This window comes from Pseudochelatococcus lubricantis (assembly GCF_042432495.1).
Classification (GTDB): domain Bacteria; phylum Pseudomonadota; class Alphaproteobacteria; order Rhizobiales; family Beijerinckiaceae; genus Pseudochelatococcus; species Pseudochelatococcus lubricantis.
In genome coordinates this window covers 171,310-226,566 of the sequence record NZ_JBHLXC010000024.1, presented here as the reverse complement: position 1 = coordinate 226,566, position 55,257 = coordinate 171,310, and the positions used below count along the sequence as shown (strand labels likewise).

At 67.5% G+C, this 55,257-nt stretch carries 50 protein-coding genes and 3 pseudogenes (1 of these 53 only partly in view); 19 read left to right on the top strand and 34 right to left on the bottom strand.

Translation table 11 applies throughout. The features are described 5' to 3' along the window. Positions 1 to 151: 151 nt before the first annotated feature. The 3 genes from trpS to ACFFJ7_RS20215 form a co-directional block, all read right to left on the bottom strand. Complete coding sequence (gene trpS / locus ACFFJ7_RS20225) at positions 152 to 1,195, bottom strand: tryptophan--tRNA ligase (protein WP_377594825.1); 1,044 nt, start codon at positions 1,193 to 1,195, stop codon at positions 152 to 154. 104 nt (positions 1,196 to 1,299) lie between these two features. Beyond that, entirely contained in the window at positions 1,300 to 2,979 is a 1,680-nt protein-coding gene (murJ, locus tag ACFFJ7_RS20220) for a murein biosynthesis integral membrane protein MurJ (RefSeq protein ID WP_377594823.1), read from the bottom strand. A 13-nt stretch (positions 2,980 to 2,992) separates the two neighbouring features. Then, positions 2,993 to 3,793: a class II glutamine amidotransferase gene (locus tag ACFFJ7_RS20215; protein WP_166954946.1), complete on the bottom strand. Its 801-nt coding sequence runs from the start codon at positions 3,791 to 3,793 to the stop codon at positions 2,993 to 2,995. Between the two features lie 301 nt (positions 3,794 to 4,094). On the opposite strand from ACFFJ7_RS20215, the gene ACFFJ7_RS20210 reads away from it, so the two are divergent. The 3 genes from ACFFJ7_RS20210 to ACFFJ7_RS20200 all read left to right on the top strand — a co-directional run bounded on the left by ACFFJ7_RS20210 (position 4,095) and on the right by ACFFJ7_RS20200 (position 7,965). Further along, positions 4,095 to 5,237, top strand: a complete 1,143-nt coding sequence (locus tag ACFFJ7_RS20210; RefSeq protein ID WP_377594820.1) for an ABC transporter ATP-binding protein — start codon at positions 4,095 to 4,097, stop codon at positions 5,235 to 5,237. Between the two features lie 39 nt (positions 5,238 to 5,276). Further along, positions 5,277 to 6,233 carry an extracellular solute-binding protein gene (locus tag ACFFJ7_RS20205; protein WP_166954950.1) on the top strand — a complete coding sequence of 319 codons (957 nt, stop codon included), beginning with the start codon at positions 5,277 to 5,279 and terminating at the stop codon, positions 6,231 to 6,233. Positions 6,234 to 6,306: 73 nt separating this feature from the next. Next, the gene (locus tag ACFFJ7_RS20200; protein ID WP_377594817.1) at positions 6,307 to 7,965 is read left to right on the top strand and encodes an ABC transporter permease; all 1,659 of its coding nucleotides are present in this window, start codon (positions 6,307 to 6,309) and stop codon (positions 7,963 to 7,965) included. A gap of 121 nt (positions 7,966 to 8,086) precedes the next feature. Here ACFFJ7_RS20200 and groL read toward each other — a convergent pair whose 3' ends face one another. The 7 genes from groL to purD form a co-directional block, all read right to left on the bottom strand. Beyond that, positions 8,087 to 9,721, bottom strand: coding sequence for a chaperonin GroEL (gene groL / locus ACFFJ7_RS20195; protein WP_166954954.1), 1,635 nt, complete (start codon positions 9,719 to 9,721; stop codon positions 8,087 to 8,089). Between the two features lie 56 nt (positions 9,722 to 9,777). Beyond that, the gene (gene groES, locus ACFFJ7_RS20190) at positions 9,778 to 10,065 is read right to left on the bottom strand and encodes a co-chaperone GroES (RefSeq protein ID WP_166954956.1); all 288 of its coding nucleotides are present in this window, start codon (positions 10,063 to 10,065) and stop codon (positions 9,778 to 9,780) included. Positions 10,066 to 10,276: 211 nt separating this feature from the next. Then, positions 10,277 to 10,831 carry an META domain-containing protein gene (locus tag ACFFJ7_RS20185; RefSeq protein WP_377594814.1) on the bottom strand — a complete coding sequence of 185 codons (555 nt, stop codon included), beginning with the start codon at positions 10,829 to 10,831 and terminating at the stop codon, positions 10,277 to 10,279. A 124-nt stretch (positions 10,832 to 10,955) separates the two neighbouring features. Then, entirely contained in the window at positions 10,956 to 11,939 is a 984-nt protein-coding gene (hisG, locus tag ACFFJ7_RS20180; protein ID WP_377594812.1) for an ATP phosphoribosyltransferase, read from the bottom strand. After that, a complete protein-coding gene (locus ACFFJ7_RS20175; RefSeq protein WP_377594810.1) occupies positions 11,936 to 13,090 on the bottom strand; it encodes an ATP phosphoribosyltransferase regulatory subunit in 1,155 nt (384 codons plus the stop codon). The genes hisG and ACFFJ7_RS20175 overlap by 4 nt, the downstream gene beginning before the upstream one ends. A 42-nt stretch (positions 13,091 to 13,132) precedes the next feature. Further along, on the bottom strand, positions 13,133 to 14,656 hold the full coding sequence (gene hisS, locus ACFFJ7_RS20170; RefSeq protein WP_377594808.1) for a histidine--tRNA ligase: 1,524 nt from the start codon (positions 14,654 to 14,656) through the stop codon (positions 13,133 to 13,135). 57 nt (positions 14,657 to 14,713) lie between these two features. Then, complete coding sequence (gene purD / locus ACFFJ7_RS20165) at positions 14,714 to 15,988, bottom strand: phosphoribosylamine--glycine ligase (RefSeq protein ID WP_377594806.1); 1,275 nt, start codon at positions 15,986 to 15,988, stop codon at positions 14,714 to 14,716. Positions 15,989 to 16,099: 111 nt separating this feature from the next. On the opposite strand from purD, the gene xseA reads away from it, so the two are divergent. Next, positions 16,100 to 17,710 carry an exodeoxyribonuclease VII large subunit gene (gene xseA, locus ACFFJ7_RS20160; protein ID WP_377594804.1) on the top strand — a complete coding sequence of 537 codons (1,611 nt, stop codon included), beginning with the start codon at positions 16,100 to 16,102 and terminating at the stop codon, positions 17,708 to 17,710. Positions 17,711 to 17,904: 194 nt separating this feature from the next. After that, the gene (locus tag ACFFJ7_RS20155) at positions 17,905 to 18,150 is read left to right on the top strand and encodes a DUF2093 domain-containing protein (RefSeq protein WP_166954970.1); all 246 of its coding nucleotides are present in this window, start codon (positions 17,905 to 17,907) and stop codon (positions 18,148 to 18,150) included. Between the two features lie 13 nt (positions 18,151 to 18,163). Here ACFFJ7_RS20155 and lpxK read toward each other — a convergent pair whose 3' ends face one another. The 5 genes from lpxK to ACFFJ7_RS20130 all read right to left on the bottom strand — a co-directional run bounded on the left by lpxK (position 18,164) and on the right by ACFFJ7_RS20130 (position 22,743). Further along, positions 18,164 to 19,228, bottom strand: a complete 1,065-nt coding sequence (gene lpxK / locus ACFFJ7_RS20150) for a tetraacyldisaccharide 4'-kinase (RefSeq protein ID WP_377594802.1) — start codon at positions 19,226 to 19,228, stop codon at positions 18,164 to 18,166. 91 nt (positions 19,229 to 19,319) lie between these two features. Then, on the bottom strand, positions 19,320 to 20,612 hold the full coding sequence (locus ACFFJ7_RS20145; protein ID WP_377594800.1) for a 3-deoxy-D-manno-octulosonic acid transferase: 1,293 nt from the start codon (positions 20,610 to 20,612) through the stop codon (positions 19,320 to 19,322). A 161-nt stretch (positions 20,613 to 20,773) separates the two neighbouring features. Next, the gene (locus tag ACFFJ7_RS20140) at positions 20,774 to 21,505 is read right to left on the bottom strand and encodes a lysophospholipid acyltransferase family protein (protein ID WP_166954976.1); all 732 of its coding nucleotides are present in this window, start codon (positions 21,503 to 21,505) and stop codon (positions 20,774 to 20,776) included. Between the two features lie 25 nt (positions 21,506 to 21,530). After that, the gene (locus ACFFJ7_RS20135) at positions 21,531 to 21,764 is read right to left on the bottom strand and encodes a DUF4170 domain-containing protein (RefSeq protein ID WP_166954978.1); all 234 of its coding nucleotides are present in this window, start codon (positions 21,762 to 21,764) and stop codon (positions 21,531 to 21,533) included. A gap of 160 nt (positions 21,765 to 21,924) precedes the next feature. After that, entirely contained in the window at positions 21,925 to 22,743 is an 819-nt protein-coding gene (locus ACFFJ7_RS20130; RefSeq protein ID WP_377594797.1) for a 3'(2'),5'-bisphosphate nucleotidase CysQ, read from the bottom strand. 388 nt (positions 22,744 to 23,131) lie between these two features. Here ACFFJ7_RS20130 and ACFFJ7_RS20125 point away from each other — a divergent pair, with 388 nt between their 5' ends. The 5 genes and pseudogenes from ACFFJ7_RS20125 to ACFFJ7_RS20995 all read left to right on the top strand — a co-directional run. Beyond that, positions 23,132 to 24,502, top strand: a complete 1,371-nt coding sequence (locus ACFFJ7_RS20125; RefSeq protein WP_377594795.1) for a glutamate--cysteine ligase — start codon at positions 23,132 to 23,134, stop codon at positions 24,500 to 24,502. Between the two features lie 744 nt (positions 24,503 to 25,246). Continuing rightward, positions 25,247 to 26,521, top strand: coding sequence for a hypothetical protein (locus ACFFJ7_RS20120; protein WP_377594793.1), 1,275 nt, complete (start codon positions 25,247 to 25,249; stop codon positions 26,519 to 26,521). Between the two features lie 88 nt (positions 26,522 to 26,609). Next, positions 26,610 to 26,774 carry a hypothetical protein gene (locus ACFFJ7_RS20115; RefSeq protein WP_166954986.1) on the top strand — a complete coding sequence of 55 codons (165 nt, stop codon included), beginning with the start codon at positions 26,610 to 26,612 and terminating at the stop codon, positions 26,772 to 26,774. A gap of 116 nt (positions 26,775 to 26,890) precedes the next feature. Beyond that, positions 26,891 to 27,349: pseudogene (locus tag ACFFJ7_RS21000) on the top strand (PAS domain-containing protein); the annotation flags it as partial. A gap of 339 nt (positions 27,350 to 27,688) precedes the next feature. Further along, a pseudogene (locus ACFFJ7_RS20995) lies at positions 27,689 to 28,064 on the top strand (methyl-accepting chemotaxis protein); the annotation flags it as partial. Positions 28,065 to 28,286: 222 nt separating this feature from the next. Here the strand turns inward: ACFFJ7_RS20995 and radC are convergent. Beyond that, positions 28,287 to 28,985, bottom strand: a complete 699-nt coding sequence (gene radC / locus ACFFJ7_RS20105) for a RadC family protein (protein ID WP_166955002.1) — start codon at positions 28,983 to 28,985, stop codon at positions 28,287 to 28,289. A gap of 190 nt (positions 28,986 to 29,175) precedes the next feature. Then, positions 29,176 to 30,003, bottom strand: coding sequence for a type I methionyl aminopeptidase (gene map / locus ACFFJ7_RS20100; RefSeq protein ID WP_166955006.1), 828 nt, complete (start codon positions 30,001 to 30,003; stop codon positions 29,176 to 29,178). Between the two features lie 140 nt (positions 30,004 to 30,143). Between map and ACFFJ7_RS20095 the strand changes: the two genes are divergently transcribed. Then, positions 30,144 to 30,998, top strand: a complete 855-nt coding sequence (locus ACFFJ7_RS20095) for an FkbM family methyltransferase (RefSeq protein WP_246225401.1) — start codon at positions 30,144 to 30,146, stop codon at positions 30,996 to 30,998. Positions 30,999 to 31,001: 3 nt separating this feature from the next. Here the strand turns inward: ACFFJ7_RS20095 and sfsA are convergent, their stop codons facing one another. From sfsA to ACFFJ7_RS20070, 5 genes and pseudogenes are all read right to left on the bottom strand, one after another. After that, entirely contained in the window at positions 31,002 to 31,727 is a 726-nt protein-coding gene (gene sfsA, locus ACFFJ7_RS20090) for a DNA/RNA nuclease SfsA (protein WP_377594786.1), read from the bottom strand. Positions 31,728 to 32,646: 919 nt separating this feature from the next. After that, a pseudogene (locus ACFFJ7_RS20085) lies at positions 32,647 to 34,113 on the bottom strand (DEAD/DEAH box helicase); the annotation flags it as partial. A 208-nt stretch (positions 34,114 to 34,321) separates the two neighbouring features. Next, a complete protein-coding gene (trpC, locus tag ACFFJ7_RS20080) occupies positions 34,322 to 35,149 on the bottom strand; it encodes an indole-3-glycerol phosphate synthase TrpC (protein ID WP_377594784.1) in 828 nt (275 codons plus the stop codon). After that, positions 35,146 to 36,171 (bottom strand): anthranilate phosphoribosyltransferase, encoded by a 1,026-nt coding sequence (gene trpD, locus ACFFJ7_RS20075; RefSeq protein ID WP_166955022.1) that lies wholly within the window; start codon positions 36,169 to 36,171, stop codon positions 35,146 to 35,148. The genes trpC and trpD overlap by 4 nt, the downstream gene beginning before the upstream one ends. Positions 36,172 to 36,197: 26 nt before the next feature. Continuing rightward, positions 36,198 to 36,809, bottom strand: coding sequence for an anthranilate synthase component II (locus ACFFJ7_RS20070; RefSeq protein WP_377594782.1), 612 nt, complete (start codon positions 36,807 to 36,809; stop codon positions 36,198 to 36,200). A 280-nt stretch (positions 36,810 to 37,089) separates the two neighbouring features. Between ACFFJ7_RS20070 and ACFFJ7_RS20065 the strand changes: the two genes are divergently transcribed. Next, positions 37,090 to 37,302 (top strand): hypothetical protein, encoded by a 213-nt coding sequence (locus ACFFJ7_RS20065; protein ID WP_166955028.1) that lies wholly within the window; start codon positions 37,090 to 37,092, stop codon positions 37,300 to 37,302. Positions 37,303 to 37,387: 85 nt separating this feature from the next. On the opposite strand, the gene ACFFJ7_RS20060 is transcribed toward ACFFJ7_RS20065, so the two are convergent. After that, positions 37,388 to 38,548, bottom strand: a complete 1,161-nt coding sequence (locus ACFFJ7_RS20060) for a patatin-like phospholipase family protein (RefSeq protein ID WP_166955031.1) — start codon at positions 38,546 to 38,548, stop codon at positions 37,388 to 37,390. A 257-nt stretch (positions 38,549 to 38,805) separates the two neighbouring features. Then, complete coding sequence (locus tag ACFFJ7_RS20055) at positions 38,806 to 39,324, bottom strand: DedA family protein (protein ID WP_377594779.1); 519 nt, start codon at positions 39,322 to 39,324, stop codon at positions 38,806 to 38,808. Between the two features lie 165 nt (positions 39,325 to 39,489). Here ACFFJ7_RS20055 and pdxY point away from each other — a divergent pair, with 165 nt between their 5' ends. Both pdxY and ACFFJ7_RS20045 read left to right on the top strand, forming a co-directional pair. Continuing rightward, a complete protein-coding gene (gene pdxY, locus ACFFJ7_RS20050) occupies positions 39,490 to 40,338 on the top strand; it encodes a pyridoxal kinase PdxY (RefSeq protein ID WP_166955042.1) in 849 nt (282 codons plus the stop codon). After that, positions 40,335 to 41,066: an NUDIX hydrolase gene (locus tag ACFFJ7_RS20045; RefSeq protein WP_208394304.1), complete on the top strand. Its 732-nt coding sequence runs from the start codon at positions 40,335 to 40,337 to the stop codon at positions 41,064 to 41,066. The genes pdxY and ACFFJ7_RS20045 overlap by 4 nt, the downstream gene beginning before the upstream one ends. Before the next feature lie 30 nt (positions 41,067 to 41,096). On the opposite strand, the gene ACFFJ7_RS20040 is transcribed toward ACFFJ7_RS20045, so the two are convergent. The 8 genes from ACFFJ7_RS20040 to pstS (ACFFJ7_RS20005) all read right to left on the bottom strand — a co-directional run bounded on the left by ACFFJ7_RS20040 (position 41,097) and on the right by pstS (ACFFJ7_RS20005) (position 48,076). Then, positions 41,097 to 41,471 carry a hypothetical protein gene (locus tag ACFFJ7_RS20040; protein ID WP_377594776.1) on the bottom strand — a complete coding sequence of 125 codons (375 nt, stop codon included), beginning with the start codon at positions 41,469 to 41,471 and terminating at the stop codon, positions 41,097 to 41,099. Positions 41,472 to 41,669: 198 nt separating this feature from the next. Beyond that, a complete protein-coding gene (locus tag ACFFJ7_RS20035) occupies positions 41,670 to 41,972 on the bottom strand; it encodes a hypothetical protein (protein ID WP_166955046.1) in 303 nt (100 codons plus the stop codon). Positions 41,973 to 42,133: 161 nt separating this feature from the next. Beyond that, positions 42,134 to 42,805 carry a hypothetical protein gene (locus ACFFJ7_RS20030; RefSeq protein WP_377594773.1) on the bottom strand — a complete coding sequence of 224 codons (672 nt, stop codon included), beginning with the start codon at positions 42,803 to 42,805 and terminating at the stop codon, positions 42,134 to 42,136. A gap of 305 nt (positions 42,806 to 43,110) precedes the next feature. After that, positions 43,111 to 44,133 (bottom strand): phosphate ABC transporter substrate-binding protein PstS, encoded by a 1,023-nt coding sequence (pstS, locus tag ACFFJ7_RS20025; RefSeq protein ID WP_166955049.1) that lies wholly within the window; start codon positions 44,131 to 44,133, stop codon positions 43,111 to 43,113. Positions 44,134 to 44,144: 11 nt separating this feature from the next. After that, positions 44,145 to 44,978 carry a phosphate ABC transporter ATP-binding protein PstB gene (pstB, locus tag ACFFJ7_RS20020; protein WP_166955051.1) on the bottom strand — a complete coding sequence of 278 codons (834 nt, stop codon included), beginning with the start codon at positions 44,976 to 44,978 and terminating at the stop codon, positions 44,145 to 44,147. Between the two features lie 21 nt (positions 44,979 to 44,999). Continuing rightward, entirely contained in the window at positions 45,000 to 45,899 is a 900-nt protein-coding gene (gene pstA, locus ACFFJ7_RS20015) for a phosphate ABC transporter permease PstA (RefSeq protein WP_166955053.1), read from the bottom strand. A gap of 10 nt (positions 45,900 to 45,909) precedes the next feature. Continuing rightward, positions 45,910 to 46,878, bottom strand: coding sequence for a phosphate ABC transporter permease subunit PstC (gene pstC, locus ACFFJ7_RS20010; protein ID WP_166955055.1), 969 nt, complete (start codon positions 46,876 to 46,878; stop codon positions 45,910 to 45,912). Between the two features lie 166 nt (positions 46,879 to 47,044). Next, on the bottom strand, positions 47,045 to 48,076 hold the full coding sequence (gene pstS, locus ACFFJ7_RS20005; protein WP_166955057.1) for a phosphate ABC transporter substrate-binding protein PstS: 1,032 nt from the start codon (positions 48,074 to 48,076) through the stop codon (positions 47,045 to 47,047). A gap of 367 nt (positions 48,077 to 48,443) precedes the next feature. Between pstS (ACFFJ7_RS20005) and mgtE the strand changes: the two genes are divergently transcribed. Beyond that, complete coding sequence (gene mgtE / locus ACFFJ7_RS20000; protein WP_377594769.1) at positions 48,444 to 49,820, top strand: magnesium transporter; 1,377 nt, start codon at positions 48,444 to 48,446, stop codon at positions 49,818 to 49,820. Positions 49,821 to 50,029: 209 nt separating this feature from the next. Continuing rightward, positions 50,030 to 51,484, top strand: a complete 1,455-nt coding sequence (cysS, locus tag ACFFJ7_RS19995) for a cysteine--tRNA ligase (RefSeq protein ID WP_377594956.1) — start codon at positions 50,030 to 50,032, stop codon at positions 51,482 to 51,484. Here cysS and ACFFJ7_RS19990 read toward each other — a convergent pair whose 3' ends face one another. Further along, positions 51,485 to 52,093, bottom strand: a complete 609-nt coding sequence (locus ACFFJ7_RS19990) for an LOG family protein (RefSeq protein WP_166955064.1) — start codon at positions 52,091 to 52,093, stop codon at positions 51,485 to 51,487. Here ACFFJ7_RS19990 and ACFFJ7_RS19985 point away from each other — a divergent pair. The 3 genes from ACFFJ7_RS19985 to ACFFJ7_RS19975 all read left to right on the top strand — a co-directional run bounded on the left by ACFFJ7_RS19985 (position 52,092) and on the right by ACFFJ7_RS19975 (position 55,177). After that, positions 52,092 to 52,217, top strand: coding sequence for a hypothetical protein (locus tag ACFFJ7_RS19985; RefSeq protein WP_281351147.1), 126 nt, complete (start codon positions 52,092 to 52,094; stop codon positions 52,215 to 52,217). The genes ACFFJ7_RS19990 and ACFFJ7_RS19985 overlap by 2 nt on opposite strands. A 107-nt stretch (positions 52,218 to 52,324) precedes the next feature. Then, complete coding sequence (locus ACFFJ7_RS19980; RefSeq protein WP_377594766.1) at positions 52,325 to 53,653, top strand: LysM peptidoglycan-binding domain-containing protein; 1,329 nt, start codon at positions 52,325 to 52,327, stop codon at positions 53,651 to 53,653. 42 nt (positions 53,654 to 53,695) lie between these two features. Next, positions 53,696 to 55,177, top strand: coding sequence for an AMP nucleosidase (locus ACFFJ7_RS19975; RefSeq protein WP_166955068.1), 1,482 nt, complete (start codon positions 53,696 to 53,698; stop codon positions 55,175 to 55,177). A gap of 9 nt (positions 55,178 to 55,186) precedes the next feature. Here the strand turns inward: ACFFJ7_RS19975 and ACFFJ7_RS19970 are convergent, their stop codons facing one another. Beyond that, positions 55,187 to 55,257, bottom strand: the 3' end of a protein-coding gene (locus ACFFJ7_RS19970; RefSeq protein WP_377594764.1) for an N-acetylmuramoyl-L-alanine amidase. Its footprint extends 745 nt past the window's final position; the window shows 71 of its 816 coding nt (coding positions 746-816); the start codon falls outside the window, past its right edge — the gene reads right to left on this strand; the stop codon is at positions 55,187 to 55,189.

Below are 55,257 nucleotides of genomic sequence, written 5' to 3'. Positions count from 1 at the left end.
CATCGGTCCGGAAAACGGCTGACTTTCTCCGGGCACCCGATGCGCCGACAACAGTTACCCGCCGGACTGCGTCCGGCGAACAGCTCCAATCTGGCGCTTTTCGCGCCGGGATTCAATGGGCTGCGTGCGGCGCGGCGTCCGGAGAGAGACGTCAGGAGCGGTCGCGCACGAAACCCACGATGTCCTTGACGGCGTTCATCGTCTCACGGGCGATGCCGCGCGCGCGGCGGCTGCCGTCGGCGAGCACGGAATCGATATAGCCGGGGTCGGCCGCGAGCCGCTGCATCTCCGCGCTGATGGGCGCGAGCTTCGCCACCGCCACATCGACCAGCGCCGCCTTGAACGACGAGAACTGGCTGCCCGCGAACTCGCGCAGCACGTCCTCCGGCGTCCGTTCCGCGAGCGTTGCGAAAATGCCGACGAGGTTGTCGGCCTCCGGGCGCGCGGCAAGCTCTTCCGCCGTTTCCGGCAGAGGCTCCGGGTCGGTTTTCGCCTTGCGGATCTTCTGGGCGATGGTGTCGGCATCATCCTTGAGGTTGATGCGCGAATAGTCCGAGGGGTCGGACTTCGACATCTTCTTCGTGCCGTCGCGCAGGCTCATGACGCGCGTCGAGCTGCCCTGGATGAGCGGCTCCGGCAGCGGGAAGAACGCCTCACCGAAGCCGTGAGCGGCGATGGAACCGGCGTAGTCGTTGTTGAATTTCTGCGCGATGTCGCGTGTCAGTTCGACGTGCTGCTTCTGGTCCTCTCCCACCGGCACCGCGTCCGCGCGGTAGACGAGGATGTCGGCGGCCATGAGCGAGGGATAGGCGTAGAGGCCGAGCGAGGCGTTCTCGCGGTCCTTGCCCGCCTTGTCCTTGAACTGCGTCATGCGGTTCATCCAGCCGATGCGCGCCACGCAGTTGCATATCCAGGCGAGTTCCGCGTGCTCCGACACCTGGCTCTGGTTGAAGACGATGTGCTTCTGCGGATCGACTCCGCTCGCGAGAAACGCCGCCGTCACCTCGCGGATCTGGCGCGTCAGCGCCTCCGGCTCCTGCGGGACGGTGATGGCGTGCATATCGACGACGCAATAGATGCAGTCATAGTGTTCCTGCAAGGCGACGAAGCGCGACACCGCGCCGAGATAGTTGCCCAGATGCAGGTTTCCGGTGGGCTGCACGCCGGAAAAAACACGTTTCTTCAAGACGGACATGACAACGTCCCATCCCTTTCGTCGGTTCGGAGGCCGGAAGCGGATATCCGGTTGGTTACAGGCGGGTTATCGCAGGCGCGCGCCTTTCGGCAAGGAAAAAAGCATCACGGCTTCCCTTTCCGGGGCAGCAGGCCGTCCAGGGCGCCGCACAGGGCCGCGAGCGCCGTGTAGACCGCGACGCCTGCGAGGCAGAGCGCCGCGAGGGTGCCGGCGCGCAGGGCCGTGGGCACGTGCTCCGCAAGCCACGGCGCGGCAAGCCGGTCGAGCCCCGCGACGGCAAGCCCCATGACGGCCGCCGCCAGCGCCAGCCCGGCGGCGCGCAAGGTCAGCGGCCGCCCCCACAGGACATCCCGCCGCGCGGCGATGGCGAGCGCCAGCGCCTGCGTCCACAGGCCGATGCTCGTCGACAGGCCGAGGCCGGCCGGGAAGCCGAGCGCCCCCGTCAGGCCGGCCATCGGCTGCGCCGCCGCGAGCGTGACGGCGACCCCCGCCAGCCCCGCAAGGAGCGGCGGCACAAGCTGCCGACGCGCGAAGAACGGCTGGATCAGCACCTTGCTCGCCGCGGCGGCCGGCAGCCCGAGAGCCAGCGTCACCAGCAGCGCGCTCGTCTGCGCGCCGTCCGCCGCCGTGAAGGCGCCCCGCTCGAAGAGGATGGCGGTGATGGTGGGGCCGAGCGCAGCGAGGCCCGCCGCCGCCGGCAGCGCCAGCGCGAGCGCACCGACGAGGAAGCCGGTCACGGACGCCGCGATGTCCGGTGGCCCGCCTTTCCCGGCCACGAACTCCGGCAGCAGCACCACACCCGCCGCCACGCCGATGAAGGAGAGCGGCAACTGGAAGACGCGGTCCGCGTAATAGAGCCACGATACGGCCGAGGGCTCGGCGGAGGCGATCGCGGTCGCCGTGAGCAGGATGACCTGCGTCATCGCGCTCGCCACGAGCGCCGGCAACGCGAAACGCAGCAGGCGGCCGACGGCGCCGTCGGCTGCACGGTCCGCGATGACGGGCGGGGAGAGGGGGGGGCGTCCCGCCGCATCGCAACGGGAAACGGGCATCGTTTTGCGGATGAATTTGATGCATGAACAAAAAAACGGGGCAAAACGACAATTCACGCTCAAAGCATTCTGCCCCGGCATCCGCGCCACGGCGACGGCGACGATGGCAAGGTGCAGCAGGCCGGAAAGGCTGATGGCCACGGCAAGCCACGCGCCGGCACGCGGATCGCCGGCGGCGCCGTTTTCCGCCAGCAGCAGCGCGCCGATCAACAGCGCGTTGACCAGCGCCGGCGCGACAGCAGCAGCGGCGAAATATCGGTGAGCATTGAGCAGGGCGGCGAGCAGCGACGCGAGGCCGGTGAAGGCGACGAAGGGCAGCGCGAGGCGCGTGTAGAGCGCCGCGAGGGCGAGTTTGTCGCCTTCTTCTGCGAACCCGGCCGCGAACAGGAGCACCAGCGGCCCGGCCGCGAGTTCCGCGAGCGCCGTCAGCGCAAGCAGCAGCACGGCCGCACCGCCGATGGCGCGGCCGGCGAATGCCCGTGCCGCCGCCGGCCCTCCTTCGGCGAGGACCGCGCCGTAGAGCGGCACGAAACCGGCGTTGATGCCGCCTTCGCCGAGCACACGCCGCACCACATTCGGAATACGAAAGGCGATCAGGAAGGCGTCGGCGACTGCACCCGCGCCCAGCACCTGCGCGATCAGCACATCGCGGGCGAAGCCGAGCACGCGCGAGGCTGCCGAGGCGGCGCCGACGGCCGCGCCGGCGCGCGCGAGTGAGCGGCCTGCGGACATGCGAAATCCGGCTTCAGGCGGCGACGGGCCAGGAGTGCCCGTCGATGACGAGCGGCTCCGTGACGGCGCCGAGGCCGCGCCGGACGGTGGTGACGGAGTTGTTCGCGATCATCGACCAAGCATCGCGCAAGGTGTCGAGCGGCTCCGACGCTATGATGGTGGCGCCCGGCCGTTCCCGCAGATAAAGCCCCGGCGAGTGCCCGTCGCAGGAGGTGCGGAAGGCCCAGACCGTCTGGCCGTCGGTGAGGATGGCCGTGAAACGCACAGCCTCCGCGATGCCGGCCTCAAGCATCAGCCGTTTGGTCTGGTGCATCACCCAGCCCACGGCCGCCCCCGGCATCGCGCCAAGTTCCATCCGCGCCAGCACGAGCAGGAACAGCAGCTCGGAGTCGGTGGTGCCGGCCCGCTGGTCGAACAACTCGTCGGGCAGCAGCGCCTCCAGCTTGCGGCGCACCTTGCGGTAGCTGCCGATCTGCCCGTTATGCATGAAGGCGTAGCGGCCGCAGACGAAGGGGTGGCAGTTGGCGCGGGTAGTGGCGGTGTTGGTGGCGGCGCGCACGTGAGCGAAGAATAGGGGCGAACGCACCTGCCCGCAGAGCGAGCGCAGATTCTCGTCCGACCACGCCGGCCGCAGATCCCGGAACAGGCCGGGCTCCTCCCGGTCGCCGTACCACGCAAGGCCGAAGCCGTCGCCGTTGGTGGCCGTCTTCCCCTCGCAGGCATGCAACGACTGGCGCACAAGCGAGTTGTTCGGTGCGCAGACCAAGGCATCCATAAAAGTAGGGTCACCTGAATAGGCGAGAAGACGGCACATAGTTTCCCTATAATGTTAGCCGAATGGTCACAGCGCAAGCGCGATTTTACAAGCCCTTCATCGACATGGCGGATATGCACCGGCGAAATTCGTATGACGCGCGATTGTGGCGTTGTCCGGGCGCCGCGGGGCTACCGGGAGATTGTCGCAAATCTGTTACATCAACACCTTAGACGGTTGAAAGGCGAAGCTGGGCTGCGGGGACGATGTCGCTCGCCCGCCAGCGAGATGATTCGCCGTCCCCGCCCGGCTTCGGCAGTCCGGGACTGCCCGTTCCCAGACGACCGCCCGGACCCCGCCGATGAGCCAGACCGCTATCCGTGCCCGCAACACCGCCGCCGATCCGCCTCCCGCCGCGAGCGCGGTGGAGGTGAAGGGGCTTGCGCTGACCTATGGGCAGAACGCGATCCTGCGGCAGATCGATCTTGCGCTGCCGCCCGGCCACATCCAGGCGCTGCTGGGGCCTTCCGGCTGCGGCAAGACCACGCTGCTGCGCATCGTCGCCGGGCTGCTGGAGCCGACACAGGGGACCGTTCGCATCCAGGGCGCGGTCGTCGCGGATGCCGCGACAGGCCTCTTCGTGCCGCCGGAGCGGCGCGGGCTCGGCATGGTTTTTCAGGATTATGCGCTGTGGCCGCATCTGACGATCGGCGGCAATGTCGCGTTTCCGCTGGAAATGCGCGGCATCCCGGCGCATGAGCGCCGCGCGCGGGTGGCGAAGGCGCTGGCGCTCGTCGGCCTTGCCGGTTTCGAGGCGCGCAGTCCGGCCTCGCTGTCCGGCGGGCAGCAGCAGCGGGTCGCCATCGCCCGTGCCATCGTCGCCGAGCCGCAGCTCGTGCTGTTCGACGAGCCGCTGTCGAATCTCGACAAGGAATTGCGCGACCAGCTCTCGATGGAGCTTGCCGCGCTGGTGCGCGATCTGGGCCTCACCGCTCTTTATGTGACGCATGATCAGGGCGAGGCGTTCGCCATGGCCGATTCCGTCGCCATCATGCGCGGCGGGCGCATCGTGCAGAACGCTGCGCCGGAGGACCTCGTCGCCGCGCCGGCCGATGCCGGGGTGGCGGAATTCCTCAACCTCGGCCCCGTCTTCAAGGCCGTGCGGCGGGAGGGGCGCTGGCGGCTTGCCGATGCCGACCTCGCGCTCGATCCGCCGTCTGCTGACATCGCGGGCGAGGAGGCGGGCGTGCTGCTGGCGCGCCGTGCCCTCGCGCTCGCCGCGCCGGGCGCGGGCGTCTGTGAGGGACGGGTGGTGCAGGCCGTGTTTCGCGGCGACCACTATCTTGTCACCGTGCAGCTCGCTCCTCCGCCACAGGCGGATGCGCCGGCGCCGGTAGAGCTTGCCATCGTCAGCGAGCAGCGGGTGCGCGCGGGCGAGCGGGTGGGTGTCAACATCCTGCCGGAACGGCTGCGCTGGTTCGCCGGCGCTGCCGTTCCGCATTGAGTTTTCATCAGGGTCGTCGAAACAGTCCAGGGAACCATCATGATCAAGTCTCTCCAGTTCGCGGCCGTCGTTGCCGTGGGTCTCGTCACCGCCACCGGCGCGCGCGCCGATATCACTGTCTATTCCGCGGGTCCCGCTGGCCTCATCAACGGGCTCGCCAAGGGCTTCACGGAAAAGACCGGCATCAAGGCCGAAGTGTTTCAGGGCACCACCGGGCAGGTGATGGCCCGCATCGAGGCCGAGGCCGCCAATCCGAAGGTCGATGTGCTGATCTCCGCCTCGTGGGATACGGCGACCGATTTCGCCAAGCGCGGCTGGCTCGTGCCCTACACCAGCCCGAACGCCGCCAACGTGCCGGATTTCCTCAAGTCCGAAACCGCGGTCGCGCAGGGCGTCTCGGCGCTCGCCATCGCCTGGAATCCCAAGAGCGGCACGCCGAAGCCCGCCGAATGGGCCGACCTGACGAAGCCCGAGTTCAAGGACAAGGTGACGCTGCCGGATCCCGCCCAGTCGGGCGCCTCGTTCGAACTCGTGGCCGCGCTGCGCGGCACGGCGGGCAACTGGAAGCTGTTCGAAGGCCTCGCCGCCAACGGCGCGGTGGTGGCTGGCGCCAACGCCGCTGCCCTGAACCCGGTGCTGCAGGGCGCCAAGGCCGCCGTGTTCGGCGCGGTCGACTACATCTCGCTCGCCGGCCAGCAGAAGGGCGAATCGATCGAGGTGATCTTCCCCGCCTCCGGCACCGTGATTGCGCCGCGCCCGGTCGTGATCCTCAACTGGTCGAAGCAGCAGGACGAGGCGAAGAAGTTCGTCGACTACATGCTCTCCGACGACGGCCAGGCGCTCGTCGCCAAGGCGTTCCTGATCCCCGCCCGCAGCGACGTCAAGGCCGACCGTCCGGTGATCAAGGACCTCAAGCTTCTTGAGATCGACACCGACGCCGTCTATGCGAAGCGGGCCGATATCCTGAAGGAATTCGGCGCCATCTTCGCGAAGTAAGCCGGCTCAGGCCGGACGGGGGCGCGTCCCGTGCCGGGAGGCGCCCCGTCTTTTCCTGCTGTTGAGAGAAACCATGCGCAGCCCCGGTCCTGTGGTGTGGGGCGCGGCTTTCGCGCTCGTCGTGCTCGTCCTCATTCCCCTGTCGTTCATCGTCCTGCAGGCGATCTTCCCGGCGCTCGGGCAGGGGTCGCTCTCCGCGCCGTTCACCCGCGTCGCCGACGTGCTGACGGAGCCGGGACTGCTGCGGATGACACGCAATACAGCGCTGCTCGGGCTCGGCGTCGTCGCCGGCTCGGCGGTCATCGCGGTGCCGCTCGGCGTGCTGCGGGCGCTGTTCCGGGTGCCGCTGGCGCCGCTGTGGGACATCCTGCTGCTCGTGCCCTTCATGATCCCGCCCTATATCGCCACGCTCGGCTGGATCATGACGCTGCAGCCCAACGGCTACCTGACGCAGCTCACCGGCCTCAACGCCGGGCCCTATCTCTTCTCGCTGTGGGGCGTCGTTTTCGTGATGACGCTCGGCGCCTTCCCCGTGGTCTATTTCGCCGTCTCGCGCACGGTGGAAGCCATAGGCGGCCGCTATGCGGACGTGGGGCGGGTGTTCGGCGCCTCGTCCTTCACCGCCTTCCGGCGCGTGACCCTGCCGCTTGCGCTCCCCGGGCTCATGGCGAGCCTGCTGCTCGTGTTCGCGATGACCATCGAGGAATACGGCACGCCGGCGGCGCTCGGCCGCCAGTCGGGCTTCGAGGTGCTGGTGACCGGCATCGACACGCGCGTTTCCGACTGGCCCATCGACCTGCCGGGCGCGGCGATCCTGTCGCTGATCCTCGTGATGATGTCGCTCGGCGCTTTTCTCGTCCAGCTGCGCATCCTGTCACGCCGTTCCTTCGAGACGGTGGGCGGCAAGCCGCAGGCGTTCCACAAGCGACCGCTCGGCGTCTTCGCCATTCCGGTGGTCGCGGTCTTCGCGCTGGTGAGCCTGCTCGCGGTGGGCGTGCCGCTTTTCGCGATTTTCGCCACCGCGCTGTCGAAGACCCTGTCGGGCGGGCTGGCGGCCGACAATATCGGCTTCGGCCATTTCCGCGCCATCGCCGCGGACGAGAACGGGGCGTTCCAGGCGCTGCTCAACAGTCTCGGCCTCGGCGCCGCGACGGCGCTGATCACCGGCCTCATCGGTGCCGCGACCTCCTACGCGGTGGTGCGCACGCAGTTTCGCGGCAAGGGCTTTCTCGATGCGCTGACCGTCATCCCCAACGCCATTCCCGGCATCGTGGTGGCGGTCGGCATCATCCTGGCGTGGAACCAGCCGTGGCTGCCGGTCACGCCCTACAACACGCCGCTCATCCTGCTGATGGCCTATTGCTGCATCCTGCTGCCCTATACGGTGCGCTACGCCAACGCGGCCTTCCGGCAGGTGGGCGACAATCTGGAGGCGGCAGCGCGCGTCGCGGGCGCCACGCCGCTCACGGCCTTCCGGCGCATCCTGCTGCCGCTGGTGCTGCCCAGCCTGATCTCGGCGATGCTGCTGGTGTTCGCGGTGGCGACGCGCGAACTCGTGGCCTCGATCCTGCTCGCGCCCGTGGGCATGGCGACGATCTCGACCTTCATCTGGCGCCAGTTCGATCAGGGCTCGGTGGGGCTCGGCATGGCGATGAGCGCCGTCACCATCCTGATCACGACCACGATCCCGCTCGCGGTGACGCTCATGTCCGGTCGGCGTGGGCTGATGTAGCCGCCGCGACCGTCCGCCTCACGAACCTGTGCAATAAAAAAACGGCCCTGCGAAAACGGGGCCGTTTCTCTGTTCCGACGATGTCCGGCCAGACGGGCTGGCCGGAACCGGGATTGGCGGATCAGAAGTCGCCGCCGAAGCCGCCAGGGCCACCAGCCGGGAGGGCGGGCTTGTCCTTGGGCAGTTCCGCAACCAGCGCCTCGGTCGTGACGATGAGGCCGGCGACCGACGCGGCGTCCTGCAGGGCGGTGCGCACGACCTTCGTGGGGTCGACGATACCGGCCTCGATCAGGTCCACGAACTCTTCCGTCTGCGCGTTGAAGCCGTAGGTCTGCGAGTCGTTGTCGAGGATCTTGCCGACAACGATCGCGCCCTCGACGCCGGCGTTGGCGGCGATCTGGCGGATCGGCGCCTCAAGCGCCTTCAGCACGATGTCGATGCCGGCCTTGATGTCCGGGGTGTCGGCGGTCAGCCGCTCGACAGCGGCCTTGGCGCGCAGAAGGGCGACACCGCCGCCGGGGACGATGCCTTCCTCGATCGCGGCGCGGGTAGCGTTCAGCGCGTCGTCGACGCGGTCCTTACGCTCCTTCACCTCGACTTCCGACGAACCGCCGACGCGGATCACGGCGACGCCGCCGGCGAGCTTGGCAAGACGCTCCTGCAGCTTCTCGCGGTCGTAGTCGGAGGAGGTCTCCTCGATCTGCGCCTTGATCTGGGCAACGCGGGAGTCGATGTCTTCCTTCGCGCCGGCACCGTCGATGATCGTGGTGGCTTCCTTCTCGATGCGCACGCGCTTGGCGCGGCCGAGCTGGGCGAGCGTCACGTTTTCGAGCTTGATGCCGAGGTCTTCGGAGATCGTCTGGCCGCCGGTGACGATGGCGATGTCCTCAAGGATGGCCTTGCGGCGGTCGCCGAAGCCCGGAGCCTTGACGGCAGCAACCTTCAGGCCGCCGCGCAGCTTGTTGACGACGAGCGTGGCCAGCGCCTCGCCCTCGACGTCCTCGGCGATGATGAGCAGCGGCTTGCCGGTCTGCACGATGGCTTCGAGCACGGGCAGCAGGGGCTGCAGCGAGGAGAGCTTCTTCTCGTGGATGAGGATGTAGGGGTCCTCGAAATCGACGACGAGCTTCTCGGCGTTGGTGATGAAGTAGGGCGACAGGTAGCCGCGGTCGAACTGCAGACCCTCGACGACGTCAAGCTCGGTCTCGAAGCTCTTGGCTTCCTCGACCGTGATCACGCCCTCGTTGCCGACGCGCTCCACGGCCTCGGCGATCAGCTTGCCGATCTCGGCCTCGCTGTTGGCGGAAATCGTGCCGACCTGCGCGACTTCCTGCGAGTTCGCGACCTTCTTGGCGCGAGCCTTGATGTCCTTGACCGCAGCCTCGACGGCGAGGTCGATGCCGCGCTTCAGGTCCTGCGGGTTGAGGCCGGCGGCAACCGCCTTCGAGCCCTCGCGCACGATGGCCTGGGCGAGAACGGTCGCGGTCGTCGTGCCGTCGCCGGCGAGGTCGTTGGTCCTGGAGGCGACTTCGCGGACGAGCTGGGCGCCGAGGTTCTCGAACTTGTCCTCAAGCTCGATTTCCTTGGCGACGGTCACGCCGTCCTTGGTGATGCGGGGTGCGCCGAACGACTTCTCGATGACGACGTTGCGGCCCTTGGGACCGAGCGTGACCTTCACCGCGTTGGCGAGCGTGTCGACACCGCGCAGCAGACGCTCGCGCGCATCGGCGGAAAATTTTACGTCCTTGGCAGCCATGGCTACTGTAACTCCTGCCTTAAGAAATCATCTGATGAGAATACGGTGGAGGGCGATCAGCCGATGATTCCGAGGATGTCGGACTCTTTCATGATGAGAAGATCTTCGCCGTCGATCTTCACTTCGGTGCCGGACCACTTGCCGAACAGCACGCGGTCGCCTTCCTTGACGTCGGGAGTGATGCGCTCGCCGTCCTCGTCACGGGCGCCGAGACCGACGGCGACGATGATGCCTTCCTGCGGCTTTTCCTTGGCGGTGTCGGGGATGATGATGCCACCCTTGGTCTTTTCCTCGCTGTCGACGCGACGAACGACCACACGGTCATGCAACGGACGGAATGTCATGGAATCCGCTTCCTCTTTCAAGCACACGCGATTGACGCGGTATGGTGGATGTTGAAAGGCGCGTTAGCACTCTACCAAGGTGAGTGCTAACAGCTGTTGCGGAAGGTAGTAGCGCCTCGGCATCATGTCAAGGGAAACGGCGACGGGAAGAGGTGCGGTTTTTTCGGCCGGTTGCGGCGGGCATGATTCGCCGCGCGCCGGCGGTGCGTGATCAGAGGGAGCGGTCGGCGCGGAGGGTGCCTGCAGAGCCCTGCAGCAGGAGCTGGCCCTTGACGACATCCCACTTCTGGGACATCCGCAGCGCCAGCATGAAGGCGCGCTCGGCGGCGTCGATCTGCGCGCCGCAGCTCTTGCGCGTCATGGCGAAGGGGCTCACCGCGAAGCCCTGGCCGCGCAGCGGATAGGCCGTTGCCGAGAAGGTGTTACAGCCGCCGAAGCCGCGTAGCTGGAACTGGTTGTCGAGCGTGAAATAGGGGCGGCTGCCGTCGATGGCGTAGGTCTTGTTGTTGAGGCTGACCGCAGCCCAGGACGAACCGACGGGGAACTGCTTTTCCCGCTGCTGCGGCACCATGGATTGCCCGCTGCCCGGCTGGTCGCCACGCATCATGCCCGGATCGCTGTTGATCTGCGCCTGCGCCGGGGTCGCCCCGGAAAGCGCCGCCGCGACGACGATGGCGAAAAGGGCCCCTGCGCCGTATCCCGCCGCGGCACGCGACCTTTCGCGGATGGGCAGGGGGGCGGTGTGCGAAAAGCGGGCTGGCTTCATGGACTTCATCGATTCCGAAAGCTTCGCGGTCGTAGACCGGCATGACAGGAACAACGCGCCGCAGACCATAACTGTCAGCTGCGTGAGAGGCAACCTCGAAGGCGGACGGCGGTGCAGCCGGCCCTCAGGCGATACCCGCGCCAATTCGCGCCAGCAGCCGTTCGATCAACGGGTTCGTGCGCCGCAGGACCCAGTCGACGGAACGTACGGTGACCGGATCCGCGCCCGCATGGACGAGAAAGTCCGCCAGCGCGAAAACCTGTGCGCCGGGACAATGCAGCGTCACATGCCCCTGCGTGTCGGGCAGGCCGAGCGGCAGGGTGGCGTAGAAGCGTTCCGTCAGGTCGCCGGGCAGCAGGACGCCTTCCGGCAGCACGGCCGTCAGCTCGCGCGTGTTGCGCGCCTCTTCCTCGGCCGCGATGCGGGTGAGGATGGTGCGCGCAGCCCGCCGCGCCACGCCGGACCACGGCGCCGAGACGGAGGCGACGAGGTTGGCCTGCGAGCGCAGGATCACACCGTCGTCGACGATCTTGAGCGCGTTGGCGGCGAGCGTCGCGCCGGTGGTCGTGATGTCGACGATGATCTCCGCCGTGCCCGCCGCCGGCGCGCCTTCGGTGGCACCGAGGCTTTCCACGATGCGGTAATCGCCGACACCATGATAGGCGAAGAAGCGGCGCGTCAGGTTGATGTATTTCGTCGCGACGCGCAGCCGCCGCCCGTGGCGCTGGCGGATGTCGGCGGCGACGTCGTCGAGGTCGGCCATGGTGCGCACGTCGATCCACGCCTTCGGCGCGGCGACCACCACATCCGCAAAGCCGAAACCGAGCGGCGTGACGAACTCGACCACGGCGTCGGCGTCGGCGAGCTGCTCGCGCAGGAGATCCTCGCCGGTGATGCCAAGATGCGCCGCGCCGGTGGCCAGCTGGCCGACGATGTCGGATGCGGAGAGGAACGCCACCTCGACGTCCGGTACGCCCTTGATCGTGCCGCGATAGTCGCGCTCGCCGCCGGGCCGCACCAGCGGAAGGCCGGCGCGGGCGAAGAAGGCGAAGGCGTTCTCCTGCAGGCGTCCCTTGGAGGGAACGGCGATGATCAGCGGCGCGCTCATGCGGCATCTCCGGGAGCGTGGTTGGGATCGAGCGCACTGTCGGGATCGAACCGGTCGATCCAGATGGCGAAGCCCACCGCCGGCACAGGACCCGGCGCGCCGAGATGGGTGAGCAGGCTGTCGTAGCGGCCGCCGCCCAGAATCGGGCGTGTGTCGGGCCGGGCGCCATCGTGCATCTCGACGATGAAGCCGGTGTAGTAGTCGAGGTTGCGCGCGAAGCCCGCGGCAAAGGTGATGGCACCGACATCGAGCCCGCGCGCGGCGATGAAGCCGGTGCGCGCCTCGAACGAATCGAGCGCGGCGTCGAGATCGAGCCCCGCATCGCCCGCCAGCGCCCGGACGGCGCTCGCGGCGCTGTCGGGATCGTTTTCGATGGCGAGATAGCGGTCGAGCACGCCGCGCTGCACTGCCGTGAGGTCGCCGCCGTTGCGGTCGGCCGCATGCGCGAGGAAGCGCTCGGCGATCTCGCCCGCCGAGCGTCCGCCGACGCTGCTGATGCCGGCGATCGACAACACGTCCTCCACGAAGGCGCGGGCGGCGGTGGGGTCCTGCCCTTCCAGCGCGGCGAGCAGGCCGCCGTGGTTGGCGGCGGAAGGATTGCCCGCGCCGTTGCCGCTGTCCGGCGCGCGCCCCTCGGAGACGGCCCGCAGGATGCGCCGGCGCTGCAGCGGCGAGACGGCCAGCGCATCGAGCAGCGCGTTGAGGAGGCCGATGTCGCCCATGCGCACGGAAGGCTGCGCGACACCGAGCCCGGTCAGCGCCTCGAAGCCGAGCGCCACGATTTCCGCATCCGCCGCCTCGCGGTCGAGGCGGCCGAACGATTCGACGCCGCCCTGCGGAAACTCGCCCGCCCGCCCGGCGCGCTGCCGGAACACCGGCCCGAGATAGCTGAAGGAGGCCACGCCCCCGGCCTCGCGCTCGGCGAGGTAGTCGCGGCTGACCGGGATGGTGTAGTCGGGCCGCAGGCACAGCTCGTTGCCGTCCGCGTCCTGCGTCAGGAACATATGGCGGCGGATATCCTCGCCCGAGAGGTCGAGGAACACGTCGACCGGCTGCAGCACGGAGGGCTCGATGCGCCGGTAGCCCTCACGCGCGAAAAGCGCGAGCAGGGCGTCGGCGCGGCCGGCGGCCTTTTCGGATGCGTGTGTCATGCTGTCTGCCCTTCCGCCCTTCCCCGGGTTGCCCTGCCTCGCTCAGCCCTGCCGGGCACCGAGGACGCCGCGCACGGCCTCGACCAGGTCCGCCTCCGGCACCGAGAACTGCGCCAGACGCTGGGCCTTGTAGGCGGCATTGTCGAGTTCACGCGCCGCGTCCGCCTGCTCGGCGCCCGCGACGAGGTCCTTGATCTGCACGGTGCCCTGCGCGCGCTCGTCCGAGCCCTGGATGACGACGCAGGGGCTGTTGCGCCGGTCCGCGTACTTCATCTGCGCGCGCATGCCCGCGCCGCCGAGGTACAGCTCCGCCCGGATGCCGGCGCCGCGCAGGCGGCTGACGAGGCCATGGTAATGGGCTATCTCGCCGCGGTCGAGCACCAGCACCACCACCGGGCCGACGTGGTCCGTGTCGCGCGCGATGGGACTGTCGATGATCTTGAGCGCCGCGAGAAGCCGTGACACGCCGATGGAGAAGCCGGTCGCGGGCACGGCCTCGCCCCGGAAGCGGGCGACGAGGCCATCGTAGCGGCCGCCGCCGGCCACGGAGCCGAAGCGTACCGGCTGGCCGTCATCGCCGGCGATGGTGAAGGTGAGTTCCGCCTCGTAGACGGGGCCGGTGTAGTATTCCAGCCCGCGCACCACGGCGGGGTCGATCTGCACGCGCCCGTCGTCGTATCCGGCCGCCGCCACCAACGCCGCGATCTCGCGCAACTCCGCGACGCCCTCGATACCGCGCGCGGAGCCTTCCACCACCTTCTCCAGATTGGCGAGCGTCGAAGCAGCATCCGTGCCGCGCGCCTGCGTGAAGGCGAGTACGCGGGCGATCTGGTTCGCGTCCAGCCCGGCGCCTTTGGTGAAGTCGCCGCTTTCGTCCTTGCGTCCCTCGCCGAGCAGCAGCGCGACGCCTTCCGCGCCGAGCCGGTCGAGCTTGTCGATGGCGCGCAGCACGACGAGGCGGCGGGCGGCATGCGCGTCGTCGCTGAGGCCGATGGCCTCCAGCACGCCGTCGAGCACCTTGCGGTTGTTGATCTTCACCGCGTAGTCGCCGCGCGCGATGCCGACCTTTTCCAGCGTGTCCGCCGCCATCATGCAGATTTCCGCATCCGCCGAAACCGATGGCGCGCCGACGGTGTCCGCGTCGAACTGCATGAACTGGCGGAAGCGTCCCGGCCCCGGCTTTTCGTTACGGAACACCCAGCCAGCGCGATAGCTGCGGAAGGGCTTCGGCAGCGTGTCGTAGTTCTCCGCCACATGGCGGGCGAGGGGGGCCGTCAGATCGTAGCGCAGCGACAGCCATTGCTCGTCGTCGTCCTGAAACGAGAACACGCCTTCGTTGGGCCGGTCCTGATCCGGCAGGAACTTGCCCAGCGCGTCGGTGTATTCGATGAAGGGCGTTTCCAGCGCGTCGAAGCCGTAAAGGGTGTAGACTTCGCGGATATGGGCGAGCATGCGCTCCGTCGCGGCGATATCGGCGGGGCCACGGTCGGCGAAGCCACGCGGCTGGCGGGCCAGAAGCCCTGGCGACTGGGGTTTTTGCGGTTTATGGTTCTGCGACCCGGACATGGCAGGCGGTACGTTCCATATTGAAAGAATGAGAAAGGCTGTAGCGCAGCGATGCGCTCAAGTCACGCGCGCAATCGCCCGCCAGCCGATGTCGGAGCGCGAAAAGCCTTCCGGCCAGTCGATGGCCCGCACGGCCTCGTAGGCGCGTGCCTGGGCTTCCCCGATGGTGGGCGCGAGCGCGGTGACGTTGAGCACCCGCCCCCCGTTCGCCTCGATGTGGCCGTCGACCGCGCGTGTGCCGGCGTGGAATACCGTCACGCCCTCGATCGCCTCCGCCGCCTCGATGTTGCGGATGCGGCTGCCCTTCTCGACCGGGCCGGGATAGCCGCGCGCCGCCAGCACCACGGTGAGCGCGGCATCGTCGCTCCACGTGACCGAGGCTTCCGCCAGCCGCCCCTCGACGGTGGCGAGGAACAGGGCGACGATGTCCGCGCGCAGGCGCAGCATCAGCACCTGGCACTCCGGGTCGCCGAAACGGGCGTTGTATTCGATGAGCCTCGGCCCGTCCGCGCCGATCATCAGCCCCGCGTAGAGAACGCCCCTGTAGGGCGTGCCGCGCGCCTTGAGGCCGGCGACGGTGGGATTGATGATCTCGCGCATGACGCGCTCGGCAACTGCGGGCGTCACCACCGGCGCGGGGGAATACGCGCCCATGCCGCCGGTGTTGGGGCCGGTGTCGCCGTCGAAGGCGCGTTTATGATCCTGCGCGGAGCCGAATGGAATGGCGGTTTCGCCGTCGCTGAGCGCGAAGAAGCTCGCTTCCTCGCCGGGAAGGAAATCCTCGATAACGACGGCCGCGCCCGCCACGCCGAAGACGCCGGAGAACACGGTACGCACCGCTTCCTCCGCCTGCTCCACGGTTTCCGCCACCACGACGCCCTTGCCGGCCGCCAGCCCGTCCGCCTTCACCACCACGCGCGCGCCGTGCCTGCGCACGTAGGCGAGGGCGGGTTCCGCCTCCGTGAAGCGCGCATAGGCGGCGGTGGGAATGCCGAACTCGTCGCACAGTTCCTTGGTGAAGCTCTTGGAGCCTTCGAGCTGCGCCGGAATCCTGCGCGGGCCGAAGGCGGGGATGCCGGCCGCCGCGAGGTCGTCCACAATGCCGGCCACCAGCGGCGCTTCCGGCCCCACGACGACGAGACCGATGGCGTTCTCGCGGCAGAAGGCGACGACGGCCGCGTGATCGGTGATGTCGAGCGCGACATTCGTGCCGACCTGCGCGGTGCCCGGATTGCCGGGCGCGATGAACAGCTTCCCCGTGAGCGGGCTCTTGGCGATGGCCCACGCCAGCGCGTGCTCCCGCCCGCCGGCTCCCAGCAGCAGTATGTTCATCCGGCGCTCCATACCTTGAATGTTCTCCATCTCAGGGGCGCGTTTAGCACGCCTCATGGCGGTGCGCCATATGCAGATGACGCGCCGCGCGCCTTCCCTTAAGGTGGGCGCATGAATCGCAAGCCCGCCGATACCGAACCCGTCACCAACGCGCCGGAATGGACCGTCTCCTCGCTGTCTGGCGCGCTGAAGCGCACGCTGGAGGACGCCTTCGGGCACGTGCGCCTGCGCGGCGAGGTCACCGGCTATCGCGGGCCGCATTCCTCGGGCCACGCCTATTTCGGGCTCAAGGACGAGGGCGCGCGCATCGACGCCGTGATCTGGAAGGGCGTTTTCCAGAAGCTCAGGATCCGCCCCGAGGAGGGCATGGAGGTGATCGCCGTCGGGCGCGTCACGACCTTCCCGGCTTCCTCGCGCTACCAGATCGTCATCGAGAGCCTGGAGCCGGCGGGCGTCGGCGCGCTGATGGCCATTCTGGAGGAACGACGCAGGAAACTCGCGGCCGAGGGGCTGTTCGACGAATCGCGCAAGCGGCCGCTGCCGTTCCTGCCCGAGGTCATCGGCGTGGTGACGTCGCCCACAGGTGCGGTGATCCGCGACATCCTGCATCGGCTCGCCGACCGTTTTCCCCGCTGGGTGCTGGTGTGGCCTGTCCGGGTGCAGGGGGAGACGAGCGCCGCCGAGGTGGCGGCGGCGATTCGCGGCTTCAACGCACTGCCGCAGGCCATGAACGGCCCAACCGGCCCCGTGCCGCGACCGGATGTGCTGATCGTGGCGCGCGGCGGCGGTTCGCTGGAGGACCTTTGGTCGTTCAACGAGGAAGTCGTCGTGCGGGCGGCAGCGGAAAGCGCCATCCCGCTCGTCTCCGCCATCGGCCACGAGACGGACTGGACGCTGATCGATCTCGCGGCGGATTTGCGTGCCCCCACGCCCACGGCGGCAGCCGAAAAGGTGGTGCCGGTGCGGCTCGATCTGCTGGCGGCGATAGCCGATCTTGCCCGCCGCCATCGCGGTGCGATGATGCGCCTGGGCGAGAGGCGGGCGAGCGACCTGCGGGCGCTGACGCGCGCGCTGCCCTCCGCCGATAATCTGCTCGCCGGGGCGCGCCAGCGTCTCGATCTCGCCGGCGGGCGGCTGGTGCACATGCTCGGCGCGGGCGTGCGCCGCCACGAGGCGCGGCTGGCGGCGGCAGGCCAGAAACTCGCGCGCCTGTCGCCACTCGTATTGCTGGAGCGTGCGCGGGCGCGCTGGGCCACGGCGGCGCAGGGGCTCGGCCGTGGCTTCGCCCATGGCATCGAGCGGCGGGCGGCAATCCTGACGCGAGCGGTGTCGCGCCTGTCGCTCCAGCCGCTGCGACTGCGGGCGGAGGCGGGCCGCGAGCGGTTGACAATTGCGGGGACAAGGCTCGCCAATGCCCGTGCCGCAAGGCTCGCGGCGGAGAGGGCGCGGGTCGACAACCTGTGGAAACTGGTGGAAAGCCTCAGCCACAAGGGCGTGCTGGCGCGCGGCTACGCCATCGTGCTCGACAGCGAGGGCCACACGGTGCGCACGCGCGCGGCGGTGTCGGAGGGCATGGCGCTCGAACTCGTGTTCGCGGACGGCAAGGTGGGCGCCACCGCGCAGGGCGAGGGCGCGCAGCCCGCCACACGCGGGCGCAAGCGCAAATCCGGCGCCGCCGCGCCGCCGCCCGTCCAGCCCACGCTCTTCGGTGGCGGCGAATGATATGCGCAGATGATATGCGATTGACGCATAGCCGGCGAATGAGCGTATACTACCACGGCGGACTAGAATCTGTCGTGTTTATGTTGAAACGGGACAGATTCTCGATTCCTTAATTTTGAGCGAATTCTGATCGATCAGATGATTCCATCTGATCGGAACGCGCTCTAGCCAGAATTGCTATGAAAGACAGCATCATGAATCGACACGATCATCGCTTCCCGGCCGGCGGCGAAGCCTCCGTCCAGTATCTGGACGGCGATTTCCGCGTCGTGCGGCCGGGTACCTTCGTGCGCTGCGCGGTGACGGGCAAGGTCATCCCGCTCGACGACCTGCGTTACTGGAACGTGGATCTGCAGGAAGCCTACGCCTCGCCGGAAGCCGTGCGCCAGCGTCTTGTCGGGCTGGGGAAAATCGGCGGAAAGCAGACGCCGCCGGCCTGATCGACGGTCCTTCTCAGGTGCCGGTGTCGAGCAGCGGCGCCGAGGGCTCCGGCAGGGCGCGTGCGAGATACGCGCGCAGGCCGTCTTCATCGTCGAAGACGACCTCGACCGGCAGCACGGCCATCGAGGCGCGCAGGTGCGGCGCGGCGGTGAGGGCTAGAAGGCGCACGGCGTCCTTCTCCGTCGTTACCGGAAGCAGGTCGTTCCGCAGGGCCTCGTCCTCCAGCGCCGCGATCTGCGCGGGTGTGAAGGGAGCGTGGTCGGGAAAGGCCTTGCGCTGCACGATTTCCGCGCCGATTTTCTCCAGCGTATCGAAGAATTTTTCCGGCCGCCCGATCCCGGCGAACGCCAGCACGCGCCTGCCCCGCACGAGGCGGGCGGCGTCCGCGTCCGCCTCCAGATGCGCGGCGAACACCGGCTTGCCCAGCGCGGCGGCGGCGGCGATGACGCGGTCGCCCGCCGTGCCGCTGCCGATGACGATCAGCGCGTCGACATGAGGCAACTGCTGCGCCAGCGGCGCGCGCAGAGGGCCGGCGGGAATGCACAGGCCATTGCCGATGCCGGTCTGCGCGTCGACCACGGCGAAGCTCAGCGTCCGGGAAATGGAGGGGTTCTGCAGGCCGTCGTCCATGATCACGACATCCGGCCGTACGCCCCCGTCCGCCAGCAGCGCGTCGAGCCCCGCCCGTCTGTCGCGCGCCACCATGACGGGTGCGTAACGGGCGAGGAGCAGCGGCTCGTCGCCGACATCGACATGGGTATACTCCGTCACCGGTTCGTCGTGCGGGTCGTCATGGCCGAGCAGCAGCGGGCCGCGCTGCCGGCCGCCGTAGCCGCGCGTGAGGAAAGCGATGCCATGGCCGAGCGCCGCGAGGCGCCGCGCGAGAGCGATGGCCGTCGGCGTCTTGCCCGCGCCGCCGGCGGTGAAATTGCCCACGCAGATGACGGGCTTGCCCGGCACAGCGCCCGCGAGGCGCATACGCCGGGAGGTGATCGTGCCGTAAACCGCGCCCACAGGCTGGAGACAGCGGGCGGCGAAGGTGGGTGTGGAAGGCCACCAGAAATCAGGGGCACGCATCGCGGTATCCTTTCCCAAGCGCGGCCGTTTCGCGCATCTCGCCCGCTCACAACGGCCGGCCAGGCACGCCGGTTCCGGCCATCGGCCCCTTTTATCGCGCGATCAGATGCATGTGCAGGATGTAGGGATCGATCGCCCGCATGGTGGTTTCCACGGCCCCGCCCAGCGCATTGACGGTGCTGGCGGCGGCCCGTGCCATCGCCCGCGCGCGCGACGGCTGGGAGAGGAGCGTGTAGACCGCCTCGGCCAGCCCATGGGCGTCGTCGACGCGCCATGCCGCCTGCGCGTCGTCGAGCGTGCGGTAGACGTCCGCGAAATTGCGCACGTGGGGCCCATGCACGATGGCCGTCCCGAGCTTCGCCGGCTCGATGGGATTCTGCCCGCCGTGGGGTACGAGCGAGCCGCCGATGAAGGCGACGGGCGCCAGCCGGAAGAACAGGCCGAGTTCGCCGATCGTGTCCGCGACATGCACCGCGAGATGCCGCTCCGGCAGGGTGCCGGCGGAGCGCAGACCTGCCGGCAGGCCGCGCGCGCCTGCAAGCGCCGCGATGTCCGCGCCGCGCTCGGGGTGGCGCGGCACGATGATGGTCAGCAGGTCGGGATGGGTCGGCTGCAGCAGTGCGTGGGCCTGCAGCACGAGATCGTCCTCGCCGGGATGCGTACTGGCGGCGATCCACACGGGGCGCTCGCCGACGATGGCCGACAGCGTCGCCACGGTCGCCGGGTTCGCCGGCGGCGCGGGGACGTCGTACTTGATGTTGCCGGCGACCACGACGCGCGGCGCGCCGAGGCGTTCCAGTCGTTCGCCGTCCGCCGCCGACTGCGCGAGGCAGAGGTCGAAGTGCTGCAGCATGGCGCTCGCCGTGGCGGGAAGCCGCTGCCAGCGGCGGAACGAGCGCTCGGACATGCGCGCGTTCAGCAGCAGCGCCGGGATGCCCCTGTCCCTGATCCCGACCAGCGCGTTCGGCCAGATTTCCGATTCGGCGATCAGTACCAGATCCGGTCGCCAGTAGTCGAGGAAGCGCTCCATGTAGGCCGGCACGTCGAGCGGGACATACTGGTGCAGGGCGTGGCCGGGCAGGCGCGCCGCCAGCAGGCGGGCGGACGTGACGGTGCCGGAGGTGACGAGCACGGTGAAGCCTTGCCGTGTCAGCCGTTCCACGACGGGCAGGAGCGACGTCGTCTCGCCGACGCTCGCGCCATGCAGCCAGGCGAGCGGGCCAGGCGGGCGCTCGCGCCCCGGAATGCCGCGCCGCTCGCCCTGCCGGGTGCGGTCTTCCTTGCCCTTGCGGGCGCGGTAGGCCAGCACTCCGCCAAGGAGCGGCGCAAGCGCGGCGGTCGTCAGCCGGTAGACGGTCAGCGGCCAGGGAGTCCGTGCGGTCATGGGGCCGGCTCCGCCCGGCGGAAGGCGTCCCGCCCGCAAAAGGGAAGGGAGGTGCGCCGACGCCTGCTCCGTACCGGAATGTCCTGACCTGCGCTCGTCAATTGATGTGTACTCTGGTCCTGAATTCAGGGATGCGGCCGCAGGGCCGCTTTCCGGGCGGGTTACGCCTGCCTGTGAACATCCGCGCTCACGCCGGGGTCGGCCGAGCCGACCATGGCATACGCGCGCGCGTGAACGGCGTCCAGCGATTGTTCAACGTCACGGCGAATCGTCTCCAGCGCGGCCTCGTCCGCGTCGCGGGGCACGAACAGCGGTTCGCCGACCACCATGGCGATGCGTCCGAACGGCAGGCCGATGGACGCATGGTCCCAGCTTCTGAAGTCGAGCCGCCGGCTGGACACCACCGCGATCGGCACGATCGGCCGCCCGGACATGCGCGCGAGCAGCACGATGCCCGGGCCGCAGCGGCGGGAAACCTTCGGGATATCGGCTGTCAGCACCACCAGCTCGCCGCCTCCCAGCGCCTTCAGGAGTTCCCGCAGCGCCGCGACGCCGCCCTTCTCGTGCATGCGCGCCCGCTCGCGCGCGCCCGAGCCGCGGATGGCGCGGATGCCGAGCCGCTGCAGGGCGAGCGCGTTGAACTCGCCGTCGCCGTGGCGCGACACCAGTGCCGCTGCCGGGTCCTGCGGGCGGCGGGCGAAGGGCACCATGAAATGCTGGCCGTGCCACATGGCGACGATCACCGGCATCAGCCCGCCCGCCTTCTCGTAGAGGTCCGGCGGGTGGGTGACGGTGCGGCTCGTGGCGCGTACGAGGCGCAGATAGCCGGCGAGCAGGGCGCCGAGCGTCGCCTGCACCGGGCGGGAGCGGACGATCCGCTTCAACAGCGCCATGATGTCGCCGTCGCCCGTCTCGCCGTCACGCCGTCGCGTCCGGGTCGAGCAGGCGGTGCAGGTGCACGACGAAGTAACGCATGTGCGCGTTGTCGACGTTCGACTGCGACTTCGCCTTCCAGGCCGCGTGGGCTTGCGCGTAGTTCGGGTAGATGCCGACGATATCGAGCTTGGCGAGATCGCGGAACTCGCTACCGTCGAGATCGGTCAGTTCGCCGCCGAACACGAGGTGGAGCAACTGTTTGGGAGCGTCGGTCATGATGGTCTTCTGGCCCTGACTGGAGAAGTAGAAAGCGCAAGCGCAATGATACCGGTTTGCGCCGATTTCATGGCTATCCCTGCCCGAAGATTGGCTTGCGCACAACCGGACAGAGGCGAAAAACCGGTCGTCGCCGGCTGGACGCGAACGGCTTCGTGCGTCATGGGGAGCCCTTCTCCCGCGCCAGCGCCGCGGCGAGGAGGGGCGCGAGCGTGCTGTTGGCGCCGATGAGGCGCCCGTGCACCGGCGCGCGGGTGTTGTAGCGCAGGCGCGCACCGTCGAGCGTGCCGAGCTGGCCGCCCGCCTCGCGCAGGATGATGTCGGCGGCGGCGATGTCCCAGTCGTGCGCGTTGGAGGAGGCGAGGCCGGCGTCGAGCGCGGCGTCCGCCACACGGGCGATGCGCAGGGCGAGCGAAGGCTCGCGCGGCATGGCGACGACGGCGTGGCCCCGCTCGCACAGCATGTCGAGCATTCCGCGCGGGCCTGCCACGCGCGCGCCCGCGATCTCCGCCTGCCGCGATACGCCGATGGGCAGGCCGTTGCGCAGCGCGCCGGCGCCCGCGCGCGCCTCATAGCGCAAGGAGAGCGCCGGCGCCCACAGGATGCCCGCCAGCGGCTGGCCCGCATGCACGAGCGCGACGCTGACCGCCCAGTCGCGCGCGCCCTCCGCGAAGGCGCGCGTGCCGTCGATGGGATCGACAATCCAGACGGTGGGGCGATCGAGGCGGGCGGAATCGTCGGCCGATTCCTCCGACAGCCAGCCCGCGTCGGGCCTGATGCGCAGCAGCGCCTCGTGCAGGAAGCGGTCGACGGCGATATCCGCCTCCGTGACGGGGGAGCGGTCGTTCTTGAGGGTGACGGCCGCGCGTGTTCGCGCTCCTTCCGTGAAGAAGGAGAGCGCGATTCGGCCCGCTTCCACGATGGCATCCCCGACGCGGCCGAAGTCTTTGTCCGTCAGGGCAGGATGCGTCTGCGACATGGCATTTCCGGCGGCCCGTCCGCCAGTCCTTTTCCCGCTGGAGCGCGCTTCCCGGACGTGGATACCACTTTCCGGAAAAGATCGCGCCCGCTCAGGCCCCTGATCTGTTTCATTGCCGGTTTGTACGGCAGCAGGGGCAGAGCCGGCAAGCAAGCTTTTCGGGGGCGGTGCCGCGCCCTGGCGGTTTTCTTCCATGCGGACATTGCCGACGCCGGCATGGTGCCTCCCCGGATCGCGGCGTGAGAATCGTCACATTCCGGCCGGGCGCCATGACGGATCGGGCGCGGCAACTCGTCCGATTGTTGCGAGATGTAACAGTTCGGATTATGCAGAACCGACCGACTTCCACCGCGCACCAAGGTGCCGCTCCCTTTCAGGACACTGCTGCATGGCCCGCGATTCATCCGACCCTACGCCGATTGAGTCGCGCCACGAGCTTGTCGAGTTCATCGCCAGAGGATGCCGCCCGGCGGACGAATGGCGGCTCGGCACCGAACACGAGAAGATTCCCTTCTACCGCAACGGCCACGGCCCGGTTCCCTACGCGGGCGACAACGGCATCCGCGCGCTGCTCGACGGGCTCGCGCGGCGCACGGGATGGGAGCCGATCACCGAAGGCGACATGCCGATCGGCCTGTTCGATCCGGTGGGCGGCGGCGCGATCTCGCTGGAGCCGGGCGGGCAGTTCGAACTCTCGGGCGCGCCGCTGCGGACCGTTCATGAAACGCGGGCGGAACTGGAGAGCCATCTCGCCGACGTGAAGGCGGTCGCCGAGCCGCTCGGCATCGCTTTCCTCACGCTCGGCATGAGTCCGCTGTGGACGCGGGGCGAGACGCCGGTCATGCCCAAGGGGCGCTACCGCATCATGTCCGCCTACATGCCGAAGGTCGGGCAACTCGGCCTCGACATGATGTTCCGCACCGCGACCGTGCAGGTCAACCTCGATTTCGGCAGCGAGGCGGACATGGTGCGGAAGCTGCGCGTCAGCCTCGCCCTGCAGCCGCTGGCCACGGCGCTCTTCGCCAACTCGCCGTTCACGGAAGGGCGGCCGAACGGCTTTCTCTCCGCCCGCTCCAACATCTGGCGCGATACGGACGCCGACCGCACCGGCATGCTCGCCTTCGCCTTCGAGGACGGCATGGGCTTCGAGCGCTATGTCGACTGGATGCTCGACGTGCCGACCTATTTCGTCAAGCGCGGCGATACCTATCATGATGTCGCGGGCCGCTCGTTCCGCGACCTGCTGGAAGGCCGCATGCCCGGCCTGGAGGGAGAGCGCGCCACGCTGTCGGACTGGGCGAATCACCTGTCGACGGTGTTCCCCGAAGTGCGGCTGAAGCAATTCCTGGAAATGCGCGGCTCCGACGCCGGGCCGGTGCCGATGCTGCTCGCCGAGCCCGCCCTGTGGGCGGGGCTGCTCTACGACCGCAACGCGCTCGACGCGGCGTGGGACATCGTGCGCGGCTGGAGCGCGGAGGAACGCCAGGCCTTGCGCGACGCCGCGCCGGTGCAGGGGCTCGCCGCGACGATTCGGGGACGCTCGTTGCGCGACATCGGCCGCGAGGTACTGGTGCTTGCGCGCGCGGGCCTGAAGGCGCGCGCCTTCCGCGACGATGCGGGAGAGGACGAGACGCGCTACCTCGACCCGCTCGACGCTATCCTTGCGCGCGGGCGTACGCAGGCCGAGGATTTGCTCGTCCTGTGGGAAGGGCAGTGGGGACGTTCCGTGGAGCCGGCGTTCGGGAAATGCGTGTTCTGATAACGATGGGGTAGCCTTCAGGAGAATATGTTCTCGGGAGGGCTGCGATCATTCACCGCCGGGGTACATATAGGAAAAACTGTACTTTCATTCGTGGAATTGGATATTTGAGAAATAATTTCAAGTAATAATTTAATTAAGAAAATTTAAAAACTATAATTTTAGTTAACGAATAAATTCGTCGGCATTATATTATTTTATGTTGGTTTGAATGTTTATGGCATAAGTATTAATGCGATGTGGCTTTTTACGTGCCGTGTCCCCTGTTCCGGTCAGCCGTTTGGTCATAGGGTGGGGCCCGATGGTATGACGCTGCGCTCAAGGAAATCGGCACGGTAACGCTGCTCTGCTTACCGGGAACGGTTCCGTGTCTGCTTGACTTTTTCGATGCGATACTCCGGCCCGCGGCACGGTCGAGTTTTGGTCCGGGTGGGGGTCCGCGGAAACATTATAATTGGATGGCGAGGCATATCTTTGCCGGGCTCGGGTGCAGCCTTCACATCTCGAAAGTATGCCGGCTTCATTCTCTCGGAAAAATAGCACCGGCGTCTCCCGTGAGCCCGCTACTGAAGCGCTCCTCGCCTATGGCGCCTCCCGGCGGTGCAGGAGGGCGCTTGATCTCGGCAGGCGCGTGGCTCTTTTCATGCCGGGAATAGAACATGAAAGGAAATAAAACGAAATTTAAATTCAATTTTAAAAATATAAAATAGACAGTCTTATTTATATATTGAATGGTGATGTGATATGTCTTCTGTTTCATATGAGAGTTTTTGCCGTTCCGCTGGTGTTTATATTGTGGATAAATACAGGGGAAAAATCCGGAATCTCAACGGTAGCTACGGTATGCTGTATGGCCGCCCCGATGGAGGGGTGAGCGTCCGGAGCGGATGTTCCGCATGGTACGGCCGGACGGTATCCTGGCTCCTGCCCTGCTGTAACGATGGCCGATTCAATCGACGAGAAAGGCAGGTTTTCGCCGAATCTGTGGAGTTGTTGGCGGATGACCACAAAAACAAGTTCACCGTAGAAGATGTATCCCTGACGGACAAAGGGCGTCTGGAAAACCTGCTCCGCTCCCTGCATGCATTCAGGAATAGTGACAGGCCCTTCTCTTCCTGGGAGGTGAGACGGCTTCTGGACGAGCTGGACGATTTTCGCAAGAAGCCCAATGTTGGCGGGGGAGGCGACGCCGATCTGCTGAACGGAGATGCCGTCGAGACTATCGAATCCGCTGCACTCACCCGAAATGCTGAACAGGCCAAAACCAAGCCCAAGGATATGAAGAGCGACAGGAAGCTTGAGCCCGGCAAAGCAAGGGTCACCTGGAAGGATTGCGAGACCCAGATCGAGCGGATGAAGAAGGATGTTGAAACATTTTGCTCAAAATTGCTGGATGACCTCATTCTTGTGAGGATTTTTTCTGGTATGAACGAATCTAAAGATAAGCTTAGCAATGAAATATACGGTATTGTCAATTATTTGAGAAGTTCGATTGAACGCTGCAGAAATTTATCTGAAGTGTGCAAGAAAAGCAGCAGGCCTCCAGGAGAGTTGGCGCTGCGGCTCAATAATATCGAGAACGATATCAACGCCTATATGGCGCAGTGCTCGCCGGGCACGCAGGACAACGCGCGCGAGGCGCTTCGCAATCTGCGTGAAGAGGCCCGGGAGGTGAGAGTCAATAAAGGCCTGCCGGAAGTGCCCTGCGACCCGAAACTGATGTATGCGTTGCCGCAGCTATCCGGCCCACAGCAGGAACGACGGGACGGCCTCCTGGAAGCCCTGACGGAAATTCGGAAGAAGAGAGAGGCCATCCTCGTCAACCGCCGTAGCCTCATTCTCGAAGCGAACCTGTGGGAGCGTTGGCAAAGCACCGGGTTTAAAGGTTATGTACACGAGGTGGCCCAGGATCGTGAGAGCAAGGCACGCGCCACGGCCCCCCGGGAGCCGAAACTGGAAATCCCCCTCGGGCAGCCGTCTCTTCGAACTGAGTCGGCGTTAGACGACGGCCAGGCTTAACCCGGCGTTCACCCTGTGTTGCGCGGGGCTCGTGCCGTTAACCTGCCGCTGAGGGTCCGGCGGCAGGATGGCGGCAAGGAGCTTCGCCATGCTGACATCCCTGAAAACCCTCACACGCGAGGAGCGCAGCGCCAGCGTCATGCGCTACGGCATGATCGCGCTCTTCGCCCTCATCGGCATCGGTCTCAATCTGGCGCTCATCGCCGAGACCCTGCCGCGCATCCTGTCGGCAGCCGGGGTGCCCGCCCCGTGACAAAAATGACGGATCGGCGGTATATTTCAGACGCATTCAGCTGAATCGTTGACATATTTGCCTGTTTGAGATCACCTCTCCATCGACGATCCTGTCGCCGGTGCTGCCGTGCCGGCATGCGCCGTTTCAGTGTTGTCGGGGGAATGATGGGCGTTTTCGAGAAAATCCTGCCGCTGGCCTCCCATGGCGACCAGCTTGTCGACCTGTGGAGCAACCATGCGGGCATCGGCCTGTGGGATGCGCAGCTTTATGAGGGCAATCCCGCCCACGCCAACAGCCGCTGGACATGGACAGGCGGATTTCGCCGGCTGCTCGGTTTCGAGACGGTGTCCGAGTTTCCCGACAGCATGAGCGCCTGGTCGGACCGGTTGCATCCGGACGACGCGGCACGGACCTTCGCGGCCTTTCAGGATGCGCTCGCCGGGCGCACGCGCAGTTACGAGGTGCTCAACCGCCTGAAGATGAAGGACGGCAGCTACCGCTGGTTCAAGGCCACGGGCGGCGTGGCGCGGGATGCGAAGGGCCGGGCGGTGCGGGCTTGCGGGTCGCTGATCGACATCCACGAGCAGATCGCGGCGGAGCAGAAGGCCGAGCATCATGCCGCGCGGCTCGATGAGCTGATCGCCCGGCTCGACAGTGAGATGAACGCCACCATCGGCACGGTGATGGAATCGATCGCCGCGGTGACGGCCATCGCGCGCCAGATATCGGAAGGGGCGCAGCGCGACATGCAGATGGCGAACACCATCGCCGTTGCGACAGGGCAGGCGGCCAGCGCCAGCCAGACGGTGGCCTCCGCCTCGGAACAGTTGTCGAGTTCCATTCAGGAGATCGCCCGCCAGATGGTCCATTCGCAGGAAGTGACGCGAGTCGCGGAGGCGGAGACGGCCAAGAGCGATGGCACGGTCAGGAACCTGGTCGAATCGGCCCAGAAGATCGGCGAGGTGGTGGCGCTGATCAGTTCCATCGCGGCGCAGACCAACCTGCTCGCGCTCAACGCCACCATCGAGGCGGCGCGGGCCGGCGAGGCGGGACGCGGCTTTGCCGTGGTGGCGTCCGAGGTCAAGAACCTCGCCTCCCAGACGGCGCGCGCAACCGAGGAAATTGCCCGCCACGTCAGTGATATCCAGACGGTGTCGGGGGCAACGGCGCAGGCTGTCGCGTCGATCGACCAGGTGGTTGAGGAACTCGGGCAGATCGCGACGTCCGTTTCCGCCGCCATCGAGGAACAGGAGGCGGCGACGCGCGAGATCGCCCGCAATGTGCAGGACGTGGCGCGGGGCTCCCAGCAGATATCGCGGGATATCGCCGGCATCGACAAGGGTGCCACGGAGGCGTTCGAGGGTATCGGGCGCGTGCTGGCCGCGGCCGGCAGCGTGAACGATCAGACCACGCTGCTCAAGCAGCGCATCGACACCTTCTTCGCCGACATTCGCAGCCGATAGACGACAGGCGCCAGCGCCTCCCAGGAAGCACCGGCGCGCGACAACGCGGCCCGCCGGGCCGCGTTTCTCACATGACGCCCAGTCCGCGCAAGCTGGCGTGGCCCTTGCGCCCCACGATGACATGATCGTGCACCGTGATGCCGAGCGGGCTGGCGATGTCGACGATCTCGCGCGTCATGCGGATATCGGCGGCGGAGGGCGCGGGGTCGCCCGAGGGATGGTTGTGGACCAGGATGAGGGCGCTCGCCGACAGCTCCAGCGCCCGCTTCACCACCTCGCGCGGATAGACCGGCGTATGGTCGACGGTGCCGCGCTGCTGCTCCTCGTCGGCGATGAGCTGGTTGCGCTTGTCGAGGAACAGCACGCGGAAGTGTTCCTTCGGCGCGAAGGCCATGGCGGTGCGGCAGTAATCCAGCACGGCGGTCCATGAATCGAGCACGGAGCGGCCGGCGATGGCGCCGCGCGTCAGGCGGCGGGCGGCAGCCTCGATGAGCTTCAGGTCGGTGACGGCGCCGGGGCCGATGCCGTCCGTCTCGCTCAAAAGGCGCTCCGGCGCGGTGAGCACTTCCGCGAAGCTGCCGAAACGGCGAATCAGATCCTTGGCAATGGGCTTGACGTCGCGGCGCGGGATGGCGCGGAACAGCACCAGCTCAAGCAGTTCATAATCGGCCAGCGCATCGGCGCCCGCCTCGCGGAAACGGGCGCGCAACCGGTCGCGATGGCCGTGAAAATGGGGCGTCTCGTCGGACGAAGCCGGCTCTGTCATGAGGCTGAGGTTCGCTGCTGGTTAAGGTCACGCGGACCTGAAGCGTGGTCCCGGACGCGGGCGCCGCCTTGAAATCAGGCAATCGCAAGAATCGGGGAATCACGGAACGTGATGCCGCCAGGACTGGCAGAATCACGTTCCGGCATATTGCGGCCTGCCGGCGCCTGCTGCCGATGCGCAGGAAGCGTGCTCAGGCATCCGCGGAAAACGGCGGATGGTGCAGCCCCGCCGGCGAGGTGGTGAACACCTCGCAGCCGGTTTCGGTCACGCCGACGGCGTGTTCGAACTGGGCAGTGAGCGAGCGGTCGCGCGTTACGGCAGTCCATCCGTCCGACAGCACCTTCACATGCGGGCGGCCGAGGTTGATCATCGGCTCGATGGTGAAGATCATGCCCTGTTGCAGCTTTGCGCCCTCGCCGCGCCTTCCGTAGTGCAGCACGCTCGGCGCTTCGTGGAAAGAGCGGCCGACGCCGTGGCCGCAGAAATCGCGCACGACAGAGCAGCGCTCGCCCTCCGCGTATTCCTGGATGGCGGCGCCGATGTCGCCGAGCGTCGCGCCGGGCTTCACCGCGGCGATGCCGCGCACGAGCGATTCGTAGGTGACTTCGACCAGCCGCTGGGCCTTGCGCGACACCTCGCCGATGAAGTACATCCGGCTTGAGTCGCCATACCAGCCGTCGACGATGAACGTCACGTCGACATTGACGATGTCGCCGTCGCGCAGCGGCTTGTCGTTCGGCTGGCCGTGGCACACGACATGGTTGATCGACGTGCAGCAGGTGTGGCGGAAGCCGCGGTAAAGCAACTGGGCGGGCAGGTAACCGTGTTCCTCGCCGTAGCTGGCGACGAGTTCATCGATTTGCGCGGTCGTGACGCCCGGTTTGATGAAATCCGTCAGGAGATCGAGGCACACGGCCGCCGCCTGACCCGCCTTGCGCATGCCGACGAAAGCGTCCGGACCGTAGATGATGATGTCGTTGGACCGGCGCGCAACGACGGCGGCATCGAATTCGTTCATAAGAGACCTGTTTCGGAACCTTGCATGATGATCCTTTCCAATCTAAGCGAGACGGCGCATCATGCAAGATATTCCCGTCGACCTTGCTGCGATGTTTGTGGGACTGGCCTACGGGCCGGGCGGGGTGTAATGATCGTTTCATGGTGACAGACGTGATCGCACAAGCCATGCCTACCGACGCGGCGCCTTTCGGTGCTTACGCGCCGTCACCGTTCGTGCGGTCGGCGCTCTCGCTGACAGGCAAGCTGCCGGATACGTGGGCCGGGCGGCGCTGCGCATTCTTCCTGCGCAATCTCGTGCTGCGCAGTCTCGCCGGCGCGCCGCTCGACATCGAGGCGCTGGGCGCGCGCATGCGCATCAAGCCCTACAACAACATTTCCGAGAAGAAGGTTCTGTTCACGCCGCAATTCTTCGACGCCGAGGAACTCGCGATACTGCGCAGCGCCATCACGGAGGATTTCGTGTTCCTCGACGTGGGCGCGAATGCGGGCTTCTATGCCCTGCACGCGGCGGCGCACGCCGGGCCGCGCGCGCGCATCCTCGCCATCGAGCCGCAACCGGAGATTTTCGAGCGGCTGGTGTGGAACATTGGCGTCAACCGCTTCGGCACAGTCAAGGCCATCGCCTGCGCGCTCGCCGACAGGGCGGGGGAGGTGACGCTGTTCCTCGATCCCTCCAACATCGGCGAGGCCAGCATCAAGATCGTCGGCTCCGCCAACGCGCCCACCCTGCGCGTGCCCGCGAGAACCATGCTCGACGTCATCCGCGACGAGCGCTTCGACCATGTGGACGCCATCAAGCTCGACGTGCAGGGGGCGGAGGACCTCATTCTGGAGCCGTTCCTCGCCATGGCGCCGCAAAGCCTGTGGCCACGCCTGCTCATTCTCGAAAACAGCGAGAGCCGCTGGCAGACCGATCTGCATGCGCTGCTGAAGCGCTACGGCTTCCGCGAGATCGCGCGCACGCGGCTCAATGCCGTTTACACACACGGCTGAAGATCAGGGAACGATCGGCACGGGATGGCTGACGGCGATGGCCGCCGGGGCGTCGGCGTTGCCGGGGTCGAGGTGGCAGGCGAGGGCCAGGGCCTCGACACCGCGCTCACGGGCGCGCGCGAACGCCTTCGCATAGAACGGGTCGATATCGGCGGCGAGCGTGAAGCGGTCGGCGGGCATCTGGATGACGAAGAGCATCACGGCGCGGTGGCCTGCCTCCACCATGTCGCCGAGTTCCTCCAGGTGGCGCGCGCCGCGCGCCGTGACGGAATCGGGAAACTCCGCAAGGCCGGGCTCGCGCATCAGGTGGACGTTCTTCACCTCCACGTAGCAGGCGGGTCTGTCCGGCGATTCGAGCAGGATATCGACGCGGCTCGCCTTGCCGTATCGCACCTCGCGCCGCAGCGCGCCATAGCCGGCGAGTTCGGGGACGGCGCCCTCCGCGATCGCTTCGGCTGCGATGCGGTTCGGATGCGCGGTGTTGATGCCGACGACATGCAGCCTGTCGCCAAACGCGGCTTCCACCATCTCCCACGACAATGGCAGCTTGCGCTTCACATTCGACGAGCGTGACAGCCAGACGCGGTTGCCCGGTGCCGTGAGGCCGGTCATCGCGCCCGGATTGGCGCAGTGGACGGTGACGATCTCGCCGGCCACCTCCACATCGGCCAGGAAGCGCTTGTAGCGCCGCACCAGCCTGCCTTCCACCAGAGGGACGTCGAAACGCATCCCGGCTCCGTCACGCTTCCGATGGCGCCTTGGCGTCGGAAGGCGTTTCGGCGGATGCTGACGTCGTGTCGGGGGCTTCCACCGGCTCCGCCTTCTTGCGCGGCCGGCGTGCGGCGGGCTTCTTGACCGCCGTTTCCGTTGCCGCCGCTTCGCCGGTTTCCTCGGCCACAACGGCCTTCTTGGTCCGGCGCACCGCCTTTTTTGGCGCGTCGTCGACGGCGGTCTCCGCGACCGCCTTTCTGCGCGCACGCGCCGGCTTTGCCGCGGGCGCCTCCGCCGCGACGGTTCCGGCGTCGGCGTCGGGCGCCGGCACTTCGGCGGCGGTCTCCGCGGAGGCGACCTTGCGGCGCGTGCGGGCCGGCTTCTTGACCGGCGCTGTCTCCGGCGCGTCGGGCGTAGCGTCCGCCACCACAGGCGTCTCGGCGGCGGTCTCCGTAACGGCGGCCTTGCGGCGCGTGCGGCGGGCCGGCTTCGCCGGCACCAGCTCCTCCGGCGCGGCATCGACCGGCGCTGCCTGCTCCGGCCCGGCGGGCTCCGCCAGCTGTTCCGGCACGGGCGCATCGGCCGGCACGGCCTCCGTCGTTTCCGCAAAGGCGGCGTCCGCGACGGCAGTCAAGGTCTCGCCCGCCGCTTCGAGGGCCGAAGCGGCGGCGGCTTCGGCGGTTTCCGGAACTGCTTCGGCGTCCGCCGCGACAGGCTGCGTTTCGTCCGCCGGCGGCGTGGTTTTCCCGTCGTCCGGCGTGCGGATGGCAATGGACTTCGCGCGGCGCGAGCGGCCGCGCCGCGCGGGCTTTTCACGGTCGGCGGTGTGTGCGACCGCTTCCTCGACGGCCTCTTCCGCGACGTCCTCGACGATCTCGAGTTCGTTCTCCCCGGCGGAGAAATTGTTATCGGACATGAGGGCGTCGAGGTTCACGGCCTGCAGCAGGAAGGCCGGGATGTGATCGCCGAAGCCCACGACCGGCAGGTCGTCGTCCTCGCGCCGGTGGCGGCTCTGGCGGTCGCCGGCGCGAATCGGCTCGTACTGGCGCACGGCCACGGCCCGCGTGCGCTCGCCGCGCTGGGCAGGCTCTCTCTCGCGCTGGGCAGGTTCCCTCTGCGCGGGCTCCCTCGGGGCTTGCGCTTCGCCGCGCGGGGCAGGGCGCCCGGACTGGCTGCCACGCCGCTCGCGCGTTTCACCGTCGCGCTTCGCGGCAGACCGCCCGCGCCCACGCCGGGAGTCGGGCTGGTCGAGTTCGGGATGCTCGGCGATGAGTTCCTCGATGTTCGGCCCCTCCCACTGGATTGGCTGGCCCGTCAGCGACTCGATGGCCGCGAGCGCCTTGGCGTCGTGGCTGGTCACGATGGTGGCGGCATGGCCCGAGCGCCCGGCGCGGCCGGTGCGGCCGATGCGGTGCACGTAGTCTTCCGCGTGGAACGGCACGTCGAAGTTGAAGACGTGGCTCACTTCGGGAATGTCGAGCCCGCGCGCGGCAACGTCGCTCGCCACCAGCAGCGTGGCGCCGCCACTGCGGAACTTGTCGAGCGCCTGCATGCGCGACATCTGGTCCATGTCGCCGTGCAGTGCGACCACATTGAAATGGTGGCGTTCGAGCGAGCGCAGCAGGATGGCCACATCGCGCTTGCGGTTGCAGAAGATGATGGCGTTCTGCAGGTCTTCTGCCCCCCTGATGAGGCGGCGCAGCACGGCGCGCTTGTCGTGCGCCTCCGCGCCCGAGGCCACCAACCGCTGGGTGATGGTGCTCGCGGTGGAGGAGGGGCGCGCGACCTCGATCTTCACCGGGTTGCTCAGGAACGTCTCCGTCAGCCGCTGGATTTCCGGCGGCATGGTGGCGGAGAAGAACAGCGTCTGGCGGGTGAAGGGCACCATCTTGCAGATGCGCTCGATGTCGGGAATGAAGCCCATGTCGAGCATGCGGTCGGCCTCGTCGATGACGAGCACCTCGATGCCGGTCAGCAGCAGCTTGCCGCGCTCGAAATGGTCGAGCAGGCGGCCCGGCGTCGCGATCAGCACGTCGGTGCCGCGCGTGATCTTCGCATCCTGATCGGCGAAGGAAACGCCGCCGATCAGCAGCGCCACCGACAGCTTGTGGCTGGCGCCGAGCTTGACGAAGCTTTCCTCCACCTGCGCGGCGAGTTCGCGCGTCGGCTCAAGGATGAGCGTGCGCGGCATGCGCGCCCGGGCGCGTCCCGTCTCCAGCAGGTTCAGCATCGGCAGCGTGAAGGCGGCCGTCTTGCCGGTGCCTGTCTGGGCGATGCCCAGCACGTCGCGCCGCGCCAGAGCATGGGGAATGGCTTGCGCCTGGATGGGGGTGGGGGAGGTGTAGCCGGCAGCCGCGACCGCCTGCAACACCTTTTCGCTCAGACCGAGTTCCGCAAACGACATCGTATTCCGCTAAAGATGCGCCGGAGAACGGAACCGTATGTCCCGAATGGCGACGCGGGGCCGCAAACGGCCCGTCCCTGGATGGGGAACACCCCGCATCCTCGTTGCGGAACATAGAAGTTTACGCTTTCTTGTCAACGAATACGCTGACATGTCATTCGCGCCGGGCGGGTTTAAGTCCGTTTTTTTCGTCGCTGATGACTTTGCATCACGCTTTCGTCGCGGCGGCGGCATCATCGCCGAACAGCAGCGCGCGTGTCGCGGCCTCCACATCCTCCTGCCGCATCAGGCTTTCGCCAACGAGGAACGTGTTGATTCCGGCGGCTTGCAGGCGAACGATGTCGGCGTGGGTGAAGATGCCGCTCTCCCCCACCAGGATGCGGTCGCCCGGCACGCGCGGCGCCAGCGCCTCGCTCACGGCGAGCGATGTCTCGAACGTGCGCAGGTTGCGGTTGTTGATGCCGACGAGCTTCGTGCCGAGGGCGAGCGCGCGGTCGAGTTCCGCCGCGTCATGCACCTCAACGAGCGTGTCCATCCCGAGATCGCGCGCGGTGTCGGCGAGTGCGCGGGCTGTGGCGTCGTCGACGCTCGCCAGGATTATCAGGATGCAGTCCGCGCCCCAGGCCCGCGCCTCGTAGACCTGATAGGGGTCGAACAGGAAGTCCTTGCGCAGGGCGGGCAGGCCGGACGCCTCGCGCGCCGCGCCGAGATAGGCCGGATCGCCCTGGAATGACGGACCGTCGGTGAGCACGGAAAGACAGGTCGCGCCGCCTTTCGCGTAGGCGCGGGCGAGGGCGGGCGGATCGAAGTCCGCCCGGATGAGGCCCTTCGAGGGGCTCGCCTTCTTGATCTCCGCGATGAGCGCCGGTCGCCCCTCGCCGAGATGGCGGGCGATCGCCGCCGCGAATCCGCGCGGGGCCGGGGCGTCCGCCGCGCGCCGCTCGATGGCGGCCTGCGGGATCGCCTCCTTCGCTGCGGCGATCTCGGCGCGCTTGTAGGCCTCGATATGGGCCAACACATCGGTAGCGGCGGTCATGCGGCGCTCCCGTCGTTGGAGACCGCGACGAGCTTGTCCAGCGTGGCGCGGGCCTTGCCCGAATCAAGCGCTGCGGCGGCGATTGCCGCACCCTCGCGCAGGTTCGCCGCCTTTTTCGCCACAACGAGCGCTGCTGCCGCGTTGAGCACGGAGATGTCGCGGTAGGGCGTCTTCTCGCCGGCGAGCACGGCCAGCAGCGCCTTCGCGTTGTGTTCGGGATCGCCGCCGCGCAGGTCTTCTGGCCGCGCCTGGGGAAGGCCCGCTTCCTCCGCCGTGACGGTGAAGCGGCGGATGCTGCCGTCCTCCAGCGCGACGACATCGGTGGGGGCTGCCGTCGACAGCTCGTCGAGGCCGTCGAGCCCATGCACGAGCCAGACCCGTTCCGAGCCCAGCGAGCGGAGCACCTCGGCGAGCGGCGCGAGCAGCGAGGAGGAGTAGGTGCCGAGCACCTGCCGCCTGGCGCCGGCCGGGTTGGACAGCGGGCCGATGATGTTGAACAGCGTGCGCGTGCCAAGCTCCACCCGGACGGGGCCGACGTGGCGCATCGAGGCGTGATGGTTGGGCGCGAACATGAACCCGACGCCGGCCTCGCGGACGGCGCGGGCGATGTTGGCGGGATCGTTGCTGAGGTTGACGCCGAGCGCCACCAGCACATCCGCCGCGCCGGACTTCGACGAGGCCGCGCGGTTGCCGTGCTTGGCGACCGGCACGCCCGCCGCCGCCGTGATGATGGCCGCCAGCGTGGAGACATTGTAGCTGCCGGAGTTGTCGCCACCGGTGCCGACGATATCGACGGCATCGGCGGGCGCTTCCACGCGCAGCATGCGCGAGCGCAGCGCCTCCACCGCGCCGGCGATCTCGTCCACGCTTTCGCCGCGCACGCGCAGCGCCATCAGGAAACCTCCGCCCTGCGCGGGCGTCACCTCGCCGGAGAGCATGGTGTCGAAGGCCGCGCGCGCCTCTTCACGGTTCAGCGAAGCGCCGGTGGCGACCTTGGCGATGAAGGGCTTGAAAGCATCCATGGAACAGGTTCCCGTAGGCGGTCGGATCAGGCGGGTTCGGGAAGGCGCGTGTGCGCGTTCCATTGGGCCGCGAGGTCGAGGAAGTTGCGGACGATGGTGGCGCCGTGCTCGGAAAGGATGCTTTCCGGATGGAACTGCACGCCGTGCACCGGCAGCGTCCTGTGCGACACGGCCATGATCAGGTCGTCCGCCTGTGCCGTCACCGTCAGTTCCGCCGGCAGCGTGGCGCTGTCCACGATCAGCGAGTGATAGCGGGTTGCCTGGAAGGGGCCGTTGATGCCGCGGAACAGGCCGCGCCCGTCGTGGCGCACCTCGGACAGCTTGCCGTGCATGGGCCGCGGCGCGCGCACCACGTCGCCGCCATAGGCCTGTCCCATCGCCTGCATGCCGAGGCACACGCCGAACAGCGGGATCTCCCGGCCCAGCTCAGTGATGACGTCGAGGCAGATGCCCGCCTCGTTGGGTGTGCAGGGGCCGGGCGAGAGCACCACGGCGTCCGGCGACAGCGCGCGGATTCCTTCGACGGTGATGGCGTCGTTGCGGTAAACATCGACCTCCGTCGGGCCGGCGGACGCGACGAGATGCACCAGATTCCACGTAAAGGAATCGTAGTTGTCGATGAGGACGATACGCGCCATGGCGGAACTTTCCTGCTGCGTACCCTGTTCACCGGGCCGGTAGCGCCCGATTCATGAAGGCCTGATCTGGTCTGTTAGCGCTCCGCGCGTTGCCGGGTCAAGCTTCTTGACACGATTTCTTCATGCGCACGGCAGCCGTGCGCCCGCCGACGGCGCGCAAGCTCGCATCGCGGGAAAAATGCTGTAAATTGCCGGACGGATGCTGGCGGGATTCGCGCAAGTTTGGTGTGTCAACGGGGCCCGCATGCAATAGCGTTGCATGCCGCCCAGGGGAGCTATCATGACGAGAAGTGGATTGGCCTTGGTCATCGCCCTGTCGGCTGCCGCCGTGCTGGCGGGTTGTGCACGCAAGCTGCCGCCCGGCGTGCTCGAAGGTGGCGACAACATGCCGCCGCCGCCGTCCGAACAGCACCGCGTGCCTTCGCGCGTCAATTCCCAAGCCGCGGCGCCCGCGCCCGCCGCCCCGGGCCTGCGGGCGCCTGCCACCCGATAGAATCTGTCCTGTTTACGTTGAAACAGGACAGACAAATCGACCCTAAAACGGTGCCCGTTGCCAGGTCCGAGGTGTCTAATCCGCTTCAGAGGGCGCGCTTGTGGTGCACGTCGTGCACCACGATGCCCGCGCCGGGCGGCGGCATCTCCAGCCATTCGCGCTGCTTGAGGGTGCGGCGCGTGTCGTCGTAGCCGCTGCTCCAGTGCTCGCGCATCGACGTGCCGGAAAACTCGTAGTCCCTCGCGGCACCCTCGTAGGCCGTCTGCTGGTAGATGAGTTGCAGGATGGTGATTTCCGGCATGTCGCTCAGCTGGTGGCGCAGATAGCGCTCCTCGTCCGTGAGCAGCTCGTCGGGAACCTTTTCCAGCACTGCCTGCAGGCGGCTCTTCCACTCGTGCAACTGGCGGTAGACGTCCGTGTTGTAGCGGGTTCGGGACGAGTTCATGATGTCCTTCTGCCGGCTGAACACGTCGAAGATGTCGCGTGGTAGCGACCCGCGCGCGCTGAACAGGTCTACCTGGAACACCAGCGAGTTCAGGTGGTCGGACTGGTCGAGCAGATGCTGCAGCGGCGTGTTCGAGACGAGGCCGCCGTCCCAGTAGAAATCCGTCCCGATCTTCTGCATCGGCAGCGTGGGCGGCAGGGCACCGGAGGCCATGATGTGCTCTGCCGAGATCTCTTCGTGGGCGTTGTCGAAGTAGGTGAAATTGCCGGTCAGGATGTTGACCGCACCCACCGCGAACCGCATCCTCTGCTTGTTGATCAGCGAGAAATCGACGAGTTCCGCCAGCGTCTCCGCGAGCGGCGACATGTCGTAGAAGCTCGTCGCCGTGCGTGCGCCCGCCGGGCTGAAGAAGGGGTTCGTAAGGTGGGGCTTGAAGAAGCCCGGCTGCCCCAGCAGGTAGGTGAGGAAGGCGCTGTTGGCGTTGCGCATCTGCCGGAAGATATCGCCGTCCGGCGTGTAGGCCCAGACCTTGCGCTCCGTGATCCTCTCCCAGAAAGTGCGCAGGTTTTCGAGCCGCCGGTCGGGCGGGTTGCCGGCGATGATGGCGGCGTTGATGGCGCCGATCGAGACGCCCGAAACCCAGTCCGGCTCCAGCCCGGCCTCGTGCAGCGCCTCGTAGACGCCGCCCTGGTAGGCGCCGAGCGCGCCGCCGCCCTGCAGCACGAGCGCGACGCGGTCGCAACGGTCGGGCCGCCAGCCGGGAGGCACGGCGCTTCTGGAGGCGGGAGATGCAGCGTCCATGTGATGTTCTTTCCTGTCCGGCGTCGGCAGAAAACGTCGTATCGGTAAATCGAAAAATAAAAACGGCGAACCGGGCATGGCTGGCGCGCGGCCGGAACATGGCCCGGTGGGATCCTGGCGCCGCGACGCCTCTGGCGCGGCGGCTATGCGTGCGGCGCAACGGTACATATGCCAATTCCCGCCCGCGCGCTATTGTCGCATGAGCACAGTGCCGGGAAAATATCCGCCCCTCGTGCCGGCGGGCCGCCCGCCCCCGGTCACATGAACTGCCGCAACACCGCTGCCACCGGAGCGAGCAGGACGAACGCCCACAGCAGGGCGGAGGTGATGTTGGCGAGCTGGAACGACCATTGCCGCATGCCGAAGATGCCCGCGATCAGCGGCACCACGGCGCGCAGCGGGCCGAAGAAACGGCCGATGAAGACGCTCCACGCGCCGAAGCGCTGGAAGAAGGCGCGCCCGCGCTCCACCATCGCCGGATGGCGGGAGAGCGGCCACCATCGGGTGGCGCGGTCCTTGAAGTGATGGCCCACCCAGTAGGAAATCCAGTCGCCAAGCGCCGCGCCGGAGGCCGCCGCCGCCCACACGGGCCAGAAGTCGATGCCGGAGGCACCGATCAGCGCGCCAATGCCGATCAGGATCGCCCATCCCGGCACCAGCAGCGCCAGCAGCGCGAACGATTCCGCGAAGGCGACCAGAAACACGATCGGCGCGGCCCACTGGGCATTGTCGCGCGTGGCGGCGATCACGGTGTCGATGAGGCTGGCAATGGTCATGGCAGTGAACTACGAGCGGCGAATCGGGGGTGGAAGGACGCCCCGCGCGGGATGGGCGCAGGGCGGAAACGGGGATTGCGGCGGGGCGCGCGTGGACGTAAAAACGCTGCCTGCGATTTTTTCGCCGCGAGGCGGCGAAGTCTCCAGTCGGGGTTCCGGATAACAATGAACGTTCTTTCCATCCAGTCTCATGTCGCCTACGGCCATGTCGGAAATGCGGCGGCCGTCTTCCCCATGCAGCGGCTCGGCGTCGATGTCTGGTCCATACACACGGTGCAGTTCTCCAACCACACGGGCTATGGTTCGTGGAAGGGGCGGGTGTTCGACGGCCACTCGATCGAGGAACTGGTCGACGGCATCAGCGAGCGCGGCGTGCTCGGCTCCTGCGACGGCGTGCTGTCGGGCTACATGGGCTCCGCCGACATCGGCAGCGCCATCCTCGCCACAGTCGCGCGCGTGCGCGAGGCCAATCCGGCCGCGCTCTACTGTTGCGACCCTGTGATCGGCGACGTCGGGCGCGGCGTCTTCGTGCGGCCGGGCATCGAGGAGTTCATGCGCGACCACGCGGTGCCGGCGGCGGATATCATCACGCCCAACCATTTCGAACTCGAACTGCTGGCCGGGCGCGCCGCCCCCACGCTGACGGAGGCGCGCGCCGCCATCGACAGCCTGCACGCGCGGGGGCCGAAGGTCGTGCTCGTCACTTCCGTGATCACCGAGGACACGCCCGCCGACTGTCTCGACCTGCTTGCCTCCAACGGCGGCGGCCTCCACAGGGTGCGCACGCCGCGCCTGCCGATCACCGTCAACGGCGGCGGCGATGTCACAGCAGCGTTGTTCTTCGTGCATTACCTGAAAAGCAGGTCGGCGGTGGTGGCGCTGGAAGCGGCGGCATCCTCCATGCACGGCCTGCTGCGCAAGACGGTGGAACTCGGCGGACGCGAGATCCGGCTGATCGAGGCGCAGGAAGAATTCGTCGCGCCCTCCGTCCGCTTCACGGCGGAACGGGTGTGACGCCAGCACAGGAGCCGGACGGCGTGGAGATCGTTTCCCTTCAGCATATCGATGCGGCCATCGAGCGGGAGCCGTGGGGCTGGGCGCAGGAGAACCGCGCGCGCATTGCCGAGAACTGGGCGCGGCGCCTGCGGGAGAAGCCGGCCCTGTTCAACGGCATCGTGCTGGTCTGCACCCGCCGCGCCGTCACTGACGGCGTGTTCGCCGCACGCTTTCGCGAGGCCGATTACGCGAGTTTCCTCGCCATGCAGGACTTCGGCTTTCCGGAGCCCGGCGTGGGCAACTGCTTCGGGCTCGCGGCCCTGCGCTCCGCGGACGGCGCCTTCGTGATGGGCGAGATGGCGGCGCACACGGCGAACGGCGGCAAGGTATATTTCCCCGGTGGAAGCCTCGATCGCACGGATGTGCGCCCGGACGGCAGCATCGATGTCGCGGGAAGCGTCGCGCGCGAGCTGCTGGAGGAAACGGGCCTCGGCCCCGATGCCGTGACCTTCGACACCGGCTGGACGGCGGTGCTTGACGGGCCGCGCACCGCGCTGCTGCGGGAAGCCCGCTCGCCGCTGCCCGCCAGCGCGCTCAAGGCGCGCATCGACGATTTCCTGGCGCGGGAGACGGAGCCCGAGCTATCGGGCGTGCGCCTCGTACGCACGGCGGCGGACATCGATACCGCCGCGATGCCCGCCTACATCGTGCGCTTCGTCACGGAACGGCTTGCCCGGGCGGCGTGAGGGCCACGCCATCCGGGCCGGCATGGACGGTCAGACGGGATAGCCGAACTGGCGCTTGGTAGCGCGCAGCGACGCGATGGCGGCCGCGTCGTTGCCAGCTACGCAGGTGGAGGCGGCGCTGGCGATCTGCGGCGCGATCCGGTCATAGACGGACTGGCTGAGGAAGCCCGTGCGCACGTCCCTGTCGATCAGGTTGCGGTAGGCGATGATCGGCGCGCCGCAGGAATGCTTCGACAATTCGGCCGTGTTGAGCGGCGCGGCATAGACGGTGCCGTCCAGCGCATCGGGCTTCACGGGCGCGTTCATGGCCGTGTTGCAGGACGCCGTGGCCAGCGCGGCGACGAGGGCGCCGGCGAGTGCGGCGCGCGTCCCGATGCGGGACGGAACGGATGCGGTGAAAGTCACGGAAACCTCCCGGGGAAACAAGGCCGGAAGCGATCCCGTCCGGCCGGCGCGCGATCCCTAAAAGCGGATGCCGCTTCTCGGGAAAGTCAAGCTTGGACAAAGAAATGGACCGGGACGGCGATTTAGTGAAAGCCCGTCCCGATCCAGCGCAAGATCGTCAAAATGGCCGGTCCCGTCAACCGCGGTACGCCGGCCGCGTCACGGGTCGCAGGTGACGGCGACTGCCGGCCCGCGCGACGACGTGCCTTCCCGGGCGACAGTCTTCATTCCGGAAGCGTGGTGATAGCCCTGCGCGGCGCACCAGGCGTTGGCGACCTGAATGGCGCACGCGCCGCCGTGGGAGAGGCAGTCGGCGACGCCGTAGCCATCGTTGGCGGGCAGCACGAAGGTGGGGCTGTCCAGCTTGCCGGTGCTGGCGAGGGCAGGCCCGGCCGTGGCGGCCGTGGGCAGGGCAAGGAGAGACGCAAACCCGGACAGGAGAAGAACGCGAATCATGGTCATCTATCGCACTCGAAGGCTGGCATGCAGCGCACACTGGCAGGGGAGAATGAATAAAGATTGAAGGTGTGCCGGTTTCGAGGGGACGTATGCCCCATTCGCGGCGCGCAGGGAAGGGGGCTTGCCGGGAAACAGGTGTGTGCCGGTGGAATACGCACGTCCCGTCACCCCGGATCGCCGCCGTCCGTGGTCAGGTAGCGCCCGTCCGCCGTCTTCCGGAGAAAACGCTCGATGCGGTAGCTGACGGCGTAATACGACAGGAAATGGTCCCAGCGATCCCTGTGGATATGCTTGCAGTCGTCGGTGAGGGAGAAGAACGCCTGGTAGTCGCTGTCCGTCACCACGAGCGGCGGGCGCGCGTGCGACACCAGCGCATAGCTCGCGATCAGCGTCGCGGTGCGGCGGTTGCCCTCGATGAAGAGCTGCGGCGCGCTGGTGATGTGCAGGAAGATGCCCGCCGCCAGCGCCTCCGGAGCGCTTGAGCGGTGCCGCCGCAGCCATTCGATCCGCTCGCCGATGCCGCCGATGGAATCGTCGTAGAAGCGCCGCTCCGTCTGCTCGATATGGTCGCGGAATTGCTCCCGGCGCCCGGGCGTGGTGCCGCACAGGACGAGGTGGTTGAGTTCGAGCCAGTGGCTGGAGCAGCCGTAGTCGAACAGGTTGACGCCGGTGCGCAGCAGGTCGTTGACATGGGCATAGCCGCTGATCATGCGGCGCACGACATCGTCGGACAGCGGCTCCTTGTCGTCGAAGACGTGCATGTCCGGCTTGGCCGATGCCGTCATCAGATGCGCCAGTGCAACCTCGACTTCCTGCAGGTTCATCACCAGCCTCACCCATGTCCTCCCGCGCCGCGCGAGCAGCCGTATCGTTGTTCTTCAGCCTGAATTGTCCCGCATGCGATACGTGCCGGAAGCCGGAGAGTCGATACCGCTTTCGGGAAAGGTCATGCTTGCCCAGAGCGCTTTCCGATCAAATGGAATCGTCTGATCGATCGGAACTCGCTCAAAATAAGGAATCGAGAATCTGTCATGTTTCAACGTAAACGGGACAGATTCTAAAGGATCGGACCGGGATGGCGTTTCAGCGGAAACCCGTCCCGATCCGGTGTTTTGTTATCGCGGCCTGCGACGGCGTCCGCTCAGTTCAGCGTCCCGAGGATCGCCTGCGCGCGGGTCACGACCGGCGCCGGCAGCGGGATGTAGCCGAGCTTGTCGGCGAAGGACTGGCCGTCCGTCAGTCCCCAGCCCACGAAGCGCTTCAGCCCGGCGGCGACCTGCTGGTCCTTGTTGGCCTTGCGAAGCAGCACCCAGCTGTAGGACACGATCGGATAGACCGCGTCGCCCGCGGGATCGGGAATGAGCTGGCGGCCGTCCTCGGGCATGGCGTCCAGGGCCGAGGCGAGAGCCGCCGCGCCCGAGGAGCCGTCCGCGCGGATGAACTGCCCGGCCTTGTTCTCGACGAGCGCGGAGCGCAGGTTGAGGCGGGCGGCAAAGGAATACTCGACGTAGCCGATCGAATATTCCGCGATGGCGATGCGCCCCGCCACGGCTTCGCTGCCGGAGACGATCTGGGCGTTGGCCGGCCAGGCGATGCTGGTGCCGACCTCTTTCCACGTATCGCTCACCTTCGCCAGATGGTTGGTGAGGGAGAACGTCGTGCCGCTCGAGTCCCGTCGGGCGACGAGGGCGATGTTGCGCTCGGGCAGGTTGGCGTCCGGATTGGCCGCGCGGATGAGCGGGTCGTCCCAGCGTGTGATCTGGCCGCTCAGGACACCGACGAGCGCCTGGCGGCTCAGCCGCAGGTCGCCGGTGAAGCCGGGGATGTTGTAGGCGAGAACGACCATACCGGCCGTCGTCGGCACATGCAGCACGCCTTCGGCGACGCTGGCGACTTCCTTCTCCGACATCGGACGTTCGGTCGCGCCGAAAGCGACGGTGCCCTGCGTGAACCGCCGGATACCCTCGCCGCTGCCGACCGCGTCGTAGGTGACGGTGATGTCGGCGTTGGCACGGTTGAACGTCTCGATCCATTCCTTGTAGAGGTTGGCGGGGAAGGTCGCCCCCGCCCCGTTGAGTTCAACGGCCTTCGCCCCTTCGGCGAGACAGACGAACATTGCAAGCGCCGCGAGAGGCAGCGTCCTGTCGAGACCTGCGCGCTCCATGATCCATCTCCTTAGCTGAACTGGCCGGAAACGTATTCGCGCGTCAGTTGCTCGCGAGGATGGTCGAACAGCTCCTTCGTCGGGCCCTTTTCCACGAGGTAGCCGGTGCGACCGCCCTTGGAGACGTCGACGGAGAAGAACGCCGTGATGTCGGCCACGCGCTGGGCCTGCTGCATGTTGTGGGTCACGATGGCGACGCTGTAGTCCTGCTTCAGCTCAAGCATCAGCTCTTCCACGATGCGCGTCGCGATCGGGTCGAGCGCCGAGCAGGGCTCGTCCATCAGCAGCACGGTCGGCTCGATGGCGATGGCGCGGGCGATGCACAGGCGCTGCTGCTGGCCGCCGGAGAGGGCGAGGCCGTTCTGCTTCAGCTTGTCCTTCACCTCGTTCCACAGGCCGGCGCGGCGCAGCGAACGCTCCACCTGCTCGTCCATGTTGCCCTTGTAGCGGTTGAGGCGCAGGCCGAAGGCGACGTTCTCGTAGATGCTCATGGAGAACGGGTTCGGCTGCTGGAACACCATGCCGATGTGGCGGCGCACCGACACGGGGTCGATGTCCTTGGCGTAGATGTCCTGCCCCATGAAATCGACCCGGCCTTCGAGGCGGAAGATCGGGATGAGGTCGTTCATGCGGTTGAGGCTGCGCAGCACCGTGGACTTGCCGCAGCCCGAGGGGCCGATGAAGCCGGTGATCTTGCCTTTCTCAACGCCGATGACGCTGTCGCGCACGGCCAGAAAGTCACCGTAGTAGATTTTGTCGATCGCCGCCGAGATCGCGTACTGAGGGGCGTTGGCGCCTGCGGTCGTGGCGGCAGCGGCGGACGGGGTGGACAGATTCGTGGTCATGGGCCTACTCCGACGGCAACGTTAGACTTTCCGGTTTCCGAAGAGCCGGCTGAGGATGTTGAAGACGAGAACGATCAGCACCAGCACGAGCGATGCGGACCAGGCGAGCTGGATCTGGTTCGGGAAAGGCATGCCCGAGAAGTTGTAGATCAGGATCGACAGCGAGGCGGTCGGCTCGACCAGGCTCTCCAGCCAGAAGTTGCTGAACAGCGCGGTGAACAGCAGCGGCGCGGATTCACCGGCCGCGGAGGCGATGCCGAGCATGATGCCGGTCATGATGCCGGGCAGCGCGGTCGGCAGCACCACCTTCCAGACGGTCTGCGTCGTGGTGCAGCCGATGCCCACGGCCGCGTCCTTCATGCGCTGGGGCACCATGCGGATGGCCTGCTCGGAGGTCAGCAGGACGGTGGGCAACATGCCGATGGCCAGCGCGACACCGCCGGCGAGCGCCGAGAAGGTGCCCATGGCCTGCACCAGTGCGCCGAAGACGAACACACCGACGAGGATGGAGGGGAAGCCGGTCAGCACCTTGCCGACGAAGCGGACCGTCTCGGACAGCTTGCTGTCGGGCGAGATCGCGCCGAGGTAGATGCCGCCCAGGATGCCGATCGGGATGGAGATCAGCGAACCGATGCCCACCATCACCAGCGTGCCGATGATGGCGTTGCCGAAGCCGCCGCCCGGCATGAAGCCGGCGGGCGGGAGCTGCGTGAACAGATCGAAGCTCAGCCGCGCGCCGCCCTGCGAGATGAGCATGTAGAGCACGGAGAACAGCGGCACCGAGGCGATGATGGCGATGAGCCAAACGGAAAGCGTGAGGAGGTAGCTGCGCAGGTTACGCGGCTCGGCGAACGAGCGGCGCATGCTGGGCACCGCTTTCGCGGCGGCTGCCTGCGAGAAATCGGCTGTCGTCATGGTCATGGATGCCCCCTCAGCTGGTCTGTTGCTTGGACGCGAAGGACATGATGATCGTGCCCGCGACGTTCACGATGAAGGTGATGAAGAGCAGGGTCAGCGCCGCGAACATCAGCGCCTCGCGCTCGATCTGCCCCGCCTCCGGGAAGGTCGACGCCAGCAGCGAGGCCAGCGTGTTGGCGGGCGAGAACAGCGACAGGCTGATCTGGTTCGCGTTGCCGATGATCATGGCGAGCGCCATCGTTTCACCGAGGGCGCGGCCGAAGCCGAGCACGAGCGAGGCGAAGATGCCGTTGGCGGCGGTGGGGACCATGACCTTCAGGATCGCTTCCCAGCGCGTGGTGCCCATGCCGTAGGCGGCTTCCTTCACCTTGTAGGGGATGAGGCGGAAGGCGTCCTGCGAGATGGCGGCCACCGTCGGCAGCACCATGATGGCCAGCACGATCACGGCCGGCGCCATGCCGGGGCCGCCGAACGACGTGCTGAAGAGCGGAATGAAGCCGAGATATTCGTGCAGCCAGTTCGCCACCGGCCGGATTGCGGGGATGACGACGAAGATACCCCACAGACCGTAAACGACGCTGGGGATGGCGGCCAGCATCTCGACGATGGTGCGGAACACCTGCGCGAGCGCCGGCGGCAGGAAGTCCTGCGTCAGGAAGATGGAGATCGCGACACCGAAGAAGCCGGCGATGATGAGTGCAAGGATGGAGCTGTAAAGCGTACCCCAGATTTCGGCCAGGATGCCGAACTCGTTGCGCCCCGGCGCCCAGACGGCGCTCGTGAGGAAGCTGAGGCCATGCTTGGAGATCGCGGGAAGCGCCTCGGCGCCGATCACGATCAGAACCGCGACCAGCAGCACGATCGTGCCGACGCCGCTGGCACGTGCCAGCCACTTGAAGCCGCGGTCGGTGGCATATTCGGCACCGGAGGGATTTTGCGAAATGGATTTCTCGGACAGTGAGGTAGGCTTGAGCTGAGCCATCTTGCGTCACCTTGTTGCTGAAAGATCGGCCACGAACCACCCGCAGTGCACAGCCCGTCGTGCAGTTGCGGCACTGTCGCGGATAGGCCGGCCACCCCGGAAAGTGGCCGGCGCTTTTCGCTCCCGGATGCGAAATCCGGGAGCTGTCCGTTACGCCGTCATCCGCTTACTGGATGTTGGCGGACTCTGCGATGACGCGCTCGACGACGATCTTCGGCAGCGGGATGTAGCCGAGTTCGGAAGCCATCGTCTGACCGTCGGTCGCAGCCCACTTGACGAAGTCGCGCAGCGCGGCGGCGATCTGCTCGTTGCCGTGCTTCTTGTAGAACAGCAGCCAGGTGAAGGTGGCGATCGGGTAGGCCTTGGGATCGGTCGGGTCCGTGATCCAGATGCGCAGGTCGTCGCCCGAGAAGTCGGCGCTGGCGAGCGCGGCCTGGCCGGCTTCGTCACCCGCCTTCACGAAGTTGCCCGACTTGTTTTCGAGCAGCGCGAAGGGCGTGTTGGAGAGACGGGCGAAGCCGTACTCGATGTAGCCGATGGCGCCGGGCGTCTGCATGACGGTGGCGGTGATGCCGTCGTTACGCGGCGCGCCGATGAAGTTCGGCAGGCTCGGCCACTGCACGGTGGTGCCGAAGCCCAGCTTGGTCTTGAAAGGCTCGCTGATGGCGGACAGGTGCTGCGTGAACACGAAGGTCGTGCCCGAGCTGTCCGAACGGCGGACGACCGTGATGGTCTGATCGGGGAGCGTCACGCCGGGGTTGGCGGCGACGATGCGCGGATCGTTCCAGCGGTTGACGTCACCCGTGAAGATCAGCGGGTAGACCTCGCGCGGGAGCTTCAGCTCCTTGACGCCCGGCAGGTTGTAGGCCAGCACGACCTCACCGGCCGTGAGCGGGAGGACCACGACGCCGCCGTCGATCTGAGCCTTCTCCTCGTCGGAGATGGCCGCGTCGCTGCCCGCGAAGTCCACCAGGCGCTGGATGAACGAGCGCACGCCGGCGCCGCTGCCCGTGGACTGATAGTCGATGCGCACGCCGGGCGTGATCTGGCTGTACTTCTGGAACCAAGCAGAATAGAGCGGGAACGGGAAGCTCGCGCCGGCACCGCTGATCCGGACGTTCTGCGCGAACGCCGGGCCACCGGCCACGAACAGACCGATCAGCGCGGCAAGCACGTAGCGGAGAAAGGTGGATTTCATGGTCAACTCTCCAATCAGGTTGTCGCTGATTAATGGTCATGAGTTCGCGACAGATTAATAACAAAAGGCAGCAAAATGCCGGCGCGAAATATTAAATCGTTAGGAATCAACGGAGTTCAACCAAGGGTTTGTCAACTAACCTGTATTCGCAGGGGCTGTAAATAAAATTACGCCTGTTGATTATCTGTCACACCTGCCGGAGCGGCCTGTATTGCCAGACTGCCCGGCGAGGCGGCGCGGTCGCGGCGGATTTTTCGGGACGGAACCCGTCAAGAAATTGTATCAGACGCGCTTTATGAGTGGGCCGCCGCTTCGTCCCGCCCGGCGGGAGGCGGCCGACGGCAACAGTCATTCATGAGGCGGAACCATGCTGATCGATGAATTGAGGCGCGCATCCCAAGGTGAGGCGGAGCCTCTCGAACGTCTCAACGAACTGCTCAAGGGTGACGCCGGGGCCGACCTCGCCGCCGTGAGCCAGCTATCGCCCGCCGAGGCGGCGCGGCTCATCCTGCTGCTGAAGCCCAGGCGCGCCCGCGTGCTGCTGCGGCTGCTGCCGGACGCGCCGGGCCTCGCCACGCTTGAGGAACTCGACCCCGACATCCGCAAGTACCTGCTCGACGCCGAGGGCGAGCAGCGCGTCGCCCGGATCGCCGCGAAGCTGCCAATCGCCGATGCCGCCGACTTTCTGGTCGATGCGCCGGAGCATCTCGTCGAGGCCGCGCTCGCCGCTCACCCGCAGGCGGAGGCGCTGCGCGCTGCGATCACCCATATCGACGGGACGGCGGGCGCCGTCATGCGCCGCCGCCTCGTCGCCGTGCCGCAGGACTGGACGGTGGGCCAGGCCATCGATGAGATCCGCCAGCGTGCCGATGTCATCGACCGCCTCTATGCCGTCTACGTCACCAACGGCGGCCGCCAGCTCGTCGGCTATCTGAAGGTCCGCGATCTGGTGCTGCACCCGACGGACGCGACCGTCGGCTCCATCATGCGCTCCGACATCGTTACCGTCGCGGCCGACACCGACCGCGAGGAAGCGGCCCGCATCGCCGAGCGAGAGCACCTGCCGGTGCTGCCCGTCGTCGACGCGAACGGGGCGCTGGTCGGCATCATCACCGCCACCGAACTGCGCGAGATCGACCGCGAGGAGGTGGAGGAGGACATGAAGCTGATGGCCGGCGTCGCCGCCGACGCCAGCGCCATGGACGGCCCGCTCCGCATCGTGCCGCGTCGGCTGCCGTGGCTTTCCGCCGGCCTCATCGGGTCGAGCATCGCGGCGCTGGTCGTGGGCTCCTACGAGGATGCGCTGACGGAGGCCGCCATTCTGGCGAGCCTGATCCCCATCGTCATGTCGCTTGCCGGCAACGCGGGCATCCAGTCGTCGACGATCACCGTGCAGGCGCTGGCGTCGAATGCGCTGTGGGTCGGCGACATCTGGGGGCGCGTGTTGCGCGAGCTGGGCGGCGCGCTGCTCAACGGCGCGATCGTCGGCCTCATCATCGGCACGGGCATCATGATCCTGTCCGGCTTCCTCGGCATCGATCGGCCGTTCATGCTGGCGATCACGGCGCTGCTCTCGCTACTTGTCGTCACGGTTCAGGCGTCTGTCATCGGCTCGCTCGTTCCCCTCGCACTGAAGCGCCTGCGGCTCGACCCCGCCGTCGCGACCGGCGTCTTCATCACGACGTCCAACGACGTCGTCGGCGTGCTGATCTTCTTCATCATCGCGACGACCATCTATATCTGAGCGCAGCCGGCGGTAGCCGCTCTTGACGGACCCGCGCCGAAAGGGCAAATAACCGTTTCATGACAGGGATGGCTATCATTTGCGCGTCATCGGCGCTTTGCTGCTAGCGGAATACGCTGGCCGGGGCCGTCCTGTCTTGATGAGATCGGCGCGTCATCCCGGCGGGAATGGGGGAACGACGCATGCCTTCGGCGCAGGACAACGGTTCTTTGACGCTGCGATTCTACAACACGCTGACGCGGACGAAGGAGGACTTCGTTCCGATCGATCCGCAGGCCGTGCGCATGTACGTCTGCGGCCCGACCGTCTACGACTACGCTCACATCGGCAACGCGCGCCCGGTCATCGTGTTCGATCTCGTGTTCCGCCTGTTGCGCTACCGCTACGGCGCGGGGGCGGTGACCTACGTGCGCAACTTCACGGATGTCGATGACAAGATCAATGCCCGTGCCGCGCGCGACTTTCCCGACCTGCCGCTGAACGAGGCCATCCGCCGCGTCACCACCACCACCGAGGCGCAGTACCGCAAGGACACGCAGGCGCTCGGCGTGCTGGCGCCCACTGTGGAGCCGCGCGCCACGGAGCACATCGCCGAGATGCGCGAGCTGATCGGGCGGCTGATCGCGCGCGGCTTCGCCTACGTGGCGGAAGATCACGTGCTGTTCTCCGTCGCGGCCATGCAGGCGGCGGCTGAACGCAGCCTCGGGCGGCCGCCGCACTACGGCGCGCTGGCACGCCGCTCCCTGGACGACATGCTGGCAGGCGCGCGCGTCGACGTCGCACCCTACAAGCGCGACGCGATGGACTTCGTGCTGTGGAAGCCTTCCGGCGAGCATGAGCCGGGCTGGGAGAGCCCCGCCGGCATCGTGGGCCGGGGGCGGCCCGGCTGGCACATCGAATGCTCCGCCATGAGCTGGCGCCACCTGATCGAGCGCTTCGCCGGCCGGCTGCATTGCGACGATCCCGCGGGCGGGCAGACGTTCGATATCCACGCCGGCGGCATCGATCTGGTTTTTCCCCACCACGAGAACGAGATCGCGCAGACCTGCTGCGCGCTGGACACGGCGCGCATGGCCAACTACTGGCTGCACAACGGCCTGCTACAGGTCGAGGGTGAGAAGATGTCGAAATCCCTCGGCAACTTCATCACCATCCACGATCTGCTGGAGACGGAGGTCTTCGGCGGGCGGGCGTGGCCGGGAGCTGTGCTGCGGCTCGCGATGCTGCGCACGCACTACCGCCAGCCCATCGACTGGACGGTGAAGGGGCTGGAGGAGAGCGCGGCGACGCTCGCGGCGTGGGCGCGCGCGACGGAGGGCGTGGAGGCAGCGGAACATCCGCCTGCGGCGCTGCTGGAGGCGCTCGCCGACGATCTCAACACGCACATGGCGATCACCGTGCTGCACGGGCTGAAGTCGGCCGGCCATTTCGCCGAGCTGAAGGCGGGCGTCGACCTTCTGGGGATAGACCTGGCGCCGTTCGCGAAGGATGAGGAAGCGCCTGCCGTGGACCCCGCCGTCATCGAGGCGGCGATCGAGGCGCGACGGGCCGCGCGGGCGGCGAAGAACTGGGCGGAAGCGGACCGCATCCGCAACGAACTCGCCGGACAGGGGATCACCCTGATCGACAATAAGGACGGCACGACCGGCTGGTCGGTGGGCTGATCAGAACCGCTCGCCGATGACCGCGGCTTCCGGCGCGGGTTCCGTCAGCGCGCCGCGGTGGGCGGCGGTATTGAGCATGGGGATGATGTCGTCGGCCTTTTCCGCCACCAGATAGGTGACGTTCAGCCCGGGGCGGATGAAACCCGCGAAGTTCATGTGCGCGAACAGCGACAGCAGCGGGCGCCAGAAGCCCTTGGTGTCGAGCATCAGGATGGGCTTCTTGTGTCGCCCGAGCTGGGACCAGGTGAGCTGCTCGACGAGTTCTTCCAGCGTGCCGATGCCGCCGGGCAGCGCGACGAAGGCGTCGGCGCGCTCGAACATCAGCCGCTTGCGGGTGTGCATGTCCGGCACGACGATGGTTTCCTGCACGTCCTTCAGCAGGCTCTCGCGCTGTTTCAGGAAGTCGGGAATAATGCCCGTGACCTCGCCGCCGGCTTCCAGAACCGCGCGGGCCGTCGTGCCCATCAGGCCGATGCTGCCACCCCCATAGATCAGCCGGATGCCGGCTTCCGCCATGGCCGTGCCGAGCGCGACCGCCTCTTCGGTGAAGATCGGGTCGTTGCCGTTGCCGGAGCCGCAATAGACGCAGATGGATCGAATCGTGCTCATGCAGCATGGTTTGAACTGCCGCAAGGGCGCGGTCAAGAGCGTGCATCATCGCTCCCGCGCGAAAGACGCGCCGGCGCCGCGCGCCGCCGGGGGCGGCATCGATGTCACGATCACGGTTTTTTGAGCCAGACCTTTCGTATGGCGCGACAAGCGCTTTGGTGGCGTATATAAAGACAATTGTGCGGCAGGTGACGGTTACGGCGCATGGGCTGAAGGCGAGAGGGGCGGCGGATGGCCATATCGGGCAAGGGGCAGGCGGCGATCGTTGCGGCAGGCGCTGCGGTTCTGGCGGCCGTCCTCGCTGTTTTCGGCCTGCCGCCGGCCAGGACGCCCCCGTCCGGCACGCCGACGCAACCGGCGCCGCAGCAGACCGCCATTTCCGGCCAGCCCGCCACATCCGGCGAGAAAGCGCCGGCCCCGGCCGGAACTTCCGCCGACGCGCGCGCGCCATCGGATTCGTCGCAGCCGCTCGCGATCGCCGGGGGGGAGGCGCCAGCTTCTCCGATCCCCGCCGGCCAATCCGCGACCGGCAACTCCGTGATAGGCAACTCCGTGACCGGCCAGTCACCGGCCACCCAGCCCGTCGCCGCTCCCGGGCAGGAGGCGCTCCGCCAGGTGCCGATGCCGAGTTTCGACGTTGTGCGCGTCGGGCCGGAGGGAGATTCGGTCGTCGCCGGCCGGGTGACGCCGGGCAGCGCCGTGGAGCTGCTCGTCAACGGGCGCGTGCACGACCGAGCCGAGGCGCAGAACTCCGGCGCTTTCGCCCTGACACCGCCGCCGCTGCCGCCCGGCGACCACGAACTGACCCTGCGCGAGATCGCCGGCGACGGCAAGGTGACGGAGTCCCGCCAGTCCGTCACCGTGGTCATTGCCGGGGATCGGCGCTCGCCGCCGGTGGTGGCGCTGGCGGAGCCGGACAGGCCGACGCTGGTGCTCTCCGGCCCCGGCATCAACGGCGCCGCCGGCAACGGACAGACCGCGCCGGCGGGCGCGGACGGCAAGCAGGAGGCCACGCCGCCGCCCTCCGCCGTTTCCGTGACCACGGTGGAGGCGGAAGCCGGACGGCTCTACGTTTCGGGACAGGCGCCGCCGGGCTCCTCCGTGCGGCTTTACCTGAACGACAGCTATCTTGCCGCCGCGAAAGCCTCGCCCGCCGGGCAGCTCGCCTTCAGTATCGGCTCCGGCCTCGGCGACGGCGATTATCGCGTGCGCCTGGACGAGGTGGCGCCCGGCAGCGCGACGGTGGTGTCGCGCGCGGAAGTGCCGTTCGAGATGGACGGGACGCGGCTGGCGGCGCCTGGCGAGGCGCCGGCGCTCACCGGACAGGCGGACGGGGCCGCGGGCGATGCATCGCATGTCGTGGTGCCGGAGGTGCGCACCACGCGCGTGGAGCGCGGAGACAGCCTGTGGCGCATCAGCCGGCGTGTCTATGGCCAGGGTACGCGCTATACCGTGATCTATGGCGCCAACCAGAACCAGATTCGCAATCCGAACCTGATCTATCCGGGGCAGTTGTTCGTCCTGCCGGGCGACCCGGAAAATCCGGTTGTGGTGCAGTGACCGTTCCGGTCGTGCGGCCATGATTCGCAGAGGAACGCGCGGATGAGCCTCGTCCCCGCCGGCACGGCCGCCGGCTTCGTCGCATGCGCGAACGCCGGAGAGGCGGTCGACCAGCTCGTTATCCTGCACGATGCCGCCGTCGCCGCCGAGCGCGAGGCGCTCGACGCCTATGTGACGACGCGCGTCACGCCCGACGCCGAAACGCGGGCGGCGTTCTGCTATCCGGAATTGCGCGTGGTCTACGAGCCGGACGGGTCGATTCCGGTGAGCGCGCGCGCCTATGCGAAGTTCCAGCGCTCCGGTATCTACGCGACGACCGTCACCCAGCCGGCGGCGTTCCGCGACTATCTCGTCGACCAGCTCAGCCACCTGATCCAGGATTTTTCGGCGCGGGTGCTGGTCGGGCGCGGGACGCAGCAAATTCCCTATCCATATGTGATCGCGCGCGGCAACGAACTCGGCGCGGGCAGCACGGTGGCGGAACTGGCCCGCCATTTTCCGGTGCCCAACCTCATCGAGGTGGGCGACGAAGTGGCGGACGGGCTGTGGCGCTACGAGGCGGGGCGCCCGCTGCCGCTGTCGCTTTTCGATGCCGCGCGGGTCGACTTTTCGCTGCGCCGTCTGGTGCACTACACCGGCACGGACTGGCGGCACGTGCAGCCGTGGATCCTGCTGACGAACTACCACCGTTATGTGGACCAGTTCATCCGCATCGGCCTCACCTATCTGCGGGAAGGCGGGCGCTACACGCGGCTCGTGTTGCCCGGCAACACGGTGATCGAGCGTGGCACGCCGGAGGACGAGGCCGTCGCACTCGCGGCCGGCGTCGCCTGGCATCGCTTCCAGATGCCGGCCTATCATCTCGTGGCGGAGGACGGCCACGGCGTCACGCTTGTCAACATCGGCGTGGGGCCGGCGAATGCCAAGAACATCACGGACCATCTCGCCGTGCTACGCCCGCATTGCTGGCTGATGATCGGCCATTGCGGGGGCCTGCGCCAGTCGCAGTCCATCGGCGACTATGTGCTGGCGCATGCCTATCTGCGGCAGGACAACATCCTCGACCGGGCGATTCCGCCGGAAATCCCGATCCCGGCGCTGGCCGAAGTGCAGGTGGCGCTGCAGGAGGCGGCCGCGAGCGTCACCGGCGAGCGCGGAGAGACATTGAAGAGGCGCCTGCGCACCGGCACCGTCGTGACCTATGACGACCGCAACTGGGAGTTGCGCTGGTCGCAGGAGCGGCGGCTGATCAACCTCTCGCGCGCCATCGCCGTGGATATGGAAAGCGGCACCATCGCCGCGCAGGGCTTTCGGCTGCGTGTGCCCTACGGCACGCTGCTCTGCGTTTCCGACAAGCCGCTGCACGGCGAGATCAAGCTGCCAGGGGCGGCGAACGCCTTCTACGAGCGGTCCGTGGAGCAGCACCTGCGCATCGGCCTCGCCGCGCTCGACCTGCTGCGCAGCCAGCTGCATTCCCTGCACTCGCGCAAGCTGCGCAGCTTCGACGAACCGCCGTTCAGGTAATATCGATTCTCACGGCCGCGCGGCGATCAGGTCGCGCAGGGTGGTGATGGTGGAGGCGTCCGCGATGCCGTCGACGCGCT

Excerpts from the sequence above, each read along its gene's own strand:
- trpS (WP_377594825.1), bottom strand. The coding sequence starts at position 1,195 with ATGTCCGTCTTGAAGAAACGTGTTTTTTCCGGCGTGCAGCCCACCGGA.
- murJ (WP_377594823.1), bottom strand. The coding sequence starts at position 2,979 with ATGTCCGCAGGCCGCTCACTCGCGCGCGCCGGCGCGGCCGTCGGCGCC.
- ACFFJ7_RS20215 (WP_166954946.1), bottom strand. The coding sequence starts at position 3,793 with ATGTGCCGTCTTCTCGCCTATTCAGGTGACCCTACTTTTATGGATGCC.
- ACFFJ7_RS20210 (WP_377594820.1), top strand. The coding sequence starts at position 4,095 with ATGAGCCAGACCGCTATCCGTGCCCGCAACACCGCCGCCGATCCGCCT.
- ACFFJ7_RS20205 (WP_166954950.1), top strand. The coding sequence starts at position 5,277 with ATGATCAAGTCTCTCCAGTTCGCGGCCGTCGTTGCCGTGGGTCTCGTC.
- ACFFJ7_RS20200 (WP_377594817.1), top strand. The coding sequence starts at position 6,307 with ATGCGCAGCCCCGGTCCTGTGGTGTGGGGCGCGGCTTTCGCGCTCGTC.
- groL (WP_166954954.1), bottom strand. The coding sequence starts at position 9,721 with ATGGCTGCCAAGGACGTAAAATTTTCCGCCGATGCGCGCGAGCGTCTG.
- groES (WP_166954956.1), bottom strand. The coding sequence starts at position 10,065 with ATGACATTCCGTCCGTTGCATGACCGTGTGGTCGTTCGTCGCGTCGAC.
- ACFFJ7_RS20185 (WP_377594814.1), bottom strand. The coding sequence starts at position 10,831 with ATGAAGCCAGCCCGCTTTTCGCACACCGCCCCCCTGCCCATCCGCGAA.
- hisG (WP_377594812.1), bottom strand. The coding sequence starts at position 11,939 with ATGAGCGCGCCGCTGATCATCGCCGTTCCCTCCAAGGGACGCCTGCAG.
- ACFFJ7_RS20175 (WP_377594810.1), bottom strand. The coding sequence starts at position 13,090 with ATGACACACGCATCCGAAAAGGCCGCCGGCCGCGCCGACGCCCTGCTC.
- hisS (WP_377594808.1), bottom strand. The coding sequence starts at position 14,656 with ATGTCCGGGTCGCAGAACCATAAACCGCAAAAACCCCAGTCGCCAGGG.
- purD (WP_377594806.1), bottom strand. The coding sequence starts at position 15,988 with ATGAACATACTGCTGCTGGGAGCCGGCGGGCGGGAGCACGCGCTGGCG.
- xseA (WP_377594804.1), top strand. The coding sequence starts at position 16,100 with ATGAATCGCAAGCCCGCCGATACCGAACCCGTCACCAACGCGCCGGAA.
- ACFFJ7_RS20155 (WP_166954970.1), top strand. The coding sequence starts at position 17,905 with ATGAATCGACACGATCATCGCTTCCCGGCCGGCGGCGAAGCCTCCGTC.
- lpxK (WP_377594802.1), bottom strand. The coding sequence starts at position 19,228 with ATGCGTGCCCCTGATTTCTGGTGGCCTTCCACACCCACCTTCGCCGCC.
- ACFFJ7_RS20145 (WP_377594800.1), bottom strand. The coding sequence starts at position 20,612 with ATGACCGCACGGACTCCCTGGCCGCTGACCGTCTACCGGCTGACGACC.
- ACFFJ7_RS20140 (WP_166954976.1), bottom strand. The coding sequence starts at position 21,505 with ATGGCGCTGTTGAAGCGGATCGTCCGCTCCCGCCCGGTGCAGGCGACG.
- ACFFJ7_RS20135 (WP_166954978.1), bottom strand. The coding sequence starts at position 21,764 with ATGACCGACGCTCCCAAACAGTTGCTCCACCTCGTGTTCGGCGGCGAA.
- ACFFJ7_RS20130 (WP_377594797.1), bottom strand. The coding sequence starts at position 22,743 with ATGTCGCAGACGCATCCTGCCCTGACGGACAAAGACTTCGGCCGCGTC.
- ACFFJ7_RS20125 (WP_377594795.1), top strand. The coding sequence starts at position 23,132 with ATGGCCCGCGATTCATCCGACCCTACGCCGATTGAGTCGCGCCACGAG.
- ACFFJ7_RS20120 (WP_377594793.1), top strand. The coding sequence starts at position 25,247 with ATGTCTTCTGTTTCATATGAGAGTTTTTGCCGTTCCGCTGGTGTTTAT.
- ACFFJ7_RS20115 (WP_166954986.1), top strand. The coding sequence starts at position 26,610 with ATGCTGACATCCCTGAAAACCCTCACACGCGAGGAGCGCAGCGCCAGC.
- radC (WP_166955002.1), bottom strand. The coding sequence starts at position 28,985 with ATGACAGAGCCGGCTTCGTCCGACGAGACGCCCCATTTTCACGGCCAT.
- map (WP_166955006.1), bottom strand. The coding sequence starts at position 30,003 with ATGAACGAATTCGATGCCGCCGTCGTTGCGCGCCGGTCCAACGACATC.
- ACFFJ7_RS20095 (WP_246225401.1), top strand. The coding sequence starts at position 30,144 with ATGGTGACAGACGTGATCGCACAAGCCATGCCTACCGACGCGGCGCCT.
- sfsA (WP_377594786.1), bottom strand. The coding sequence starts at position 31,727 with ATGCGTTTCGACGTCCCTCTGGTGGAAGGCAGGCTGGTGCGGCGCTAC.
- trpC (WP_377594784.1), bottom strand. The coding sequence starts at position 35,149 with ATGACCGCCGCTACCGATGTGTTGGCCCATATCGAGGCCTACAAGCGC.
- trpD (WP_166955022.1), bottom strand. The coding sequence starts at position 36,171 with ATGGATGCTTTCAAGCCCTTCATCGCCAAGGTCGCCACCGGCGCTTCG.
- ACFFJ7_RS20070 (WP_377594782.1), bottom strand. The coding sequence starts at position 36,809 with ATGGCGCGTATCGTCCTCATCGACAACTACGATTCCTTTACGTGGAAT.
- ACFFJ7_RS20065 (WP_166955028.1), top strand. The coding sequence starts at position 37,090 with ATGACGAGAAGTGGATTGGCCTTGGTCATCGCCCTGTCGGCTGCCGCC.
- ACFFJ7_RS20060 (WP_166955031.1), bottom strand. The coding sequence starts at position 38,548 with ATGGACGCTGCATCTCCCGCCTCCAGAAGCGCCGTGCCTCCCGGCTGG.
- ACFFJ7_RS20055 (WP_377594779.1), bottom strand. The coding sequence starts at position 39,324 with ATGACCATTGCCAGCCTCATCGACACCGTGATCGCCGCCACGCGCGAC.
- pdxY (WP_166955042.1), top strand. The coding sequence starts at position 39,490 with ATGAACGTTCTTTCCATCCAGTCTCATGTCGCCTACGGCCATGTCGGA.
- ACFFJ7_RS20035 (WP_166955046.1), bottom strand. The coding sequence starts at position 41,972 with ATGACCATGATTCGCGTTCTTCTCCTGTCCGGGTTTGCGTCTCTCCTT.
- pstS (WP_166955049.1), bottom strand. The coding sequence starts at position 44,133 with ATGGAGCGCGCAGGTCTCGACAGGACGCTGCCTCTCGCGGCGCTTGCA.
- pstB (WP_166955051.1), bottom strand. The coding sequence starts at position 44,978 with ATGACCACGAATCTGTCCACCCCGTCCGCCGCTGCCGCCACGACCGCA.
- pstA (WP_166955053.1), bottom strand. The coding sequence starts at position 45,899 with ATGACCATGACGACAGCCGATTTCTCGCAGGCAGCCGCCGCGAAAGCG.
- pstC (WP_166955055.1), bottom strand. The coding sequence starts at position 46,878 with ATGGCTCAGCTCAAGCCTACCTCACTGTCCGAGAAATCCATTTCGCAA.
- pstS (WP_166955057.1), bottom strand. The coding sequence starts at position 48,076 with ATGAAATCCACCTTTCTCCGCTACGTGCTTGCCGCGCTGATCGGTCTG.
- mgtE (WP_377594769.1), top strand. The coding sequence starts at position 48,444 with ATGCTGATCGATGAATTGAGGCGCGCATCCCAAGGTGAGGCGGAGCCT.
- ACFFJ7_RS19985 (WP_281351147.1), top strand. The coding sequence starts at position 52,092 with ATGCAGCATGGTTTGAACTGCCGCAAGGGCGCGGTCAAGAGCGTGCAT.
- ACFFJ7_RS19990 (WP_166955064.1), bottom strand. The coding sequence starts at position 52,093 with ATGAGCACGATTCGATCCATCTGCGTCTATTGCGGCTCCGGCAACGGC.
- ACFFJ7_RS19980 (WP_377594766.1), top strand. The coding sequence starts at position 52,325 with ATGGCCATATCGGGCAAGGGGCAGGCGGCGATCGTTGCGGCAGGCGCT.
- ACFFJ7_RS19975 (WP_166955068.1), top strand. The coding sequence starts at position 53,696 with ATGAGCCTCGTCCCCGCCGGCACGGCCGCCGGCTTCGTCGCATGCGCG.